Below are 56,408 nucleotides of genomic sequence, written 5' to 3' on the forward strand. Positions count from 1 at the left end.
CCTCGCTGTACGCCTCGCCGACACCCCAAGAAAGCGAAAACGCCAAGTGTGTGCGCTATGTTAACGCCTATGGGGGTTGGCCCTGCCCTTGATCAAGGAAGGACGGGACTGCCCGGGGCTTGAGATGATGCCGGCCTTGCAGGCTGTGCTGGGCGATCCGTCGGCCCCGGCCCGCTGGCTGGCCGGCGAGGCGATCTTCCCCGAAACCGCCCGCCTGGACTGGTTCCCCCGGCCGCTTAAAAAGAAGCGGAAATAGCAATATACCTGGATTGAGGTCAGACCGGCACACGGGTATAATGCGGCGATGATTCGCAGTTTCGCCGACAAGGACACTGAAGCATTGTTCCTGGGCCGGTTTGCCCGTCGATTGCCGCACGACATTCAGCGGATCGCCCAGCGCAAATTGCGGCAGCTTCACGCAGCCACCGGACTCCAGGATTTGTCGGTGCCGCCTGGCAATCGTCTTGAAGCATTGCAGGGCGACAGATCCGGCCAGCACAGCGTCCGCATCAATGACCAGTGGCGGATTTGCTTCATGTGGTCGGACGGTGGCGCCGACCGTGTCGAGATTGTCGATTACCACTGAAAGGACGAGCATGCAGCGCGACCTGCCCCCCATCCATCCCGGTGAACACCTCCGGGAGGATTTCCTGGTGCCGCTCGGCATTACCGCCTATCGGCTGGCCAAGGATATCGGCGTCCCGGTCAGCCGTGTGCAGGATATCCTGGGCGAACGACGCGGCATCAGCGGCGACACCGCCTTGCGATTGGCCCGCTATTTCGGGACCAGTGCGGAATTCTGGCTGAACCTGCAACGCGATTGGGAACTGGAAAAGGCGACCATCGAGGCCGGCGACGCTATCGCGGCAACGGTTCGCCCGCGCACTGCAGCCTGAACGGCCATCGCTCGGCGAAGGCATCGACCTGCCACAGGCGATGGCTCATGGGGTGAACTCGGCGATGGTGTGCATGTGGTTCAAGGGGCCGTGGCCGCTGCCCAGCCCGGGTGCGGTCTCGATGGCGCGCAGCACATAGGCGCGCGCCCGATCGACCGCCGCCTCCAGCCCCAGCCCTTGCGCGATGGAGCAGGCGATGGCCGAGGCCAACGTGCAGCCGGTGCCATGGGTCGAGCTTGTGTGAATACGTTTGGACGCCCAGCGCCGGGTGCCGCCGCTCCAGGCCAGCAGATCGACCAGATCGTCGCCGTCCAGATGGCCGCCCTTCAGCAGCACCGCCTGCGGCCCCAGGGCCAGCAAGTCGCGGGCGGCGGCTTCCATGTCGCCTGCACCAAGGATGCGCCGGCCCAGCAGCACCTCGGCCTCGGGGATGTTGGGGGTGATCAGGGTGGCGCCGGCCACCAATCGGTTGATCAGCGCCTGGGTGGCATCGTCGGCCAGCAGCGAGGCGCCGCCCTTGGCCACCATCACCGGATCGACCACCCGGGGAATGCCGGCCCCGAACCGCTCCAGCCCGTCGGCCACCGCCTCGATGATGGCGACCGAGGCCAGCATGCCGGTCTTGATGCAATCGGCGCCGATATCGCCCAGCACCTTGTCGATCTGCAAAGTCACGAAGTCGGGCGGCACAGCATGGATGCCAAACACCCCTTGAGTGTTCTGCGCCGTCAGGGCGGTGATGGCGGTGGCGGCATAACCGCCCAGGGCCGACACCGCCTTGATGTCGGCCTGGATGCCGGCGCCACCGCCCGAATCCGAGCCGGCGGCGATCAGCACCCGCCCCTTCATGACGCCGCCTTCGAGATCACCCCGACGATGTCGTCGACCACCTGGGTGACCAGCGTCTGGTCCTCGCCCTCGGCCATCACCCGGATCAGCGGCTCGGTCCCGGATTTCCGGATCAGCACCCGGCCGGTGCCGTCAAGCCGCCCCTCGCCACCCTTGATCGCCGCCTTGACCGCGTCGGATTCCAGGATCGCCGCCGGCGAGCCCGACACCCGGACATTCTTCAACACCTGCGGGAACGGATCGAACAGATGCAAAATCTCGGACGCCTTCTTGCCGGACCCCACCAAAGCCGCCAGCACCTGCAGCGCCGCCACCAAGCCGTCGCCGGTGGTGGAATGGTCGGACAGGATGATGTGGCCCGATTGCTCGCCGCCGACATTGAAGCCGTCGCGCCGCATCCGTTCCAGCACATAGCGGTCGCCGACGGCGGTGCGGAACAGGGTCAGGCCCTGGCGCTCCAGATACTTTTCCAGGCCCATGTTGCTCATGACCGTGGCCACGATGCCGCCGCCCTTCAACAGGCCGCCCTGCCCCCACGAGGCGCCGATCAGGCCCATCACCTGGTCGCCGTCGATTACCGTGCCCTTCTCGTCGCACAGGACCAGACGGTCGGCGTCGCCATCCAGCGCGATGCCCAGATGGGCGCCGTGCGCCACCACCTGGGTCTGCAGCGTCTGCGTATGCAGCGAGCCACAATCCTGGTTGATGTTGACGCCGTCGGGATGAATCGCAAGCGGAATGACCTCGGCACCCAGTTCCCACAGCACGGTGGGGGCGACCTTATAGGCGGCGCCGTTGGCGCAATCGATGACGATCTTCAGGCCGTCCAGGCGCAGGCCGCGCGGAAAAGTGGCCTTCGCGTACTCGATATAACGACCGGCGGCGTCGTCCAGGCGCCGGGCCCGGCCCAGATGGTCCGAACCGACCCGATATTCGGCCAGCCCGTTTTCCATGCTTTCCTCGATGGTCAGCTCGTCTTCGTCGGACAGCTTGAAACCGTCGGGGCCGAACAGCTTGATGCCGTTATCCTGATAGGGATTGTGCGAGGCCGAGATCATCACGCCCAGATCGGCGCGCAGCGAGCGGGTCAGCATCGCCACCGCCGGCGTCGGCAGCGGCCCCAGCAGCACCACGTCCATGCCGACGGCGATGAAGCCAGCGGTCAGCGCCGGTTCCAGCAGATAGCCCGACAGGCGGGTGTCCTTGCCGATCACCGCCACATGGCGATGTTCGCCACGGGTGAAATGGCGCCCGGCGGCCATGCCCAGCTTCAGCGCCGTCTCGGCGGTCATCGGGTCGACATTGGCGGTTCCGCGGATTCCATCGGTTCCGAACAGCTTGCGGCTCATGCGGCGTTACGTCCTTGTTACGGGTCAGGCCCATGGGAATAGCGCCAAACCCCCTGCCAAGGGAAGGGGTTGCATGGTGGGGCGCGTAGAACCACCTGCCGAACAAGGGTCAAAGGGAGGCCACCATGGGTAAAAATCGCAACTACCTGGATGCCGTCAGCGGTCTGATGATCGCCGCTTTGTTCGCCCTGGCCGGGCTGGTGGTGATCGCCTGGGCGGTCAAACCCGACCTGCCCCTGACCTGAGCCCCAAAGCGGTCATTTCTTCGATCCGGGCGGAATTAGAAACGACTTCTTTTCGAGAACGTCACGAATATGGGTGGAAAAGCCCTTCGGGTTGAACGGCTTGACCAGGAAGCCGTTGACGCCCAGTTCCTTGGCCCTCTTGGCCACCTCGCCTTGCTGGGTCGAGGTGAACATCACCACCGGAATCGACGATACCTGCGGGTCCATCGAGCCGCGAATGCCGCCCAGCAGGGCCAAGCCATCGACCGGCTTCATCTCGACATCGGAAATGACGATGTGGGGGTGGCGTTCGCAGACCAGCCGCAGGGCCTGGCTGCCTTCCTCGGCGATCAGAACCTCGGCCGCGCCCATCGCCGTCAGCAATCGCGTCACCAGATCGCGGGTGGTCTCTTCGTCCTCGACCACCAGGACGATGGTGTCGTTTCCCGCGAACTTCTCAAGCATTCCCCGTTCCCCGCCGAGCCGACGCACGAGAATACCAAGGAGGGCCTCGACAAGCAAAGCCTCGGCGGGCACCATCGGCGCCGGCAAGGGGGATGAATGATGTTGGAACTTCTACGCACGCACGATCACTACGTGCTGGCGGCCGTCGCGCTGTTCGGCACGCTGGCTGCGGCCGCGGCCTTTTTGTGGTTGGCCCACCGATCCCGGCTGGCGCCGTGGATCGCCAGCTTCCGTGGCCTGTCGCCGCCCTTCGTCAACGTCGTCGGCGTTCTGTTCGCCCTGACCCTGGCCTTTCTGGCCAACGACACCTGGAACGCCCACGACCGGGCGGTGACGGCGGTCTATCACGAGGCCGGCGCGCTGCGGACCATCCGCGCCCTGGCGGTCGAGCTGCCCGAAGCGAGCCGGGGCGGATTGGATCGGGCCATCGACCGCTATGTCGCCATCGTCGTCGCCGAGGAATGGCCCCTGCTGGCCAAGCGCCGCGCGTCGGCCGCCGCAATCGATGCCCTGGCCGTCTTGCAGGCCGAATTGTCGCGACCGGTCATCGCCCAGGCCCTGGCGCCGGCCGCCCACGCACAGATGCTGCAACAGGCGATGGAGGCCCGCGATGCCCGCGAAACCCGCATCGCGCTGTCGCAGACCCACGTCAATCCGCTGAAATGGCTGGGCATGGCCTTCCTGGGGCTGTTGACCCTGATTTCCATCGCCATGGTCTATGTCGATCAGCCCAAGGCCGAATTGCTGGCCATCGCCCTGTTTGCCGCCGCCGCCGCCCCCACCGCCGCCATCGTGTTGATCCAGGGCAACCCGTTCCAGCCGCCGGGCGCCGCCTCGCCGGCGCCGTTGCAGGCCCTTCTGAAATAAGCCCAAGCCCGCGTGGCGCTTGAACAGCCCCGGCACGGGGCGCGACAGCAAGGCCTAGTCGAAATCGGCCGCCAGCGACGCCTGCATGGTCGCGTCGATCATCGCCATATGGCCGTAATGGGGATGGTCGACAACGAACACCGGCCGGCTGGCGCGATCGCGGAAGGCGGCCACCTGGGCCGGGGTGAAGGGGAAATGGATGAAATGGACGCTCGACGCCTTGCCGGTCTCGTCGGTCCGTTCCAGGTCAGCCTCGGGGATGCCGGCCACCCGTTCGCCGGCCACGGCGATGCTCATCGAATGTTCGATGCCGCCTAGATCGGCCAGCACGGCCCGGCGCAGACGCTCGTCGTCGATTTCGATCAACGCCGTCGCCACCAGTTCGGCCCCTTGCGGGATCAGACTGTTATAGGCCTCGAGCTCACCGGGAATCTGGGCGTCGCCGCCCTTCTCGACCCGCAGCATCTCGTGCACCTGCATCCACATGCTGTCATAGGATTCGAACAGCACCGTCATGTAGGGCCCGACCGCCAGCCGGCGATGACGCTTGGCCTCGATCAGGGCGCGGCGGCGGTCGGCCCGCACCGCTTCATAGGCGGGGATCGGCAGGATGTCGGCGGGGGTAAGGACGCGAGGCGTCATGGCACTTTCTCCAATCCATAGGCACGGGCGATAATTTCGATCGGGTGGCGGGCTTCGGTAGAGCCGCCCCCCATGTCGGCCATGCCCTGGACCAGATGGGCGCCGGCCAGCGGGCATTCGGAACAGGTGGTGGCGCAGCCGGAATCCTTCAACTGGCGCATCGCCGGCCGGCCGACCTTCATGGCCAGCGGGAAATGCTCAACCGCCACGCCCCAGGCGCCGCTATGGCCGGAACACCGTTCGATGGCGGTGACAGCGGTGTCGGGGATCAGGCGCAGCATCTCGGCCCCCTTGGCGCCGATATTCTGGGCGCGGGCATGGCAGGCCACATGCAGGGCGACACCGCCGGCAACCGGCATCAGGCCAGACGCCAAACCATGTTCGCGGGCCAGCATCACCACATATTCCGAGACGTCGTAGACCGAGCGGGCCAGGCGGGCGACATCGGCGTCGTCAGGTTCGATCAGCGGCCATTCGAACTTCATCATCAGGGCGCAGGACGGCAGTTCGGCGTCGCGGTGGATGTTCGCCAAGCGCTCCATCAATGGCCGGGTCAGGCCGTTGCCGCGCCGGGTCGCCCAATTGGCGATGGGGGCGACCAGGGTGCCCAGGCGGCCGTTGCGATCGGTCTCGGTCAATTGGCGGGCCACCATTGACACCTGGCCGGCCTGCAGACGGGTGGCGCGATAACGCACCATCAGGTGCGGCACGTCCAGATTGAAGGCGTGCGGCGGCAGCCATGACAATTCTCGAACTGCCGGCGCATTTCCGCATCCAGCGCCGCCGGATCGGTGAAGTCCGGATCCGTCCAGGCATAGGGGTGGCGCACGGGCGCCTCGAGACTGCCTTCCCGCATGATTGCCTCCATCGGGCAAACGACCCGCAGCCGAAGCTCCTGGCCAGATCAGGGAAAATCTAGGAGCCCAGATTGTCCAACGCCTTCTGGAAGCGCCCGGCATGGGACTTTTCGGCCCTGGCCAGGGTTTCGAACCAATCGGCGATCTCGTCGAAGCCTTATTCGCGGGCGGTTCGCGCCATGCCGGATACATATCGGTGTATTCGTGGGTCTCGCCGGCCACCGAGGCCTTGAGATTGGCGGCGGTCGAGCCGATGGGATGGCCGGTGGCCGGATCGCCCACCGGTTCGATGAATTCGAGATGGCCGAAAGCGTGGCCGGTCTCGCCCTCGGCGGTCGAGCGGAACAGGGCCGAGACGTCGTTATGTCCCTCGACGTCGGCCTTTTGGGCAAAATACAGATAACGACGGTTGGCCTGGGACTCGCCGGCAAAGGCTGCCCGCAGGTTGTCGATGGTCTTGGATGCGGATAGTGACGGCATGGCAATCCTCCTGTTCAAGGAGAGATCGTTGGCGGCGGGGAGGCCCCCTTCCCTCAAGGTCCGTCGCGAGACCTCGCCAGCATTTTGCTATCGGTTCAAGGCGCCACGACGAGGCGCAAAAACCAATTACTTTCGAATAATTCTAATTTAACTAAGCCGCACCGCGCATCACCCGCCAGATCGCCACCGCCTGCGCCGTCTCGGCGACATCGTGGACGCGGATCACCTGCACGCCGGCATCCAGACCGGCCAGATGGGCCGCCAGCGAGCCGGCCAGCCGTTGCTTGGGCGGCTCGCCCCGGCTAAGGCGCCCGATGAAGCTTTTGCGCGACGCCCCCAGCAGCACCGGCACCCCCAGCCCGTGATACAGTGCCAAAGCCGCGAAGATCTGCGCATTGTGGTCGTCGTTCTTGCCGAAGCCGATGCCGGGATCAATGGCGATGCGCGCCCGCTCGATGCCGGCCGCCTCGCAGGCCGCAACCCGGGCGGCCAGATAATCGTAAACATCCAACGGCGCGCAATCATAGACCGGCTCGGCCTGCATGGTCTGCGGTTGGCCCTGCATGTGCATCAGGCACAAAGCCGCCCCCGACGAAGCCGCCACCGCCAGGGCGCCTTCGCCTTCCAGGGCGGTGACGTCATTGATGATGCGCGCACCCGCCTGGGTGGCGACCTTCATCACGGCGGCGTGGCGGGTGTCGATCGACACCACCACCCCTTGGGCGGCCAGGGCTTCGACCACCGGAGCGACCCGGTCGATTTCCTGCTGTTCCGACACCGGCAGGGCGCCGGGACGGGTCGATTCGCCGCCAACATCGATGATCGACGCCCCCATTTCAACCATCGCCAGGGCGCTGTCGATGGCCACCTGGGGGGCCAGCCGGTCGCCGCCATCGGAAAAGCTGTCGGGCGTGGTGTTGACGATGCCCATGATCGCCGGGCCATCCATCGCCACCGTTCCCCAGGCCGGGCGCTTGGCGCCGACCCGATGGATCAACCGGCCGACATGGCGGGCCAGATCCTCGCTTTCCGCTTCCGACCAGGCCAGGATGTCGGCGAACGGAGCCAGGGCCGCCCATACCTGGCCGCCCTCGCGCCACAGGATGGCGGCGGCGGTGAAGGCCAGGGCGGTGTCGCCGATCGGCCAGCCATTGCCGGAAACCACGGCCGCCGCAGCCTGTTCGCCCCACACCAGCCCGGCCGGCAGCAGGTAAAGATCGGCGGGCGAAAAAGCGAAGCCCCGCGGCAAGGCGGGGCTTCGGCGCCAGGCGGAAGAGGACACGGTCACGGGCCGGGCTGCGGCTCGGGATCGAAGCCGCCGGTGGTCGGGATGCCGGTGCTGGGCACCGACGAACGCCGGCCGTTTTCCTTGGGCTTCTCGGAACCGTCGCGGGTGATGGATTCGCCGCGGATCAGGGCTTCGACCTCGTCCTTGTTCAGGGTCTCGTATTCCAACAGGCCGCGCGCCACCGCTTCCAGGGCGTCGCGATTGCTGGTCAGGATTTCCCGGGCCTTCTTCTCGCCCGCCTCGACGAAGCGGCGGACCTCGGCGTCGATGGCCGAAGCGGTGGCGTCGGACATGGTCTTGTGCTGGGTCACCGAATGGCCCAGGAAGACCTCTTCCTGGTTGTCGTTATAGCGCAGCGGCCCCAGCAGGTCCGAGAAGCCAAACTCGGTGACCATCTTCTTGGCCATGTTGGTGGCCTGCATGATGTCGTTCGAGGCCCCAGAATTCAGGTGGTCCTCGCCATAGATCAGCTGCTCGGCGACGCGGCCGCCGAAGCACACCGCCATGCGGGCCTCCAGAAACTTCTTCGACACCGACAGCCGGTCGCGTTCCGGCAGCGACATGGTCACGCCCAGGGCGCGGCCGCGCGGGATGATGGTGACCTTGTGCAGCGGGTCCGAATGGGGCATGTGCAGGTTGACGACGGCGTGGCCGGCCTCGTGATAGGCGGTGGCCTCTTTTTCGGATTCGGTCATCACCATCGAGCGACGCTCGGCCCCCATCATCACCTTGTCCTTGGCCGACTCGAACTCGGCCATGGTGACGACGCGCTTGCCGATGCGGGCTGCCAGCAGCGCCGCCTCGTTGACCAGGTTGGCCAGATCGGCGCCCGAAAAGCCCGGCGTGCCGCGCGCGATGATGCGGGCATCGACGTCGGGACCCAGCGGCACCTTGCGCATATGCACCTTGACGATCTTCTCGCGCCCGGCGATGTCGGGATTGGGCACCACCACCTGACGATCGAAACGGCCCGGGCGCAGCAGCGCCGGGTCCAGCACGTCCGGACGGTTGGTCGCGGCGATCAAGATGACGCCTTCGTTGGATTCGAAGCCGTCCATCTCGACCAGCAGCTGGTTCAGGGTCTGCTCGCGCTCGTCGTTGCCGCCGCCCAGACCGGCGCCACGATGGCGGCCGACGGCGTCGATCTCGTCGATGAAGATGATGCAGGGCGCGTTCTTCTTGCCCTGTTCGAACATGTCGCGCACGCGGCTTGCGCCGACGCCGACGAACATCTCGACAAAGTCCGAACCGGAAATGGTGAAGAACGGCACGTTGGCCTCGCCGGCGATGGCGCGGGCCAAAAGCGTCTTGCCGGTGCCGGGCGGGCCGACCAGCAGGCAGCCCTTGGGGATCTTGCCGCCCAGGCGCTGGAACTTCTGCGGGTCCTTCAGGAATTCGACGATCTCTTCCAGCTCGACCTTGGCTTCATCGATGCCGGCGACATCCTCGAAGGTGACGCGGCCGGTCTTCTCGGTCAGCAACCTGGCCCGGCTCTTGCCGAAGCCCATGGCCTTGCCGCCGCCGCCCTGCATCTGGCGCATGAAGAACACCCACACGCCGATCAGCAGCAGCATGGGGAACCACGAGACCAGGATGCTCCACAAGGTCGGCTGATCCTCGACCGGCGGCTGGGCCGAGATGCGGATGCCCGATTCGCGCAGGCGCGGCACGATGTTGGCTTCCGGCGGCAGATAGGTGGCAAACGAGCGGTTGTCGGTGTAGTGGCCGGTGACCTGGTAGCCCTGGATGGTGACGTCGGCGACCTGGCCGCGATCGACCTCGGCCATGAATTCCGAGAAGGCGATCTGGCCCGGCCCGCGCTGCGGGCTGGAGGTCTGGAACAGGTTGAACAGCATCACCAACAACAAGGCGATGACGATCCAAAGCGCCAGATTCTTGCTGAAATTCAAGGCTCGGTCCTTCCTGTTTCCTGCCCCGCCGGTTTTTGCGGGCCTGTATTAGATAATGCCGCCCCCGGCCGGAACAAGGCAATGGCGCATCGGCCCTTCCCACACGATCCATTCGGCGGAAATGACGCCTCCGCCCCGTTTATAGCCCAGGTGGGGCACGGCGAAAACACCATCTCGGTCGAACAAGGCCGGCAGGCTGGCCCGCGCCGGCGCGGGAACCGGGGCCACCTTGCCCAATGGGCGCCAACCCGACGCCCCCAGCCCGGCCAGACGCAGCCCGGCCGGCAGATCGTTCGGCACCTCGACCCGCAGGCGGCCATCCCACAGCAGGCGCTCGCCCGGCACCAAGGTCACCGGCGCGGCCTGGCGCGCCGCCTCGCGGGCGAATACAACCGAATCCGCGCCGATGGCCAAGGTGCAGCCGGCCAGGGTCGCCTTTCCGGCACGGCCCTGGGCCAGGCGCTGGAACAATCCCTCGGTGCGCTCGGCCCGTGGCGGATAATCGCCGCCGCCTGCCGCCTGCAGCAGGCGGACCAACAGACGCAGGCCGATTTCCTCGGGCGGGTCGATGAAGGCGGCCAGGTCAACCGTGGCGAAGCCGGCCGGATGCAGGCGCACAGAGGTCGCCGCACGCTGGGCCACCATCCAGTCCAAGGCGTCGCGGGCCCGGCGCATCCGGGCGGCGGTCTCGGCCAGGCGGGGGACGCTTAGCCCCTCGCCGGCCAACACCGGCAGCAGGCGGCGCATCCTGACCCGCGCGAAGGCCGGATCGGCGTTGGAGGAATCCTCGATCCAGTCCTGGCCCCGGCCCTTCAGAAATCCGCGCAAGCAATCGGCCGGCACATCCAGCAGCGGCCGCAGCAGGACCACACCGTCCCGGCTGACCATCGGCGCCATCGCCGCCAGCCCATCGACCCCCGAACCGCGCCCCAGGCGCAGCAACAAGGTCTCGGCCTGGTCGGCCTGGTGGTGGGCCAGCAGCAGATGAGTCACGCCCTGGGCGCGGCACCATTCGGTCAGCAAGCGATAACGGGCCGAACGCGCCATCGCCTGCACATCGGCAGTGGGGCGCACGCCTGCGCGGACCAAGATGACATGGGGAATATCGCGCGCCGCCAGCCAGCGCCCGACCTGGGCGGCCTCGGCGCCGGATTGGGGCCGAAGGGCGTGATCGACGGTCAAGGCGGTGACCCGCCCGCCCCGGGCGGCGGCCCAATCGGCGGCCAGCAGGGCCAGCGCCATGCTGTCGGCGCCGCCCGATACCGCCACCGCCAGATGGGGCGGATGTCCAGGCCCCAGGCGGTCCAGAACGCCGGCCAGCGCCGCCGCCGGGTCTACTTGCACTCGTACTTCTGCTTCTCGGCCTGGGCCGCCCGCTTGACGCGGTCAGCCATGCCGGGATGATCCTTGAACAGGATCGAGAAGGCGACGCAGGCTTCCTTCTTCTTGCCCTGCTGACCGAAGGCCGAACCCGCCTTGTAGATCATGTCCGGCGCCTTCGCGTGCTTGGGATAGGTCTTGTAGGCCTCGAGGAAGGTGCGCGCGGCGGTATCGAAATCCTTGCGGTTATAGGCGATGTCGCCCATCCAATAGCTGGCATTGCCGGCCAGTTGGTGGTTGGGATTCTTGGACAGGAAGTCCTGGAACCCCTTCTCGGCGACGGCGAAATCGCCGCGTTGGGCGGCGGCATAGGCATCGTCGTACTGACCCTGGGCGTCCTTGGGGGCGGCATTGCCCGCCTGGGGCGGGGTCAGCTTCTTCATGTCCTTTTCCGACATGGTGCCCAGCGTCTGCGGACCGGGGGCGCTGCCGGGGGTTTCGGCACCGCGCGACGCCCCGCCGGCCGCCGGCATCGACAGCTGGTTGGACGGGGTTCCGGCAGCCGGCTGCTGGGCGCCCTGCAAATCGCGAAAGCGAGCGTCGATGTCGGCCTGCAGCCGTTCCAGCGCCTTGTTGGCCTGCTGGGCCTTGAAGGTGGCTTCCTCGATCTTGCCGGTCAATTGGCGGACCATGTTTTCCAGTTCATCGACCCGCTCGTCCAGGCGCACCGCCAGGCCGGCCGGCATCGGCGCCGCGTCGGGCGAGCGAACCACCGTCTGGCCGCCGCCCAAGGCCGGCGAGGTGATCACCGTCGAACCGCCGCCGCGGGCCATCTGGCCCTGCATCATCTGCAAGTCGCGCTCGAGCCGCTCGATGCGGTCGTACAAAGCGCGGTTTTCGAACTGGGCCTGGGCGGGAGCGGCCAAGCCGGCCAGCAGGACGGCGATGGCGGGAACGATCAGCAGACGGCGCACGGGCGAACCTCGAAGCGATATGAACCTGAAACGGTTTAGACTGAGATCACGGCAAAAACAAGGCGCCCGCCACTTCCGCCGACCCTGGGGTCGGCGGAAGGGCGGGCGCCCGCATCACGATCGTGATTGTCTAGGGCTTACTTGCCCAGGACGGTCACGCCACGACGGTTCTGCGACCAGGCCGCTTCGTTCGAACCCAGAGCGACCGGGCGCTCCTTGCCGTACGAAATGGTCTTGACGCGGTCCTTGGCGATGCCGGCGCCGACCATGTAATCCTTCACGGCGTTGGCGCGACGCTCACCCAGGGCGAGGTTGTACTCACGGGTGCCGCGCTCGTCGGCATGACCTTCGATGGTCATCTTGTAGGTCGGGTACTTCTTCAGCCAAGCGACCTGCTTGTCCAGACCGGCCTTGGCGTCGGCGCGCAGAGCGAACTTGTCGTAGTCGAAGAAGACGCGATCGCCGACATTGGCGATGAAGTCCTGCTCCGAGCCCGGAACGATGCTGGGCTTGGCGGCGGCCGGAGCCGAAGCGGTGCTGGCCTGGGTGGCGCCCGACTCAGGGGCCGATTCGCAAGCGGCCAGCATGGCGGCGGCGGCGAAGATGCTCATAAAACGCAGTTTCATATTTGAGGACCCCCTCAATGGAACGCTGGAAGAAAAAAGGGAAAGCAATTCGGACCTATCTTAGAGACGCCGCAGCAACCCGTTCAAGGGCCGACACAGCCTTCCTCAGGCATCGAAACAGGACCCGATGCCTTCGGAACAAATCCTAATCGCCGCGGACTATACTGGTCTTCACCTAGGGAATCAAGGGGGACCAAGCAGGATCCGAACCGTCTTGTGGGGTCAAAACCTGCCTTTCGTTGAGTCCGGTCAGGTCAATGGTGTAGAGACGGGACGAAATTCCGCGTCCGCGCTCGTCGCTGGGGCCTTCCTTCCAGAAGGCCAGCACGCGGCCGTTGGGGGCCCAGGTCGGGCCTTCCACCAGAAATCCCTGGGCCAGCAGGCGCTCGCCCGAGCCGTCGGGATGCATGACGCCGATGAAAAATTCGCCGCCCTTCATCTTGGTGAAGGCGATCAGGTCTCCGCGCGGGGACCAGACCGGGGTTGCATAGCGGCCGTCGCCGAAGCTGATGCGGGCGACGTTACCGCCGTCGGCATCCATGGTGTATATCTGCTGGGCGCCGCCGCGGTCGGAATTGAACACGATACGGCTGCCGTCGGGCGAGAAGCTGGGCGAGGTGTCGATGGCCGGATGATTGGTCAGCCGCCGCTTCTGGCGGGTCATCAGGTTCATTTCATAAAGTTCGGTGTTGCCGTCCTGGGCCAGGCTCAGGACCACCTTGTTACCGTCGGGCGAGAAGCGCGGCGCGAAGGTCATGCCGGGGAAATCGCCCAACAGCTCGCGCCGGCCGGTATCGATCTGCAGGACATAGACGCGCGGAATGCCCTTGAAATAGGACATGTAGGTGATCTCGCGCGCGGTCGGCGAGAAGCGGGGCGTCAGCACCAGATCCTCGCCGGCAGTCAGGTAGCGATGGTTCTCGCCGTCCTGGTCCATGATGGCCAGGCGCTTCTTGCGGTCGGTCTTCGGCCCCGATTCCGAGATGTAGACGATCTGGGTATCGAAATAGCCGTCCTCGCCGGTGATGCGCTTATAGATGGAATCGGCGACCAGATGGGCAATGCGGCGCCAACCGGACGGCGAGGCGGTATAGGCCTGGCCGGCCATCTGGCCTTCCGAGAACACGTCCCACAGGCGGAACTCGACCCGCATGCGGCCGTCGGACCCGATCTCGACCTTGCCGCTGACCAGGGCTTCGGCGTTGATCTGCTTCCAGTCGGCAAAGCGCGGGCCGGCCTGCAGCGACGCGACGTTCTGGATGAAGGCGCGCTGGTCGATGGGCTTGAACAGGCCAGAACGTTCCAGGTCGGCGGCCACCACCCGGGCGATGTCCTTGCCCAGTTGGCTTTCCTGCGGTTGGCCGCCGAACATGTCGGGAATGGCGATCGGCAGCGGCCGCATATGGCCGCGGGTGATGTCGATACGCACTTCCGCGGCAGCGGGCTGGATGGCCACCAGGGCCAGGAAGGCGAAGGCCGCCAGCAGGGCGGCGCAGCGAAGTCGGCTCAGCATGGGCAAGGTCCATCCGGTCGAGAGGAACGAAAAAGAAGGATTGGTCATCATCACCGCCTCCCCATCGCCTTGGCGACGTCGAAGGTCAGAACAAGGTCACCGTTCTTCAAGGTGTCGTACTTGTCCTTAGGGATCGGCAACGGGCTGCAGGTGCGCACGGCGCGCCGGGCGCTGTCGGCGGCGGCCTGCCAGAAGCCGTCGGCGAAGATCGGCTTATCGACGATCTGGGCATCGGTGACCGAGCCGTCCGGCTGGATGAACACCCGGATCGCCACCACCAGCTTGTCGGCTTCCTTGGCCCCGGCCGGCGGTACCCAGCACTTCTCGACATGGGCGCGGATGCGATCCATCTCGGTCATCGACACCGGCTCCAGCGGGTTATGCTGGTCCGAGCCCTTGACGCCCTGCGGCTTGGGCTGGGTTCCGGTTTCCTGGGTCTTGGGCGTCGGCTTGGCGTTCTTGGTCGACTTCATCAGCTCATCCAAGGGATCGACCTTGGGCTTGGGCTTGTCCAAGGTCTTCAGCAGCGAATCCACATCGGTTTGCGGCTGCGGCTTGGGCGGCGGCTTGATGTCGGACAGCTTCTGCTCCGGCGGCTTGGGCTCGGGCTTGGGCTCGGGCTTGGGCTCCGGCTTGGGTTCCGGCTTGGGTTCCGGCTTGGGCAGCGGCGCCGGTTCGGGCTTGGGTTCCGGCTTGGGCGGCGGCGGCGGAGCCGGCGCCGGTGTCGGCTCGGGCTTGGGCGGTTCGGGCTTGGGCTGTTCCTTGGGCGGCTCGGGCTTGGCCGGTTCGGGCTGCGGCTCCTCGGCCTGCTTGGGCGGCGGATTGGTCTTCAACCCGATCGGCACCAGATCGACGACCATCGGCGTTTCCTGCGGCGGCGGGTCGCGGAAGAAATGCGGCAGGCCGAACACGGCCAGCAGCGCCACCGTGACATGCAGCACGCCGGAATAGATCAGGCTGTCGCGACGCAGGACTGCCGACAAGGTCTACTTGCCTCCCTTCTTGCCAGCCTTGGCCGGCTCGGCCTGCTTCATCTCGGTGACCAGGGCGACCTTGGTGAAGCCGGCACCGCCCAGGGTTCCCATCACTTCCATGACCCGGCCGTAATTGATGCCCTTGTCGCCGCGGATGAAGATGCGGGTGTCCGGCTTGGCGGCGGTGATCGCCTGCAGCTTCGGCACCAGTTCTTCCATGGTCACCTTGGTTTCCTGGATCCACACGTCGCCGTTGGCATCGACGGTCACCGACAAGGGCTGGTCGTCGCCCTTGATGGGGGCGGCCTCGGATTTCGGCAGGTCGACCTGGACGCCGGCGGTCAGAAGCGGCGCGGTCACCATGAAGATGACCAGCAGCACCAGCATCACGTCGACCATCGGCGTGACGTTGATGTCGGCCATCGGGCGATGGCGCTGGCGTCCGCCCTTCCTGCCTCCGATGGCGGCGCCCATCAGGCCTTCTCCTCGAGCTGACGCGACAAGATGGCGCCGAATTCACCCGAGAAATTCTCGAGCCGCTTGGAATAGCGGTCGAGATCGTTCGAGATCTTGTTGTAGGCGATCACCGCCGGAATGGCCGCGACCAGGCCCAGCGCGGTGGCGAACAGCGCCTCGGCGATGCCGGGAGCCACCACCGCCAGGCTGGTATTCTTGGTGGCCGCGATGGACTGGAACGAGTTCATGATGCCCCACACCGTGCCGAACAGGCCGATGAACGGCGCCGTCGAGCCGACCGAGGCCAGCACGCCCAGATTCCTTTCCAGGGTATCCATCTCGCGGCCCAGGGTGACATGCATCACCCGGTCGATGCGCTGCGGCAGGCTGACGCGGCTGGATTCACGATCGGCCAGGCCCTTGGCCGCCGAACGGCGCCATTCGCGCATGGCCGAGACGAAGATGGCGCTCATCGGGTCGACCGGGCGCGAGCCGATGCGGTCGTAAAGCTCTTCCAGCGAGCCGCCCGACCAGAAGCTTTCCTCGAACTGCTCGGCGCGCTGCCACAGGGCGCGCATCCGCATCAGCTTGTCGAAGATAATCGCCCAGCACCAGAACGAGGCGATCAGCAACGCCACCATCACCGTCTTGACGATGAAATCCGCCCGCAGAAACAGCGCCCACATCGAGAGATCATGCTCTGCGATCGAGCCCGCCAGCTGCACCGACTGAACAGGATCCATAATGATTACCTTTCGCTTACCAAAGCCCGCAGGGTGGCCCGCATGTCCGCCGGAATGCGCGCCGCGCGCCCTTCCAGGCTGATGAAGGCCAGTTGGATGTGCAGACGCACCAAATCGGCGCCGTCGTCAAGTCGTCTGATGGTCTGGACCATCGAAAGCGAGGCGCCGCCGGCCAGGGTGACCTTCGATTCCACTTCCAATCGGTCCATCAGTTTGGCCGGTTTCAGGAAGTCCATCTCGGCCCGGCGCACCGCGAAGGCGAAGCCCTTGCCGTTATCGGCCAGGGCGCGCTGGTCGATGCCTAAGGCTTCGACCATCTCGGTCCGCGCCCGCTCGGCGAAGTTCAGATAGTTGGAATGATAGACGATGCCGCCGGCATCGGTATCCTCCCAATAGACTTTCAGCGGATGGCGGAAGATCATTCCTCGTCCTCCATCCGGGCCAAAAGGTCCAATTGCACCAAGACCTCTTTCGGCGGGTTGAGGCCGATATGCTTGAAGCCCGAGGGCGACAGCATGCGGCCCCGGGGGGTGCGCTGGATCAGGCCTTGCTGCAGCAGATAGGGCTCGACCACCTCTTCCAGGGTGTCGCGGCTTTCCGACAGGGCAGCGGCCAGGGTATCGACGCCGACCGGGCCGCCGCCATAATGCTCGGCGATGCAGGCGAGATAGCGCCGGTCCATGGCGTCCAGGCCGATGCGATCGACCTCCAGCCGGGTCAGGGCGGCGTCGGCGATGGCGGCGTCCACCGGCGACTTGCCGGCGACGGCGGCGAAATCGCGCACCCGGCGCAGCAGCCGGCCGGCGACGCGGGGCGTGCCGCGCGAGCGCCTGGCCACCTCGCCCGCCCCGTCGGTGGTCAGGTCGAAGCCCAGCACGCGGGCGCCGCGCGCGACGATCAGCTCCAGTTCCTCGGGGGTATAGAAATTCATCCGACACGGAATGCCGAAGCGTTCGCGCAACGGCGTGGTCAACAGACCCGAGCGCGTGGTCGCGCCGACCAGGGTGAAGGGCGCGAGGTCGATGCGGACCGAACGGGCGGCGGGTCCCTCGCCGATGATCAGGTCGAGCTGAAAATCCTCCATGGCCGGATAGAGCACTTCCTCTATGGCAGGATTAAGGCGGTGGATTTCGTCGATGAACAAAACGTCGCGGGGTTCCAGATTGGTCAACAGCGCCGCCAGGTCGCCGGCCCGCTGGATCACCGGACCCGAGGTGGCGCGAAAGCCCACCCCCAGCTCGCGCGAGACGATCTGCGCCAGGGTGGTCTTGCCCAGGCCGGGCGGGCCGTAGAACAAGGTGTGGTCCAGCGCCTCGCCGCGCGCACGCGCCGCCTCGATGAAGATCTTCAGATTTTCGCGCACCTGCTTCTGGCCGATGAAATCGTCCAGCACCTGCGGGCGCAGATGGGTCTCGATATCGCCGGGCCGGCTTTCGGGCGAGACCTCGCGGCTCATCGGGTCAAGTCCTTGGCCAGGCGCTTCAGGGACAGCCGGATCAGCGTGCCGGCATCAGCCCCCTCGCCCTGCTCGCGCATGGTCTGGCCGACCGCCTCGAAGGCTTCCAGGCGGCGATAGCCCAGATTGACCAGGGCGGAAATGACGTCTTCCATCACCCCGCCGCCATCGGCCGGCATCGGCGCGGCGCCGGCCACCGCCGCCGGGACGAAGGCGCCCATGGCCATCTTGCCGGCCTTGTCCTTCAATTCGGTCAGGATGCGCACCGCCAGCTTCGGCCCGACGCCGGACGCCCGGGTCAGGCTGGTCTTATCCTGCGCGGCGATGGTCTGCAGCAATTGTTCCGGGCTTGCCACCGACAAGATCGCCAGCGCCACCTTGGCGCCGACCCCTTGCACCGTGATCAGCAGGTTGAACCAATCCTTCTCGCCCACGTCGGAAAAGCCGTAGAGGTGGATATGGTCCTCGCGGACATGGGTCTCGATCTGCAGGGCGGCCGCCTGCCCCGCCGTCAGCTTGGACAGCGTCTTGGCCGAACAGAACACCAGATAGCCGACGCCGCCGACATCGACGATGGCGTAATCGTCGCCGACCGCATCGATCAGCCCCTTAAGCTTGGCGATCATGATGTGCCCCCATTGCAGCCCCACGGCTCCACCAGCCGTCAGGCCCGGACTTGATCCACGGCTGTCCGGTTAGAACTCTCACTCCATCGATGAACACATTGCATCGTGCGGATTTGCGGGAAGATCGGCGTTTCCGGGACAACTGAAACCGTCTCCCCCGCTCAGCCGTCATTCCCGCGCAGGCGGGAATCCATGCATGATGCTGGAATGCCGTTTCTTCAATGGGATACAGCCGAGCGGCCGGCGCCATGGCTCCCCGCCTGCGCGGGGATGACGGATCTTGGGTGGACACGCCCTCCTTTAACCGTCGAGCCCGGCCATGACGCCAGGAAATCCTGTCGCGGCGCTCCATCATCGCATGACCTTCCGGAGGGTGGCGCGGTGGTGGGCATGACAAATCGCCACCCCCAGCGCATCGGCGGCATCGCTTTGCGTGGTCAGGCAGCCCGGCAACAAGGTGCGCACCATCATCGCCACCTGATCCTTGGCGGCTCGGCCGGTGCCGACCACCGCCTGCTTGACCGAGGCCGGGGTATATTCGCCGACGAACAGACCGGCCAAAGCCGGGGCCAGCAGCACCACGCCGCGGGCCTGGCCCAGCTTCAGGGTGCTTTCCGGGTTGACGTTGACGAAGGTCTGTTCCACCGCAGCCTCGTCCGGCTTCCATTGGTCGATCAGGGCAGCGACGCCCCGGTGCAACTGGGCCAGCCGCTCGGGCAGCGACAATTTGTCGGTCGAGCGCACCGTGCCGTCGGCGACATAGCGCAGATGATGGCCGACCATCTCGATCACCCCCCAGCCGGTCACGCGCAGGCCGGGATCGAGACCGAGAACACGCATGATGATCCCCCGTCAGCCCAGCTTGGCCATGATGTCGTCGGGAATATCGAAATTGGCCGACACACGCTGGACGTCGTCATTGTCGTCCAGGGCGTCCAGCAACTTCATCAGGGTCTTGGCGGTGTCCTCGTCGGCGACCGGCACGCTGGTCTGCGGGCGCCAATCCAGACGGGCATGCTCGGGCGTGCCGAAGACCGCTTCCAGGGCATCGCGCACGGCGGCCAGATCGTCGGGGGTACAGGTGATCTCGTGGCCGTCCTCGTCGGATTCCACATTGTCGGCACCGGCTTCCAGCGCCGCCTCGAACATGGCGTCGGTACCGGCGGCCGAGGCCGGATAGCGGATCGAGCCGATACGGTCGAACATGAACGACACCGAATTGCTTTCGCCCAGGGCGCCGCCATTCTTGTTGAAGGCGGCGCGGACTTCCGAAGCGGTGCGGTTGCGGTTGTCGGTCAGCGCCTCGACGATGATCGCCACCGAGCCGGGGCCGTACCCTTCATAGCGTACTTCGTCGTAATTGGCCCCGTCATCGCCGCCGGCGCCGCGCTTGATGGCGCGATCGACCGTGTCCTTGGGCATGTTGGCGGCGCGCGCGGCCTGGATGGCGGCGCGCAGGCGCGGATTGGCAGCGGGGTCGGGCTGGCCGGACTTGGCTGAAACGGTCAGTTCGCGGATCAGCTTGGTGAACACCTTGGCGCGCTTGGCATCCTGCGCGCCCTTGCGGTGCATGATGTTCTTGAATTGGGAATGACCAGCCATGTTCGGAAGAGCCCTGGATGCGATGATACGAACGCGCCGACATACCACATCTTGTGAGCCAGGGCTACCCGATCTGCAATCCCAGGCGCGTGCCGTCCTCGATGGCGCGAAGGGCGTCGATCCCCGACGCCTGACGGGCGCCGCCGATCCGGTGGACGATCCGCCCGGCTGCTGCCAATTGCTGGGCCAAGCTGTCGTCTCCCTCCTGACCGGAACAGACGATGATGGTGTCGGCCTCGATCAGGCGGTCGGTGCCATCGACATGGATATGCAGGCCGGCATCGTCGATATGGCGATAGGCCACGCCCGCCAGCATGGCCACCCCCGCCCTTTGCAGCTTGGCCTTGGCGATCCAGCCGGTGGTACGACCCAGATCGGCACCTGGTCGGCCGGGCTTTCTTTGCATCAAGGTAATGGCGCGGGACGGCGCTTCGGCGGGCTCGACCACCGCAAGGCCACCCGGCTGCAACAAGGTGCGGTCGATGCCCCATTCGGCATCGAAGGGGGCGGATGGCCCCAGCAGATAAAGGGCGACGTCAAAGGCGATCGGCCCGGCCCCGATCAAGGCCACCCGCTGGCCGGCGGTGCGCCGCCCGGACAGGATGTCGTCGTAAAGGGCGACCATCGGATGGTCGATGCCGGCGATGTCGGGGCGGCGCGGCCGGACTCCGGTGGCGATGACCACCTGATCGAACCCGTCCAGATCCTTAAGGGTGGCGGCACGGCCCAGCTTGACGGTCACACCCAGGCGATCCAGTTCGGCGGCGAACCAGTCCAGCGTCGCCACATAGGTTTCCTTGCCGGGAATGCGCTCGGCCAGGGCGAACTGGCCGCCCAGATGCTGGCTCGCCTCGAACACGGTGACGTGATGGCCGCGCGCCGCCGCCTCGAGGGCGCAGGCCATGCCGGCCGGGCCGGCGCCGACCACCGCCAGCTTCAAGGCGGCGGCGACCGACACAGCGACGAACTCGCCTTCCCGCCCGGCGCGCGGATTGACCAGGCAGCTGGCCGGGCGGCCGTCGAACATCGCGTCCAGGCAGCCCTGGTTGCAGGCGATGCAGGTGTTGATGGCGCCCGCCTGACCGCCGGTGGCCTTGGCGGCGAAGGCCGGATCGGCCAGCAGCGGCCGGGCCAGCGACACCAGATCGGCGGCGCCCGAGGCCAGGATCGCCTCGGCCCGTTCCGGCGTGTCGATGCGGTTACTGGCCGAGACCGGGATCGACAAGACCGCCTTGACCCGGGCGGTGGCCCAGGCCCAGGCACCGGCCGGCACCGGATGGGCGATGGTCGGAACCCGGGATTCGTGCCAGCCGATGCCGCTGTTCAGCAGATCGGCGCCGGCCTGCTCGGCCACCAAGGCGGCGGCGACCACCTCGTCGCCCGACAGGCCGCCCTCGACCAGATCGACCATCGACAGGCGCACCGACAGCAAGCACTCGCCGATGGCGCCCCGGACCGCCCGCACCACCCGATCCAGGAAACGCAGGCGGTGTGACAGCGGCCCGCCCCACTGGTCGGTGCGGTGGTTGGTGGCCGGCGCCATGAATTCGGAAATCAGATAGCCTTCCGAGGCCATCACCTCGATCCCGTCATAGCCGGCCTGGATGGCCAAGGCGGCGGTGCGGGCGTAATCGGCGATGGTCGCCTCGATCTCGGCCTCGGTCAGTTCGCGGGGCGTGGTGCGCGAAATCGGCGCCCGGATCGCCGACGGCGCCACTGGGTCGTCGTGGCGGGCATAACGGCCGCAATGCAGGATCTGCAGGATGATCCGCCCGCCGGCCTGGTGCACCGCGTCGGTGATCGGCAGGTGGTGATCCAGTTGCGACGGATGATCCAGCACGGTGCCGTCGGCACCGAAGCGCCCTTGCGGGTTGGGGGCGACGCCACCGGTGACGATCAGCCCGACCCCACCCTTGGCCCGCTCGCCATAGAAGCGGGCCAGCCGCTGGGGGGCATCCGCCTCGGTCTCGCAGCCCAGATGCATCGATCCCATGATGATCCGGTTGGGCAGCACGACATGGCCGACACGGATGGGAGTGGCTAGCAGACGGGTCATCGACCTGCTCCGATTAATTCGGCAGTCGAATACCACATTGCCGCCCCGATCGCCAGGGCTTGCGCTTTACCGACGGGATTCGGCCATCAGCAGCTGGGCGACATGCTGGACCGGCTTGCCGTTGGCGGCGGCGATGGCGGCCGCCGACCAAGCCGGGTCGGCCTGCTTGATTCCGCCGGCTTCCAGCCGCCGCACCAGGGCCGACGCCTCGACACCCAGCGCCGGAGCCAGTTGCACCAGCGGCGCCTCGACCATCTTTCCGGCCAGAGCCATCATCGGATTGCCGCCCCGGCCGCTGCCTGTCACCGCAGGGGCGACGAAGGCCAGGCTCAGCCATTCATGGGCGCCCTTCAGGAAGCGGTCGCCGATATGAAAGAAGATCGGCACACCGGTCACCACCGCCACCGCGAACAAGGCCACGGTAATCGGGGTCGAGTAGAGATTGAGGAAATTGCGCATGATGAAGGCCCGCTTGCGTGGGAAGACGGGCGCAAACTAGTGTCCTGCCCCAGAAATTCGCAAGTGAATTTCTGGGATGAGCAGGCCACTAATCTGTTGAATTGTGTAGTGATTCCGATGTCCGCATTTTGATGCGAACTTCGGAATCACCACACTAGCAAGCCGATGTTGCAGGCGTTTGGCGGACCGGAAACAAAGTGTAATCAGCGCTTTTCGAACACCACCATCTCGTCCTCGCGGCCCATGTTCAACATGGCGCGGGCGCGTTCTTCCAGCATGTCGGGGTCCAGATGATCGGGGCGCAGCAGCAGCACCCGGTGTTCCAGCACCTGGCGTTCGGTGGTGACCTTGGCCAACTGCATCTCGGCGTCCAGAATCTCGTTCTTCAGCCGCACCCAGGCCAGCACGCCGCGATCGCCTTCCACCGTGTGGTAGGCGAAATACGCCACGGCACAGGCCCCGATGACGGGGCCGATGACGGGACGAAGTCGACGGGCCAGCTCCTTAAGCATGAAGCGGATGGAATCACCTAAGCTTCATGACGTCAACAAGTCATGAACGAGATGATTCATTTTTCCCGAGCAGGAGTCGTCGCTGTTGCAGAAATGACTCAGTTTTCGGGTTTCATTGAGTCTTTTGCCAAAAGAAAAGCGGCCGAAGGATTTCTCCCTCGGCCGCCCATCAACAGAACAATTCAGAAACGGATCAGCGCTTCATGATCGCCTTGCCGGCATAGCGCGCCGCCGAGCCCAGCTCTTCCTCGATGCGGATCAGCTGGTTGTACTTGGCCAGACGGTCCGAACGCGACAGCGAGCCGGTCTTGATCTGGCCGCAATTGGTGGCAACCGCCAGGTCGGCGATGATCGAGTCTTCGGTCTCGCCCGAACGGTGGCTCATCACGGCGGTGTAGCCGGCCTTGTGGGCCATATCGACGGCTTCCAGGGTCTCGGACAGCGAGCCGATCTGGTTGACCTTGACCAGGATCGAGTTGGCCAGGCCCTTTTCGATGCCCATGGCCAGGCGGGCCGGATTGGTGACGAACAGATCGTCGCCCACCAGCTGGACCTTGCCGCCCAGTTCCTCGGTCAGCATTTCCCAACCGTCCAGATCGTCCTCGGCGCAGCCATCCTCGATCGAGATGATCGGATAGGACTTCACCAGCTTGGAATAGAACTTGACGATGCCCTTCTGGTCGAAGCTCTTTTTGGCGCCTTCCATCTCGTACTTGCCGTTCTTGAAGAACTCGGTCGAGGCACAGTCAAGGGCCAGCATGATGTCTTCGCCGGGCTTGTAGCCGGCCTTCTCGATGGACTGCATGATGAAGTCCAGGGCCGCCTCGGCCGACTTCAGGTTGGGGGCGAAGCCGCCCTCGTCGCCGACATTGGTGTTGTGGCCGGCGTCCTTCAGCTGCTTCTTCAGGGCCTGGAACACTTCCGAACCCATGCGGATGGCGTCCGAGCAGGTCGGAGCCCCCACCGGCATGATCATGAATTCCTGGATGTCGATGGGATTGTCGGCGTGCGCCCCGCCATTGATGATGTTCATCATCGGCACCGGCAGGATCGAGGCGAAGGCGCCGCCGACATAGCGGTACAGCGGCAGGCCGGTTTCCTCGGCGGCGGCCTTGGCACAGGCCAGCGACACGCCCAGGATGGCGTTGGCGCCCAGGCGCGACTTGTTCGGCGTGCCGTCCAGCTGGATCATGGTGTGGTCCAGCAGCACCTGATCCTCGACATCCATGCCCGACAGGGCGTCGTAGATCTCGCCATTGACGCTTTCCAGCGCCTTCAGCACGCCCTTGCCGCCATAACGCTTCTTGTCGCCGTCACGCAGCTCGCACGCTTCGTGGGCGCCGGTCGAGGCCCCCGACGGAACGGCGGCGCGGCCCATCACGCCGCTTTCCAGCACGACGTCGACTTCAACGGTCGGATTGCCGCGCGAATCCAGGATTTCGCGAGCGTGGATATCGATAATGGCGGTCATCGGGTCTCTCCGAAAAGTGCGGACAGGGGTTAGTCGATTTGGACGGGATAGCACTTGGCCGTCGCGTCGAACTTCATCAGCATTTCGATCAGGGCCGGCATGTCCTTCAGCGCGATCATGTTGGGGCCGTCCGACGGCGCATGATCGGGATCGGGATGGGTTTCGATGAACACACCCGCGATGCCCAAGGACACCGCGGCGCGGGCCAGCACCGGCGCGAAGCGGCGGTCGCCGCCCGACGATCCGCCCTGACCGCCCGGCGATTGCACCGCGTGGGTGGCGTCCATGATCACCGGATAGCCGGTGCGCGCCATGATCGGCAGCGCCCGCATGTCGGCGACCAGGTCGCCATAGCCGAAGCTGGCGCCCCGTTCGGTCAGCAGGATGCGGCTGTTGCCGGTGCTTTCGATCTTGGCGGCGACGTTGGCCATCTGGTCAGGGGCCAGGAACTGGCCCTTCTTGACGTTGACCACCGCGCCGGATCGGCCGGCGGCGATCAACAGGTCGGTCTGGCGGCACAGGAAGGCCGGGACCTGGATGATGTCGACCACCCGGCTCATGATGGCGCATTGTTCTTCAGTGTGGATGTCGGTCAGGACCGGCAGGGCCAGCTTGGACTTGATCTCGGCGAACACCGGCAGCGACGCGTCCAGCCCCAGCCCGCGCCTCCCTGAGATCGAGGTGCGGTTGGCCTTGTCGAACGACGACTTGTAGATCAGCTTGATGCCGGCTTCCTGGGCCATTTCCTTCAACGCCGCTGCGCATTCCAGGGCGTGTTCGCGGCTTTCCATCTGGCACGGCCCGGCGATCAGGACCAGCGGCAGATCGTTGCCGAAGACGACGTCCGGGAAAACGGCGACGTGATGGAAAGGGGGCATGGCGTCAGACCAATCGCGATTGCCGCACCGCGGCCTTGATGAAGCTGGTGAACAGCGGATGCGGGTCGAACGGCTTGGACTTCAGTTCGGGATGGAACTGCACGCCGACGAACCACGGATGGTCGGGAATTTCCACGATTTCCGGCAGCACCCCGTCGGGCGACAGGCCCGAGAACGACAGGCCGGCCTTTTCCAGCTGCGGCCGGTAATCCATGTTGACCTCGAAGCGGTGACGGTGGCGTTCCGAGATCATGTCGGAGCCATAGATGTCGGCGACCCGGCTGCCCTTTTTCAGCATGCAATCATAGGCGCCCAGGCGAAGGGTTCCGCCCAGTTCGCCGTTGGCGGCGCGCTTTTCCAGCATGTTGCCCTTGACCCACTCGGTCATCAGGCCGACGACGGGATGCTCGCACGGCCCGAACTCGGTCGAGTTGGCGCCCTTCAGGCCGACCAGATTGCGGCAGGCCTCGATCACCGCCATCTGCATGCCGAAACAGATGCCGAAATAGGGCACCTGGCGTTCGCGGGCGAATTTGACCGCCTCGATCTTGCCCGACGCGCCGCGCTCGCCGAAACCGCCGGGGACCAGGATGCCGTGGCAGGGCTCCAGATGCAGCACCGCGTCTTCGCGCTCGAAGATCTGGCTGTCGATCCAGTTCAGCCGGACACGCACGTTGTTGGCGATGCCGCCATGGGTCAGCGCCTCGGCCAGCGACTTATAGGAATCCAGCAGGCTGATATACTTGCCGACCACGGCGATGGTCACCTCGCCTTCCGGCTGGCGCACCCGCTCGACGATGTTGGTCCAGCGCGACAGATCGGGCTGCGTCGATTCGATGCGGAAATGGCGGCACACCTGCTCGTCCAATCCCTCGGCATGGTACGAGATCGGCACCTGATAGATGCTGTCGACGTCCAGGGCCGGGATCACCGCCTGGGGGGCGACGTTGCAGAACAGGGCGATCTTCTTGCGCTCGCCTTCCGGAATCTCGCGGTCGGACCGGCACATCAAAAGGTCGGGCTGGATGCCGACGGACAGCAATTCCTTGACCGAATGCTGGGTCGGCTTGGTCTTCAGCTCGCCCGCCGTCGGGATATAGGGCAGCAGGGTCAGATGGACGAACATGGTGCGCTCGCGCCCCAGCTCGTTGGCCAACTGGCGGATCGCTTCCAGGAACGGCAGGGATTCGATGTCGCCGACGGTGCCGCCGATCTCGCACAGGCAGAAATCCTCGTCGGTCAGGTCCGACTTGACGAATTCCTTGATGGCGTTGGTGACGTGCGGGATGACCTGGACGGTGGCGCCCAGATAATCGCCGCGCCGCTCGCGGGCGATGACGTCGGAATAGATGCGGCCGGTGGTGATGTTGTCGCTTTTACGCGACGCGACACCGGTGAAGCGCTCGTAATGGCCCAGATCCAGGTCGGTCTCGGCGCCGTCGTCGGTGACGTAGACCTCGCCGTGCTGATAGGGGCTCATGGTGCCCGGATCGACGTTGAGATAGGGGTCGAGCTTCCTGAGCCGGACCTTGAAGCCGCGCGCCTGCAGGCACGCCCCCAGAGCCGCCGAGGCCAGCCCCTTACCCAGGGACGACACCACGCCGCCGGTAATGAAGATGAAACGCGTCATGGGCCCCTTGCTCGCGCGAAGTGTCTGGCTTGACCACGTGGCGGCCGCTTAAGGCGACCGCGTCCCCAAACGGATGAACCTACTTCGAAATCGGCGCCGCCGGTTCGGCCGGAACCGCCGGCTGGGCCGGAGCCGCCGCCGGAGCCGCCGCCGGCACCTTGTCGAAGGGCGAGCCCCCGCCGGTGCGGTTATTGGCGATGATGGCAAGCGCCAAGCTGGTCAGGAAGAACGCCCCGGCCAGGATGCCGGTGGTGCGGGTCAACAGGTTGCCGGCCGCCCGGCCGGACATCAAACCGCCGCCACCGCCGCCCATGCCCAGCGCGCCGCCTTCGGAACGCTGCAGCAGCACCACGCCGACCAGGGCGATGGCGAGAAGCAGGTGAACGACAAGAATGATCGGAAAGAAGTCCATTGGCACACCACGAAATGACCCGACCCAGAGCGGTCCCGATGGGACAGCCCTGGGGGCGGGTGAAATTGTTCGACGCGATATTTAGCCCCCTCGGCCGAGGATAGCTAGTGCAAAAATGGGCTGCGCTTCACGCTTAACCCCGCGCGGCGTCCGAGCGGGGTTAAGCTGGACCGCGCCTCGCGCCCAAAGCCCGCGCGGCGTTTGAGCGGGCCCGGCACGGGCCGCGCCTCGCGCCTAACCGCAATTGCGCGCGATGGCCCAGAAATCCTCGACCTTCAGCGAGGCGCCGCCGATCAGGCCGCCATCGACATCGGGCAGGGCGATCAGCTGGGCGGCGTTCTCGGGCTTCATCGAGCCGCCATACAGAATGCGCATCTTGCCGGCCTCGGTCTCGCCCACCAGCTTGACCAGTTCGGCGCGGATGGCGGCATGGACTTCCTGCGCCTGTTCCGGCGAGGCGACCCGGCCGGTGCCGATGGCCCACACTGGCTCGTAGGCGATGACGGTGTTGTCGGCATTGGCGCCCTCGGGCAGCGAGCCCTTCAACTGGCGGCGGTTGACCTCAAGCGTTTCGCCCCCGTCGCGCTGGGCCAGGGTCTCGCCGATGCAGACGATGGCCACCAGGCCGGCGGCGTGGGCGGCGGCGGCCTTGGCCTTGACCTCGGCGTCGGTCTCGCCATGGTCGGTGCGGCGCTCGGAATGGCCCAGGATGACGTGGGAACAGCCGGCATCCTTCAGCATCACCGGCGAGGTGTCGCCGGTATGGGCGCCGGAAGTCTTGGCGTGGCAATCCTGGCCGCCGACCGCCAGCCCCGAGCCGGCCACGGCGCGGGCGACATCGGAAACCAGCAGGAAGGGCGGGCATACCAGCACGTCGCAGGCCAGATCCGGCTCGGCCCGGCGCTTGGCGGCGACACCATCGGCCAGGGCGATGCCGTCGGCCTTCAGGCCGTTCATCTTCCAGTTGCCGGCGATCAGCGGACGTCTGCTCATGGAGGTCTCCCGTTCTCTATGAATTGTGACCCGGTCTATACCACCGGCCCCAAGCCCTTGTCGCCACCCAATCGGAGCGATTCCAGGGTGGGTTAAAGCAGTTGCCACCCCTTCCCCCCCCCCTTATTATGCCGGCACTTTTGCCGGAGCCCGCTTGCGCCCGGCCCCTCGAACCCGCCGGATGCCATGCTCGATTCCTTTCGCAATGCCTCGAAGTCCTGGGTCGTCAAACTGCTGTTGGGCCTTTTGGGTCTCAGCTTCATCTCGTGGGGCGTCGGCGATGTCTTGAGGGGCGGATTGTTCGGGCGCGGCCCGGCCATCGAGGTGGGCAAGGTCCAGGTCACCGCCGCCGAGGTGAACGCCGAGTTCAAGCGCGAGGTCGCCCGCCTGCAGCCGCTGTTCGGCGGCAAACTAAGCGCGGAAGAGGCGCGCAAGATGGGCCTGCTGGACCGCACCATCCAGACCATCGTCACCCGCACCCTGATCGACGAGGCGGCCCGCCGCCTGGGTCTGTCGGCGTCCGAGGACGCGGTGGTGGCCCAGGTCGCCGCCGACCCCAACTTCCGCAATGAACGGGGCGAGTTCGACCGCGAGCTGCTGCGCCGGGCCTTGAACCGCGCCAATCTGAGCGAATCCGACTACATGCGGATGGAAAAGAGCAACATGGTCCGCGCCCAGATGGCCGAGGCGCTGTCGGGCGGATTGGTGGCGCCGGTCACCCTGGCCGATCCCCTGACCCGCTGGCGCGAAGAGCGCCGCGCCGCCGAGATCGCCCAGATCAAGGACGAGGCGGTGGCGCTGCCCGCCGCCCCCGACCAGGCCGCCATCGAGCAATATTACAAGGACCATTCCACCCGCTTCATGGCGCCCGAGTTCCGCGCGCTGACGGTGATGCTGTTGCGCCCGGCCGATGTCGGCGCCCTGGCCGAGATCACCGACGCCCATATCGCCGAGGCCTATCAGCTTCGTCTGGACGAGTTCGTCACCCCGGAACGGCGCCAGGTCGCGCAGGTGGTGCTGGCCGACGACGTCGCCGCCGCGCGCGCCACCGACCTGGTCAAGGCCGGCAAGGACCTGGCCGCCATCGCCAAGGATCTGGGCGCCTCGGTGGTCGATCTCGGCACCGTCGAGAAGGGCGAACTGCCCGACGAGTTGGGCACCGCCTTGTTCGCCCAGAAGCCCGGCACCATCAGCGCCCCGGTGCGGACCGCGCTGGGCTGGCACGTCGCCCAGGTCGGCCAGGTCACCCCCGGCCGCACCCGGCCGCTGGCCGAGGTCAAGTCGATGCTGGAGCAGGATCTGCGCCGCGAGCGTTCGACCGACCTGTTGAGCCAGCTGGCCAATCAGGTGGAAGACACCCTGGGCGCCGGCACCAGCCTGGAAGAGACCGCGTCGCGGTTCCAGTTGAAGGTTCTGCGCATTCCGGCCATCGATGCCAAGGGCCAAGGCCCCAACGGCAAGCCGGTCGCCGACGCACCCAAGTCCGACACCTTCCTGGATGTCGCCTTCCACACCGAACAAGGTGCCGAAAGCCAGCTGACCGAGAAGGAAGGCGACGGATATTTCCTGGTTCGCGTCGACCGGGTGGTGCCCCCCGCTCCGCGCGCCCTGGCCGACGTCCGTGCCGAAGTGGTCGCCGGCTGGCAGGCCGAGCGCCGCCATGAAAAGGCCGGCGAACTGGCCAAGGCCATCGCCGAGCAGGTCAAGGCCGGCGAGCCGCTGGCCAAGGTCGCCCAGGCCCACGGCATCAAGGTGGTGACCTCGGCCCCGTTCACCCGCGAAGGCGCCGAAGCAGCCAAGCTGGCCCCGGCCGTCGTCGCCGACCTGTTCCAGGGCAAGTCGGGGACGGTGGCGGTCAAGGCCGAAAAGGGCGGCTGGGTGGTGGCCCGCCTGGCCCAGGTGATCGCCTTCGAGCCGGCCAAGGATGCCAAGGCCACCGAGACGGCGCGCCGCAAGATCTCGTCCACCGTGGCCAGCGATCTGGTCGACCAATACCTCGCCGCCCTCAACGTCGAACTGGGCGTGCGGGTCGATCGCAGCCAGATTTCCCGCGAAGAGTGACCATGACCGTTTATCCCGACTACGCCGCCTTCCAGGCCACCTACGACAGCGGGCGGCCGCAACTGGTGTGGCGCACCATGGTCGCCGACCTGGAAACCCCGGTTTCCGCCTTCCTGAAGCTGGCCAGCGGTCAGAAGCACGCCTTCTTGCTGGAATCGGTGGAAGGCGGCGCCGTGCGCGGCCGCTATTCGGTGCTGGGCATGAAGCCCGACCTGATCTGGAAGTGCGAAGGCAACATGGCGTGGGTCAATCGCTGCGCCCGCACCCAGCCCGATTCCTTCGCGCCCTGCCCGGTGGCCGAACGCGACGGCACCCTGGCCTCGTTGCGAGCACTTTCTGCCGAAAGCCTGGTGGACATTCCGCCGAACCTGCCGCCCATGGCCGCCGGCCTGGTCGGCTATCTGACCTATGACACCGTGCGGCTGGTCGAGAAGCTGCCCGATGCCAATCCCGACGTCATCGGCATCCCCGACGGCATCTTCATCCGCCCGACGGTGATGGCGGTGTTCGACAACGTCAACGGCACATTGACGGCGGTGGTGCCGGTATGGCCGCGCGCCGGCGTCGATGCGCGGGCGGCGTTCGACCTGGCCAACGAGCGGCTGGACCATGTGGTCGAGGCGCTGGAGCGCCCGCTGCCGCACCTGGATGCCGGCCACGAGCGCCACACCCATGCTCCGGTCCCGGTCGCCTCGATGACGCCCGAGGAATATTGCGCCAAGGTGCTGAAGGCCAAGGAATACATCGCTGCCGGCGACATCTTCCAGGTGGTGCTGTCGCAGCGTCTGAAGGTGCCGTTCCGGCTGCCGCCCTTCTCGCTGTACCGGGCGCTTCGGCGGATGAATCCCAGCCCGTTCCTGGTCTACATGAATTTCGGCGAGTTCCAGCTGGTGGCGTCCAGCCCGGAAATCCTGGTGCGCCTGCGCGACGGCCGCGTCACCATCCGCCCGATCGCCGGGACCCGCAAGCGGGGCATCGACCAGGCCGAGGACGAGGCCCTGGCCGCCGACCTGATGGCCGACCCCAAGGAACTGGCCGAGCATCTGATGCTGCTGGATCTGGGCCGCAACGATGTCGGCCGGGTGGCCAAGATCGGTTCCGTCAAGGTCACCAAGAAGATGTTCGTCGAGTATTACTCGCACGTCATGCACATCGTCTCGAACGTCGAGGGCGACATCCGCGACGGCTGCGATGCCATGGACGCCCTGATGGCCGGCTTCCCGGCCGGCACCACCTCGGGGGCGCCGAAGATTCGCGCCATGGAGATCATTGACGAACTGGAGCCCGAGCGGCGCAGCTTCTATGCCGGCTGCATGGGCTATATCTCGGGCAACGGCAACATGGACACCTGCATCGCACTTCGGACCGCCCTGATCAAGGACGGCACCATGTACGCCCAGGCCGGCGCCGGCATCGTCGCCGATTCGGTGCCCGAGAAAGAGCACGAGGAATGCATGAACAAGGCCCGCGCCCTGGTCCGCGCCGCCGAGGAAGCGCTGGAATACACCCTTAGCCGGCAATAGAGAGCAGTAAATCTTCCCACTCGCGGGTGAAGCGGGCGCTGTCGTTCAGGCGGCTGGCCCGCACCCGGTCGCGCAAGCTTTCCCGCAGTTCGGCGCGCAAGGGCCGGTCGGCGGCCAGACGGACGGCGCGGGCGACATAATCGTCGGCATCGGCGGCGATGCCGTCGATGAACCCCACTTCCGTCAGCAAGGAAAGCCCATAGCGGTCCAGGATGCGGCTACCCGGCAGGGTCACCACCGGCACCCCCATCCACAGGGATTCGAAGGTGGTGGTGACGCCGTTATAGGGCACCGGGTCCAAGGCCACGTCCAAGTCGCCGAAGGCGGCCAGGTGCTCGCCATAGCCGGCGGTCGAGGCCAAGAATTCCAGGCGATCCGGGCCGATGCCGTGCGCGGCGAAGCCGTCCAGAAGGCGCGGATGGTCGAAGGCCGATTGCACCATACCCTTGACCCGAAGGCGCGAGCCGGGAATGGCGGCCAGCACCCGGGCGAACAAGGCGATGGATTGGTCCCCGATCTTGGCCAGGGTGTTGAAGCAGCCGAACAGGACGGTCCCGTCATCGGGGCGCAAGGGCCGGCCCGGCACGTCCAACTCCTCGACAGCGAAATGATAGCTGCAGGGCAGCCGAAAGACCCGCTCGCGATAATCACCCTCGGCGCCGGGCGGCAGGGTGCGGGAATCGGCGACCAAGCCGTCCATCGCCGCCATGCCGGTGGTGGTCATCGGCGGCCAGTGCAGATGGATGCGGGCCGGGCGGCGCGCCACCGTCAGCAGGCGGTGACCCTTGGGGAAACCCAGCCCGTCGATCAGGATGTCCAAGCCGTCGGCGGCGATCAGTTGGGCCAGGTCGGAATCGGACAGCCCCCGGGTCATCCGCACCGTCGCCAAGGCGCGGAAGCGCTCCAGCCGGCGATGGGCCGGGTCGCCGTCGAAATAGACGATCACCTCGAACCGGCTGCGGTCATGGTGGGCCAGCACGGCCAATTGGGTGCCGTCCAGGGTGAACAGACCGGCGGCGAGATAGCCGATGCGGATGCGCCCGTCGCTGCCCAAGGCCGGCCGGGCGACCGGGGCCAGGGGATCGGCATAGGTCTTGGCCCATGCGGTGGCGACCGCCAGGGTGTCGGCGGCGGAAAACGGCGCCAGATTCATGGCCAGAATGCGGGTGGGCGCAAGATTGGCCGCCGGCTCCAGCGCCTCGACCCGAGCGTAATCGGCGCAGGATTCGGCGTGCCGGCCCATCTCGGCGTTCAGGTTGGCCTTGTTGCGCCAGGCACCCGCCAGATCGGGTTGCAGGTCGACCGCGTCCCGATAAGCCGCAAGGGCGGCCGCGCCATCGCCCGCATCGCGCAGGGCATTGCCCAGGTTGAAGCGCAGCAGGGCGTTGCGGCGATCAAGGGCGATGGCGGACGTCAGCGCCTCGACCGCGCCGGCCGCGTCGCCGCGCTGGGCCCGCAGCACCCCCAGATTGGCCAGGGCGTCACGGTCCCTGGGGGCCGATTTCACCGTCTCGACCAGGATCGCCTCGGCATCCGCCGATCTGCCGAAAGCGGCGAGTGCCAGGGCGTGATCATTGGCAAGGCCCGAATCCTTGGGGGCACGGGCGCGGATTTCGGCGAACAGCGCCAGGGCTTGCGACCCCTGCCCGGCCCGCGCCAGCGCGACGGCCAAGGCGTGGCCGGCGGCCAGCCGGGCGGGAGCCAACTGGCGAGCCCGCCCCAGAATGGTGACAGCCGCCGGCCATTGCCCCAGCCGGGCCGCCGCCAGCCCCAGGAACAAGCAGGAATCGGCGCAGGCCTGGGCGTGGCTGAAGGCGGCCGACAGCATCTGGCTGGCGGCCTGGGCCTCGCCCCGGCCGATCATCGCCTCCAGCCTTTCGGGAAGGCCGGCCAATCCTGCGCGCCGAACCTTGGCCCGCAAGCCCTTCAGCGCCGCGTCGAAATCCATAGGCAGCCGATCAGGCCGCGCCCAGGAAGGTGAAACCGGCCTCGTCGACCGCCTTCTTGACCTGGTCTTCGCTGGCATTCTCGACGGTGACGGCGGCCGAGCCCAGATCGACGGTGACCTTGGCGTCGGGGGCCACGCTCTTGATCGCCGATTCCACCGAACGGGCGCAGCCGCCGCAGGTCATGCCGGTCACTTTGTAGGTCGCGCTCATAAGATCAGCTCCTTTGCTTAGGCTTCGATGATGGAAGTTTGGACCTTCCAGCGACGGGAAGGTCAAGGGGGTGTTTGCGCCTTGACGATGGTGGTGACCGGTACCAGCAGGAAGCCCCGGGCTTCCAGCCCCGGCAACCAGGCGGCCAGGGCCTCGATGGTGGCATCGTGCGGATGGCCGATGGCGATGGCGGCGCCGAACTTGCGGGCATGGGCCTCGGTCTTGGCCAGCTGCGCCTTGACCGACGCCACCGATTGCTCGTTATCGAGAAAGACGCTGCGCGCCGCAAACGGCACGCCGTGGCGCTTGGCCAGTTCGGGGGCCACGCTTTTGTCGGTGGTGACCGAATCCAGGAACAACAGGCCGCGCCTTTTGACCTCTTCCATCACCACCTTCATGCCGGTGCGGTCGGCGGTGAAGCGCGAGCCCATATGGTTGTTGATGCCGACGAAGCCCTCGAAGCGATTGAGCCCCCAGGCCAGGCGGCGGCGATTCTCCTCGGGGTGGACGGCGACTTCCAGCACGTCGGGGCCGGGATCGTAGGATTCGCCCTGGGGCTGCATCGGCACATGGACCATCAGTTCGTGGCCGCGCTTGCGGGCAAGCTGGGTGATCTGCGGCAGGTTCTCGGCATAGGTCATCCAGGCCAGCGTCAAGGGGGCGCGCAATTCGACCACCTTCTCGCTGCGCTTTCGATCGACCCCCAGATCGTCGATCACCACCGCGATCATCGGCTGGCTTCCGGCCTTGGGCGCCGGCACCGCATAACGGACCCAGGCGGGAGCGCCCTGCTCGACCGGCTTGACCGAGGGCTGCGGCAGGATCAGCGGCACCGAGGCGACCTGTTGGTCGGCCACCTGGCCCGAAGCTTGGTCGGCATCGAAACCGTCATCGGCCGGGCCGCCGGGACGGGCCGGCGGCAGCGGCACCAGCGGGATCACCGGCGGCTCGGCGGCAGCGGCCGGTTCCAGCAACGCCTCGCGCCGGGGCGGACGATCGACCGCCATCTCGGCCCGTTCCCAGTCGCGCGCTTCCTGATCCGGCCGGCTGGCCATGATGCCCAGCCCGACGCCCGCTCCGATGGCGATGCCACCCAGCAGAACCGCCGCCATCAGGGCCAGCACCGCCCAGGACCGCGACGAACTCGACCGTCGCTTCGGTTCCATCAGCAGCCGCCGGATTTCACGCCGCGACACGAAATTTCGCCTTTCACCACACAATTCAACAGATTAGTGGCCTGCCCATCCCAGAAACTCACTTGCGAATTTCTGGGGCAGGACACTAGACAGATTAGTGGCCTGCTCATCCCAGAAATTCACTTGCGAATTTCTGGGGCAGGACACTAGATCGACGCCGGTTATAGCCCGCCGCCCGGCCCCGGCAAAGCCTCAATGGCAGCGGGCGTCGGACAGGCCTTCCAGGATCGGGCAATCGGGGCGGTCGTCGCCCGAACAGCGCTCGACCAGCGCGGTCAGGGTGCGGCGCATCTCTTCCAGTTCGGCGATCTTGGCCTCGACGGCGCGGACATGGTCCTGCGCAATGGCCCGCACGTCGGCGCTGGCCCGCTCGCGGTCGCGCCACAATGCCAGCAGATCGGCCACATCCTTGACCGAGAAACCCAGCGAGCGGGCGCGCTGGATGAATCGCAGGGTCTCGACATCGGTCGAGCCGTAATCGCGATAGCCGGCCGCCGTGCGCCCGGCCGGCGGGATCAGGCCGATTTCCTCGTAATAGCGGATGGTCTTGGCCGGCACGCCCGACCGTTTCGCGACTTGGCCGATATTCATGGCATCCTCCAGCGGCGCAGCAGCAGGGAATTGGTCACCACCGACACGCTGGAAAAGGCCATGGCGGCGCCGGCGATGGTCGGCGACAGCAGCCCGGCGGCGGCCAGCGGCAGGGCCAGCAGATTGTAGAAGAAGGCCCAGAACAGGTTCTGGCGGATCTTGGCATAAGTCGCCCGCGACAACGAAAAGGCGGCGGGCAGCAGCGCGGGATCGCCCTTGACCAGGGTGATGCCGGCCGCCTGCATGGCGACGTCGGTGCCCGTGCCCATGGCGATGCCGATATCGGCCGCCGCCAGGGCCGGGGCGTCGTTGACGCCGTCGCCGACCATGGCCACCACATGGCCATCGGCCTGCAGGCGGTGGATTTCCGCCTCCTTGCCCTCGGGCAGCACCTCGGCCAGCACCATGGAAATGCCGACCTGACCGGCCACCGCGGCGGCCGCGCGGGCATTGTCGCCGGTCAGCAAGACCGCCTTGACCCCCAGGGAATCGAGCCCGGCCACCGCCGCCCGGGCGCTGGGCTTGACCGGATCGGCCACCGCCAGCCAACCGGCCAGCCGCCCGTCCAGGGCCACCAGCATGACGGTCCGCCCCAGCTCTTCGTGGGTTCTCATGGCATCATTGGCCGATTGCCAATCCACCGCCCGCTCGTCCATCAGCCGGGCCGACCCGACCAGTATGGCCCTTCCCTCGACCATGGCCTCGATGCCGCGCCCCGGCAAGGCCTTGAAGGCGGTCACCGGGGCCAGGTCCAGACCCGTCGCCGCCGCCCGCACGGCACGGGCCAGCGGATGCTCGCTGCCGGCCTGGGCCGAGGCGGCCAGGCGCAGCAATTCGGTCCCGCCTTCGCTGGCCACCAGGGCCGGGTGGCCCTCGGTCAGGGTGCCGGTCTTGTCGAACACCACCAGATTGGTGTGATGGGCCCGTTCCAGGGCGACGGCGTCCTTGATCAGGATGCCGTGGCGGGCCGCCACCCCGGTCCCGACCATGATGCCGGTCGGCGTCGCCAGCCCCAGCGCGCAGGGGCAGGCCACCACCAGCACGGCGACGGCCGCCGCGAAGCCCTGGCCCGCATCGCCGCCGATCAGCGCCCAACCCAGGAACGACAAAGCCGCGATGGCCACCACCACCGGCACGAAGATGGCCGACACCCGGTCCACCAGCTTCTGCACCGGCGCCTTCGAGGCCTGGGCGCCCTGGACCATGCGGATGATGCGCGAGATGGTACTGTCGGCGCCGACCCGGGTGGCGATGACCCGCAGCAAGCCGTCGCCGTTGATGGCGCCGGCCACCACCGCATCGCCGGTCTGCTTGGAAACCGGCAGGCTTTCGCCGGTGATCAAGGATTCGTCGGCCTGGCTTTCGCCATCCTGCACGGTGCCATCGACGGGAAAGGCCTCGCCCGGGCGGACCACCACCAGATCGCCGGCGACAACGGCCGAGGCGGGGATTTCCACCACATGGCCGTCTCGCTCGACGCGGGCGGTGTCGGGGCGCAGCTTCATCAGGGCGCGAATGGCCCCGGCCGCCGAGCGCTTGGCCCGGGTCTCAAGGATCTTGCCCAACAGGACCAGGGTGACCACCGCCGCCGCGCCCTCGAAATAAAGGTCGCCGTGGCCGCCATGGCCCTGCGTCACCACCCAGGCCGACATGCCATAGGCCGCCGAGCTGCCCAGCGCCACCAGCACATCCATGTTGCCGGCACCGCCCCTCAGCGAGGCCCAGGCGCCGCGATAGAAGCGCCAGCCGGCGCCAAATTGCACCGGCGTCGCCAGCAGCCATTGCCAACCGCCGGCCAGCATCCAATCGATTCCGAACGGGGCCAGGATCATCGGCGCCACCAGCGGCAGGGTCAAAGCCGCCGACACCCAGAACCAGCGCCATTGGTCGGCCAGATCGCGGGCTTGGTCGGCCTCCTCGGCGCTGGTGGGGTCCTCGCCGTCGGCGATCAGATGGGCGGTGAAGCCGGCCTTCTCGACCGCCACCACCAGTTCGGCGGCGCCGGCCAGACCGATGATGGTGGCCCGTTCGGCGGCAAGGTTGACACTGGCCGCCTCGACGCCGGGCACGCGGCCCAACACCTTCTCGAGCCGGGTCGAGCATGCGGCGCAGGTCATACCGCCAATCCTGAATTCCAGCGAGGGCGACAAGGAGGCGGTAAGGGGGGCGGCAAGGGGGCCGGCAGCCATGGGCGTGTTCCTTAGAAGCGATCCATGGGAATAAGGATCGCCCTTCCAGTCACTGGAAGGTCAAGGGCTTTGTTATATGCATATTTTATAGTTATAGGCCATATTTCCACTTCCTTTGCCGGTGGCACACGGCATAATTGATGCAAATGACGAGATCCGGATGGTTGGGGCAACCGGGCATGGGCATCACCCAAGGGAGGTTTTCTTCATGCCCGATGGCTCCAACGCCTCGCAGGCCAGCGACCGCGCCCAGTTCGCGCAGGCCGTGGTCGAGCGCCTGACCACCATTCAAACCGAAGTCACCGAAATTGCCGGCAGCGTCGATGAGGTGGCGGTCTTCCTGGAAGACCAGATGGGCAAGTTCCAGGCGCTAAGCGCCATCGCCCAGCAAATGGCCGAGGCCATCGACGCCATCAATTCGGCCAGCAAGACCACCGACCAGGTTTCCCGCGATGCCGCCGACCGGTCCACCCAGTCGCTGGCCACCGTCGAGACCGCCGTTTCCAGCATTCGCGGCCTGGCCGAATCGGTTCGCGCCATCCAGGCCAGCCTGGGCGAATTGGACACCCACCTGGCCAGCGTCGGCGCCTCGACCAAGGACATCCAGGACATCGCCCGCCAGACCAACCTTCTGGCCTTGAACGCCACCATCGAATCCGAGCGGGCCGGCGAGGCCGGCAAGGGCTTCGCGGTGGTTGCCGGCGAGGTCAAGGGCCTGGCCCGCAAGGCCGGCGAGGTCACCCGCACCATCGAAGGGTCGGTAGAATCGCTGACCGCGTCCATCGCCGACCTGATCGTCGCCACCGGCCAGACCGTGACCAGCGCCGGCCAGGTCAGCACCGGCGTCGGCATTATTTCCGAGACCATTAACGGCTTCGGCAACTCCCTGGAGAAGATCCACGGCCGCGTCGAGGAAATCAGCGAAGCCGCCGCCGAAGGCAAGGTCCAGTGCGAGGACGTGATCGATTACATCGATACCTTCATGATCAGCCTGTCCACCACCGGCGAGACCCTGGGCGAGGCGCGCGAGCGTATTCACCATCTGGTGGGCGAGGCCACTTCAGCGGTCGAGTTCGCCAACAAGCAGCGTTGATATCTTGGGGCGAAGGTTCGGCGGGCAGTCACCGCGACCGGCCAGGAAAACCCGCGGGCTCAGCGAGCTTCATGGGCACTCAGTCCCCCGTGCAAAAAGTCCATCGACTGCGCGGAGAGAGGGATTTTTTCACGAGCGGCCACTCATGCTGGTGGCCAGTTTGGTGTCCTCGGTTACCGTGTGGGTCTTGAACCAGCAGACCAGAAACTCCGCCACCTTTATGGCCAACGACGAATCCATCGCCAGGGAATCGTTGTATTCCCGCAATTCCGCCATCAACGCCTGATGGATGGCGTGGTGTTCGGCCAGTCCGGCATACCCGATGCGGGCCATCATCCGCTCTTCGCTGAAGAAGTGGAAATCCGCGTATTTGTAGATTTCCTGGGAGATGGTTCTGAGTGCGCGAGAATCGCGACCACCCTCCGCCTCATCGACGAATTCGCGGATCAGGTCCATGAAGACCATGTGCTCATGATCGATCCGCTCGCAGCCGGTGTTATATTCCGGCTTCCACTGCAAATCCATGCGACGGCCCTTTCCGGCAGATACCGTGAGTGGCCCATCCACCCTTGATCAAGGGCGGAATACCCAGATCTCAGGCCAATGGATCAAAAGAATCCTTCGCGGCCTGGGATTGGTGGGCGGCTGTGTCGTTACGACGCCTTTCCCCGCAGGAATTCGGCGAACTTCATATCGAATCCCAAGATGTGATCGACCAGCCACCCTCGCAGGATCCTGACGAGTTCCGCGTCAACTCCGGCAGCCCCCATCCTCATCAGTCCGTCGATCATTCTTTCGAGTTGGAAAACCAGATGTTCGTGCTCGTAGATATGGTCGCTCAGCCCGGTATATCCGGCCTTTTCCATGATCACCTGCTCGGCGGCGAAATGGTGCTTGGTGTACGAGGTCAACTCACCAATAGCGCTCGAAATGGCCTCGGGGCCATGGCTGGTCGAGGCGAAAATCGCGTTCATGAGGGCGATCAGCGCCTTATGATCATTGTCGATGGCATCGACGCCGGTCAACAGATCATCGGTCCAAGAAATATGCTCGCCCATCTTTTCCCCCTCGTCTAACGGACGTCCGCATCTGCGCCGCCACCGCCAGAGTAATCCTGGCACGACCCGACCGGAAGGCGCAATGGCGTCACGACGGCTTGCGCCAGGCCGGATTCGCCGCCTGTCCGGAACCTTCCGTCGATGCCTGGATGCGCACCCCATTGGCATCCCCCGAACCCTCTGGAACGATGGACTGAAGGCGTGTACCCTCGCACCGTCTTTTCCGTCATGCGCTGCCGTGCCGCTTAGAGCCGGGTAATAAACCGGGTAAGATCAGAAGACGGAAGATTAAATATCGTTTTATATCAGTTAGTTAGGTGGCTCCGTGTTTCTCCTGATCGATAATTACGACAGCTTCACCTACAACCTTTGGCACTATCTGGGCGAACTGGGTGTCGAGGTCGAGGTGCGGCGTAACGACGCGCTGACCGTCGAGCAGGCGCTGGCGATGCGGCCGGAAGGCATCGTCATCTCGCCCGGCCCGTGCGATCCCGACCGCGCCGGCATCTGCCTGGACCTGATCAAGGCCGCCGCCGGAAAGGTGCCGATGTTCGGCGTCTGCCTGGGCGAGCAATCCATGGGCCAGGCCTTCGGCGGCCGCGTGGTGCGGGCACCCGAGCCGATGCACGGCAAGGTCGACACCATCCACCATGACGGCACCGGCATCTTCGAAGGATTGCCCTCGCCGTTCCGGGCGACCCGCTACCATTCGCTGGTGGTCGAGCGCGCCTCGCTGCCCCATTGCCTGCACGTCTCGGCCTGGACCGAGGATGGGCTGATCATGGGACTGGCGCACAACGACGTCGCCGCCTGGGGGGTGCAGTTCCACCCCGAAAGCATCGAGACCGAGCATGGCCATTCCATGCTGCGAAACTTCATCGCGCTTTGCCGCAAAGCCCAAGGGAACGCTGCCTGATGTCCACCGCCCCCGCTCCGGTCCCGGCGTCCCTGGCCCTGATGAAGGAAGTGCTGGGCCGTATCGCCGTCGGTCACACCATGTCCGAGGCCCAGGCCGAGGAAGTGTTCGAGGTCATCATGTCCGGCGACGCCACGCCGGCCCAGATCGGCGGATTGCTGATGGGCCTGCGGGTGCGCGGCGAGACCGTCGAGGAAATCACCGGTGCTGCGCGCATCATGCGGGCCAAGGCACTGCGCATCGAGGCCCCGCCCGGCGCGGTCGACACCTGCGGCACCGGCGGCGACGGCTCGGGCACCTTCAACATCTCGACGGCGGCGGCCTTCGTCATCGCCGGCTGCGGCGTGCCGGTGGCCAAGCACGGCAACCGGGCGCTGTCGTCGAAATCGGGCTCGGCCGACGTGCTGGCGGCGCTGGGCATCAAGGTCGATGCCGACATGGCGCTGGTCAAGGAAAGCCTGTGGGACAACAATCTGGGCTTCCTGATGGCGCCCCGCCACCACAACGCCATGCGCCATGTGGCCGGACCGCGGGTCGAGCTGGGCACCCGGACCATCTTCAACCTGTTGGGGCCGCTGGCCAACCCGGCCGGGGCGGCCTTCCAGGTGATGGGCGTGTTCGCCAGCCAATGGGTCGAGCCGATCGCCGAGGTGCTGGGCCGCCTGGGTGTCGAACGCGCCTGGGTGGTGCACGGCCGCGACGGCCTGGACGAACTGACCACCACGGCGCCGTCGCTGGTGGCCGAATGGAAGGACGGCAAGGTCTCGACCTTCGAGATCCGGCCCGAGGATGCCGGCCTGCCCCGCGCCCATGCCGCTGATCTCAAGGGCGGCGACGCCACGGTCAACGCCGCCGCCTTGAAGGCCCTGCTGGACGGCGCCAAGGGGGCCTATCGCGACATCGTGCTGCTGAACGCCGCCGCCACCCTGATCGTCGCCGGCCGCGCCGCCGACCTGAAGGAAGGGGTCGTCGCCGCTGCCCAATCCATCGATTCCGGCAAAGCCCGCGCCGTGCTGGATCGCATGGTCGCCATCACCAACCGCGAGGTTTGATCATGTCCACCGTCCTTGACCGCATCTGCGATGAGAAGCGCAAGCAGGTCACCGAGCAGAAAAGCCGCCGGCCGATCCAGGAATTGTTGAAGCGCGCCCAGGACCAGGCCACGCCGCGGGGGTTCGCCAAGGCGCTGACCGCCAAGGTCGAAGCCGGCGGCATCGGATTGATCGCCGAAATCAAGAAGGCGTCGCCGTCGGCCGGGGTGATCCGCAAGGATTTCAAGCCGGCGCAATTGGCCCGCGCCTATCAGCGCGGCGGCGCCACCTGCCTGTCGGTGCTGACCGACCAGAAATTCTTCCAGGGCTCGGACGCCGATCTGGGCGAGGCGCGCTCGAATTGCGACCTGCCGGTGATCCGCAAGGATTTCATGGTCGATCCCTATCAGGTGATCGAGGCCCGCGCCCTGGGTGCCGACTGCATCTTGCTGATCGTCGGCGCCCTACCCGATGCCGATCTGGCGTCCCTTGAAGACATCGCCCTGGGCTATGGCATGGACGTGCTGATCGAGGTGCATGACGAGGCCGAGTTGGAACGCGCCCTGAAGCTGAAATCGCCGCTGATCGGCATCAACAACCGCGACCTGCGCGTCATGAAGACCGACCTGGCCACCACCGAGCGCCTGGCGCCCCTGGTGCCGGCCGACCGCCAGATCGTCTGCGAAAGCGGCATCGACAGCCCCGTCGACATCAAGCGCATGGTTGCCGCCGGCGCGCACCGCTTCCTGATCGGCGAGGCGCTGATGAAGCGCCCCGACGTCGAGATGGCCACCCGCGTCCTGTTGGCCGGCGCCAAGACGTGAGTTCCGAACTCACCCATTTCGACGGGGCCGGCAACGCGGTGATGGTCGATGTCTCGGCCAAGGACGAGACCGAGCGCGTCGCCATCGCCCAGGGCAAAGTGCTGATGGCGCCGGCCACCATGGCCCTGATCCAGTCCCGAGGCCTGAAGAAGGGCGACGTGCTGGCGGTGGCGCAACTGGCCGGCATCATGGGGGCCAAGCGCGCGCCTGATCTGATTCCGCTGTGTCACCCGCTGGCCCTGACCTCGGTCAAGGTCGAGCTGGCGCTGGACACAGAAAACAACGCCGTGCTGATCGAGGCCTTGTGCAAGCTGAAGGGCCGCACCGGCGTCGAAATGGAAGCGCTGACCGCCGTATCGGTGGCGGCCTTGACCGTCTATGACATGGTCAAGGCGGTCGATAAGGGCCTTCGCATCACCGACATCCGCTTGATCCACAAGTCCGGCGGCAAGTCCGGCACCTGGGAGGCCAGCCCATGATCACCGTCGATGTCGCCCTGGAACGGGTGCTGGCCGGCCTGGCACCGACCGCGACGGAAGTCGTGGCCCTGCCCGCCGCCCTGGGCCGCGTGCTGGCCGAGGATGCGTGCGCCCGCCTGGCCCATCCGCCCTCGGACGTCTCGGCCATGGACGGCTATGCGGTGCGGGCAGAGGACATAGCAGGACCGGGAAGCCGGCTGACGGTGATCGGCGAATCCGGTGCCGGCCATCCCTTTGCCGGCACCATTGGCCCCGGCCAGACTGTGCGCATCTTCACCGGCGCGCCGATGGCCAAGGGCGCCGATTCGGTGGTGATGCAGGAAGACACGGCGCGCGATGGCGATACCGTCACCATCACCGTACCCCAGGCGGCTGGTCGCCATGTTCGCCCGCAAGGCGCCGACTTCTCGGTGGGCGATTGCCTGCTGAAGGCCGGAACCCTGCTGGGGCCGCGCCAGATCGGCCTGGCGGCGGCGATGAACCTGCCGTGGCTGACGGTGCGCCGCCGGCCGCGCATCGCCATCTTGTCCACTGGAGACGAGATCGTCATGCCGGGCGATCCGGTCGGCACCGCCCAGATCGTGTCGTCCAACGGCCCGGCCCTGGCCGCCATAATCGCCCAGGCCGGCGGTGAACCGGTGCAGTTGGGCATCGCCAAGGACAGCCGCGACTCGCTGTCGGCGATGATCAAGGCCGCGGCCGGCTGCGACCTTCTGGTCACCTCGGGCGGCGCCTCGGTCGGCGATTACGATCTGGTTCAGGACGTGCTGGCCGAACAGGGGCTGGAGCTGGATTTCTGGAAGATCGCCATCCGCCCCGGCAAGCCCTTGATGTACGGCAAATTGAAGCATGTGCCGGTGCTGGGCCTGCCGGGAAATCCGGTCTCGGCCATGGTGTGCGCCTATGTCTTCCTGTTGCCGATGCTGCGCGCCTTGCAGGGGCTGACCCCGGTGGTCCCGCCGGTCGCCGCCCGCCTGGGCGGCCCGGTCAAGGCCAATGACGGCCGCCAGGATTATCAGCGCGCCCGCCTGGAACGCCGGCCCGACGGCAGCCTGGTCGCCACCCCCTTTCCCCGCCAGGATTCGGCGGTGGTCTCGGGCCTGGCCGCCGCCGGCTGCCTGCTGATCCGCCCGCCCCACGCCCCCGAAGGCAAGGAAGGCGACCCGGTCCTGGTCATGCCGCTGCCGGACGGGGGCTAAGCCCGAATTCTTTGCTTGACGCTCACCGGGAACAGGCATAGAACAAAGCCAACCGTTTTGGCTTTGTTCCGCACAATGTGCGGTCCGGGTGGGAGTGATCGGCGATGCTGACCCGCAAACAGTACGAATTGCTGATGTTTATTGACGAACGCCTGCGGGCCTCGGGCATCTCGCCGTCCTTCGACGAAATGAAGGAAGCGCTGGACCTCAAGTCGAAATCGGGCATCCACCGTCTGATCACCGGGCTCGAGGAACGCGGCTTCATCCGCCGCCTGGCCCACCGCGCCCGGGCGCTGGAAGTGGTGAAGCTGCCCGAGAACCAGGGCGATCAGCCGCTGCCGGCACCGTCGCCCCGTTTCTCGCCCAACGTCATCAAGGGTGATTTCAGCCAGACGGTGCTGGCCGGCGCCGCCATGGTCGCTTCGGCCGCCGACGCGGTGTCGCTGCCGCTTTATGGCAAGATCGCCGCCGGCACGCCGATCGAGGCCCTGCGCGACCATTCCTCGACCGTCGAGGTGCCGGCCGCCTTGCTGGGCGGCGGCGAACATTACGCCTTGTCGGTCGAGGGCGATTCGATGATCGATGCCGGCATCTTCGACGGCGACACCGTGCTGATCCGCCGCTGCGACAGCGCCGAGGCCGGCACCATCGTCGTCGCCCTGGTCGATGGCGAGGAAGTGACCCTGAAGCGGCTGCGCCGCAAGGGCGCCTCGATCGCGCTGGAACCGGCCAACAAGAAGTACGAAACCCGTATCTTCCCGCCCGACCGAGTGCGGGTCCAGGGCCGCCTGGTCGGCCTGATGCGGTCTTATTGATCATGCCCGGATTGACCGCCATGCCGATGACCGCCACCCTTCGTTTCCGCTTCGACCTGGATGGCCGCCCGGTGGCCGACGGCCCGGGCGAGATGAACGTCACCTATCTGGGCCGCGTCAACCGCAAGGCCGCCGAGGCCGACGCCCGGCGCCGGTTCGAGGAATGGCGCAGCCTGTCCAGTTCGCTGTCGCGCCGCTGGTCCAGCAACCAGGTGGTGGTCAGCTGACAGGCTGAAGACGCTGTTCCCCGATTCTTTGCTCGGCCGGCCCACGACTAAAGACGGGGCCGGCCGTGACCCGCGCGTCCCTTCCCCGCCTCCAGCGCCGGATTTGCCCCGCTTTGCCCTAAACACAAAATCATGGTGTCAAACGTCCCACCCTTGGGCATACTTGCAGGCCTAAGTTTGGGGGCTGGCGAAATGCCGGGTACGGCGCCAAAGAAGCATCACGGCAAGAATCGGGCGCCAATTCCGGCCGCCGCGGCAGATTCGATGCAGCCCCGCTTCATTCACGATGCTAACCAATGCTTGCATGTCATCAGATTGGCGGCCGAGACATTGCGGCTTGACGCGACCGATGGCCGGCTGGACATCCAGCGCGTGGTGCGCCGCGCCGATGCCATCTTGAATCAGGTCGAGGAACTGGCCGCGCTGATCGCCGAATCCCGACCGCTGGCCGAGACACCGGCCAGTATTCATGCCGAGGTCGAGGCTGGCGCCGATTCCGACGGCGAAACCCGCCCGCGAATCCTGCTGGCCGACGACGAGGCCTTGTCCTCGATGATGCTGGCGGAATATCTGGAACGGGCGGGCTACACTGTCGATATCGCCTATGACGGTCTGGCTGCGCTGGGGTTTTGCCGTTCGTCGCTTTATACCGCCGTGGTCACCGACATCCGCATGCCCGGGCTGGACGGCCACCAATTGATTTCACAGTTGGCGGAAATTCAACCGGGCACGCCGGTCATCATCGTGACCGGACACCTGGACCCCGGCGCACCTGGCGATTTGGGCGCCAATGTGACGGGTATTTTGTCGAAGCCATTCAATCCGGCCGAACTGAAACGACGGCTCGACGAACTGGCGGGGCCGAATTCGACGCCTTTTCAGGATCACGCGTGAGGGGGAAACCATGCACATCCTGTTAGCCGACGACCATGCGATGGTTCGTGATGGCCTGGTCCCGTTCCTGGAACGGGTGGGACCCGACGTCACGGTGATCGAGGCCGCTTCGCTGGACGAGGCCCTGACGCGGGGCGTTGGCTGCTCGGATCTGGCGCTGGCGATCCTTGACCTATACATGCCGGGGATGGATCGCCTGGCGGGCCTGGATCGTTTCAAGGCGGCCTTCCCGTCGGTGCCGGTGCTGATCTTGTCGGGATCGACCAAGCCCGACGATGCCTTCGCCGCCATCGAAGCCGGCGCGGCAGGCTATATTCCCAAGACCATGCGCGGCGAAACCATTATCGGCGTGCTGCGGCTGGTTCTTTCGGGCGAAAAATACGTGCCGCCCTTCTTGTTCGAACACCGCGATATGGTGCGCGGTACGGCCGAGCAGGCCGAGCCCAGCTTGCCGCCAGGTTCGCCGATCGCGTTGTTGACGCCGCGCGAGCGCGACATCTTGAACCAGATCGTCGATGGCGCCCCCAACAAGGTCATCGCCCGGGCGCTTGACCTGCAGGAAGTGACGGTCAAAGCCCACTTGCGCAACATGTTCCGCAAATTGGGAGTGGCCAACCGGACCGAAGCCGCCCGCATCGCGCTGATGGCCGGAATTTCCGGAAACAAGGCCTCCTCGGGCCGCCCGGTCTGATTGCAGGCCTTTGAAATGCCCGCTCAGGCGGCGCGAGCCCCCTCGACGCACCCAGAGACGGCGGACAAATAGGCGCGAAGCGCGATGCGCCCCCGCTCGCCATCACCATCCTCGACCGCCTTGGCCAAGCTGGCGCGCACCGCGCCGGCCTGTTCGACGCGCGCGATCGCGTCGAAGATTTGCCATAGCGTCAGGCCGATGCGGCTAAGAATCGGGTTGTGGCTGCCACGCATCAGCCGCGCGCCCCAATCGCCGCCGGCAAGGATCGCATTGGCGGTCTGGCGTCGTTCATCCGGCGTGGCCTGGGCCAAATGAACGCTCAGGCGGGCGCCGATCAGTTCCTCGACCGCCTGCAACAGGGCCAGGCCGGCCCCATCGACCACGAACACCCCGCAATGGGATCGGCTATGCGCCAACCCCATCGAGGTCAGCTGGCACAAGGCCTCGCGCAGGGGCGTGCGCGAGACGCGAAGCCGCGCCGATTGAACCTTTTCGTCAAGGCGAGCGCCGGGAAGCAGGCTACCAGTGACGATCTCGATGGCGAGTTGCAGGGCAACCTGCTCCGCCAGGGTCATCTTAGGTTTTGCCTGTCCGCTGCCAATACCAGACATCAAGAAATCGCCATACACAATTATACCGTACGGGTGCATTTTTAGCAGGTTTGCACCTCTTTGAGTAGCATTTTTCACAAGCCGCCAAACGCGGCCGCGCTTCGGCTGTCGTTTATTGCTTTATAAATCAACGTGATCGGGTTATATCTTCTAATGGTGGGTCATCCTGGCCATACTTGGAATGCCTGGCTTCGATAGTTTTCCCGGCATTTCAATCGGTGTATAAGGATGCCGCGCGGGTGAAAGCGGCGAAATGATGTTCGCGCCTTTGGCTCCGAGTTGGTTTCAGGGGGAAGTCTTCTTGTCCGTCCAGTCTATCCGCTCTCTGCTTCTGGCATCCGGCGCCATGGTCGCCGTGCTGCTCGCCTTCGCGCCTGCTTCCGACGCGCAGACTCTGCTCGATGAACTGCGTACCGCCAACGAAAACCACCCGAAGCTGCAATCCAAGCGCAACGCCGTCGGCTCCAGCACCGAGGGAATCGGCGTCGCCCGCTCCGGCTATCTGCCGACCGTCAAGGTCACCGGCGATTCCGGCCCCGAATATGTCGATAGCCCGACCCGGCGCACCACCGAAGGCCACCGTTACTACAAGGGCCGTGAAACCGCCGGCATCACCGTCACCCAGAAGATCTTCGACGGCTTCTCGACCGACGCCCAGGTCGATCAGGCCAAGGCCGCCAAGGCCATGGCCGAGGCCGATCTGCGCGTCGCCCGCAAGATGGTCTTTTCCGAGGGCATGAGCGCCTATGTCGAGGTCTTGCGCTACCACAAGATGATTCAGCTGGCGCGCGAAAGCGAACGCAAGATCGCCGAGCAGCAGAACCTGGAAGACGAGCGTGTGCAAAAGGGCTCGGGCATTGCCGCCGACGTCCTGGCCGCCAAGCAGCGCCTGCAGGTGGCCAAGGTCCGCCGCCTGGCCTATGAGCGCGATTTCCAGGTCTACGCCTCGATCTTCGCCCAGAATTTCGGCCACGCTCCGGAAGTGTCCAAGATGAGCGACCCGCCGATTCCGGCGACGGTCCTGCCGATCGAACTGGAATCGGCCTTGCGTGCCGCCGAGGACGAAAGCCCGATGGTCGAGACCGCGTCGTTCAAGATCGAGTCCTTGAGCGAGCAGAAGCGGGTGATGGAAGCCGGCTACTTCCCGACGCTGGACCTGATCGGCAAGGCCAATTACGAAAACGACAAGAACGCCACGCTGGGCGTGCGCCGCGACTGGTCGCTGCTGCTGACCGCCACTTGGGAGCTGTTCTCGGGCTTCAAGACCGATTCCCAGGTCGCCCAGGCCACCTTCAATGCCACCGCCGCCAAGGATGATCACCTGGATGCCATGCGCACTGTCGCCAACGAAGTGCGCAGCGCCTGGCACAAGCTGAACAACGCCAAGGAAAGCCTGGACCTGCAAGACAACGCCGCCATCCTGGCGGAAGAGGTTTGGGAAGCGAAGAAGAAGCAGCGCGACGCCGGCAAGGCCACCGTCCAGGAAGTGCTGGACGAGGAAAACGCCATCATCCTGGCCCAGATCGAGCGCACCCAGGCCTATTACAACATCATCAAGCATTCCTATGAATTACTGGCCGGCATCGGCCGCCTGGAATTGCCGGTGATCGAGCAGGCCGCCACGCTGCCGCCGCAATATCCCGGCCGCATGGCCGTCCCGACCGCGCGCGACCTGAACCGTCAGCAATCAGGCGCCAGTTCGCTGGCTGCCGTGCCGGTTTCGGCCCACAAGGACGAGGCCGAGGGCGTCCGCTCGCGCATGTCCGATCTGCTGCGTCAATCCGACCAGTCCGCCGCCCGTAAGGGCCAAAGGTAGGCTGGAGCGCACATTTCGTTTGCGTGACGCGCAACCTCGGGCAAGAGTCTGGGCATGAGCGACGCACCCTCGAAAAATGCCTGGCTGATCGACATCATCGAGCCCTTGCGCCCGGTGGTCCGCGAGATGCTGACCACCTCGGCCTTCATCAATATCCTGGCCCTGGCGGTGCCGATCTTCGTGATGCAGGTCTATGACCGCGTCATCGGCCACTCGGCGCTCGAGACCTTGAAGGGCATGGTCATCGGCGTCTTCCTGGTGCTGGCCTTCGACTATATCCTGCGCCAGTCGCGCGGTCGGGTGATGCAGACCGTTGCCTTGAGGATCGACGTCGAGATCGGCACGCGCCTGTTCGACAAGCTGATCCGCCTGCCGCTCAGGACGCTGGAATCCCGGCCGGGTTCCTATTGGCAGCAATTGTTCCGCGACGTCGATACCATCCGCAACACGCTGTCGGGCGGAACCGCGGTCCTGATGGCCGACCTGCCCTATGTGCTGATCTTCCTGGTCGTCATCTTCATGATCGGCAAGCCGCTGGCCATGGTGTTCCTGGCGATGTTCGTAGCCTTCGTGGTGCTGGCCTGGCGCTCGGGCAAAAGCCTGGCGGAATCGTCCCAGCGCGAAAAGAACGTCACCCAGTCGCGCGACGCCCTGGTGGCCGAGATCATCGCCGGGCGCAGCACCGTCAAGGCGGTGTCGCTGGACCGGGCGCTGCGGCCATTGTGGGAGGAACGCCAGGCCGGGGCCATCGAGCATTCGATCGAGCGCGGCGCCATCGGCGACGGCTATGTCAATCTGGGCACCGGCCTGACCACGCTGGCCAGCGCGGCGCTGACCTCGGTCGGCGCGGTGTTCATCATCAACCAGGAACTCAGCATGGGCGCCCTGGTGGCCTGCAACATGCTGTCGTCGCGCCTGTACGGCCCGATCAACCAACTGGTCGGGGCCTGGCGCACCTTCGGCTCGTTCCGCCAGTCGGTCGATCGCCTGAGCGCGGTATTCTCGGAGGCCGAGGAACGTACCACCAGCGCCATCCGCCGCGAGCGTCCCAAGGGTCTTCTGACCGTCGAGCAGGTGACCTTCGCCTATGACGAAAAGGCCAAGGAGCCGACGCTGGAGATCGAGCGCCTGCAGATCCTGCCGGGCGGCATCACCGCGATCCTGGGCCGCAATGGCTGCGGCAAGACCACCCTTTTGAAGCTGCTGCTGGGCCTTTACAGCCCGTCCAGAGGCCGCATCCTGCTCGACGAATCCGACATCGCCCAGTTCACCCGCGCCGAACTGGCCGGCTGGATGGGCTATGTCCCGCAAGAAACCCTGCTGTTCGCCACCACGGTGCGCGACAACATCGCCTATGGCGCACCCGGCGCCGACGACGACGCCATCCTGGACGCCGCCAAGGCCGCCGGCGTGCACCAGGCCATCGCCGACCTTCCGGAAGGATACGCCACCCAGATCGGCGAGGCCGGCTCGCGCCTGTCGGCCGGCCAGCGCCAGCGTATCGCCATTGCCCGCGCCCTGGTCGGCAACCCGCCGGTGCTGGTGCTGGACGAGCCGTCGGCCAGCCTGGACCGCCAGGCCGAGGAAGCCCTGCGGGCGACATTGATGGAACTGGCCAAGGAACGCACCATCATCATCGTCACCCACTCGCCGGTGCTGCTGCCGGCCTGCCGCGACGTGGTGGTGATCGATCGCGGCCATCTGGCCGCCGCCGGTCCGGCCGCCAAGGTCCTGCCCGAGATCTTGGGGGCACGCCCGCGCACCCAGGCGCCCGGGACTCCTGGGGCTGCGGCCCCGTCGGCGCCGATGCCGGCCATGCCGCCGCAATTGCAGGGCTCGGTGACGCCATGACCGAGCCGCCGCCCCTGCCGCCCGCCCCCCTTCCGCCCGCAGCTCCCCAGCCGCCGCCCGAAATGGCCGGCTTGGCCCTGGGCCAGCTTGGGCTGCCCGACGCCGTCCCCGCGCCCGCTCCGACCGGGCCGGCCGCTTGGGTTCATCTGGTGATCGGGCGATTGCGGCGATTGCTGGTGGCCGACGACCCCGCCGCGCCGCCGCCGCCGCTGGCCCTGGCCTTGACGCGGATCGGCGCCTTCCTGCGCTGGATCGGGCCGCAATCGGCCATTCCGCGCAAGCACGAACCGGCCAACCCGCAAGGCGGCCGCCTGTGGACCCTGGGTCAATCCTATCCGCTGCCGACCTGGACCACCTTGTCGCGCTTCGTCATGGGCGCGACGGCCTTGTCGGTGGTGTGGGCCCTGTTCGCCCGCCTGGACGAGGTGTCGGTCGCCCAGGGCGACGTCGTCCCCGAAGGCAAGGTCAAGGTGATCCAGCACCTGGAAGGCGGCGTCGTGCGCGAGATCCTGGTGTCCGACGGCGCCGAGGTCAAGGAAGGCACGCCCTTGATGCAACTGGAATTGTCGGCGTCGTCGATGAACCGCGAGGAATTGCAGGTGCGCCTGGACGGCCTGGTGCTGCAGCGCGCGCGCTTGCAGGCCGAACTGGCCGGCAAGGACATCATCGACTTCCCCGCGGCCGAAGCCGCCCGTCAGCCGATCTTGGTGGAATCGGAAAAGCGTATCTTCGACAGCCGGCGCCAAGCCCTGAAGGCCACCTTGTCGGTGATGCAAGACCAGGTGCGCGGCAAGCACGGTGAGGTCCAGGAACTTGATGCCCGCCAGCGCGCCGTGCTGTCCAACCTGCGGCTGGTGCGCGAACGCCTGGCGATGTCGACTGAATTGATCAAGTCGGGACTGACCTCACGCATGGACCACGTCGCCCTGCAGGGCCAGGTCGAGGAACAAGAAGGCGTGCTTGAGACCTTGCGCGCCTCGATCCCCCGCGCCCAGGCCGCGCTGGCCGAGGCCAAGGGTCGCATCGAGGAGGAACAGGCCAAGTTCATCCGCCAGGCCCAGGGCGAACTGGGCGAGGCCGAGCTGAACCTGGCCCGCACCCGCGAATTGCTGAGCCAGGCGTCGGATCAGCAGCGTCGCACCCTGCTGACCAGCCCGATCGACGGCATCGTCAAGAATTTGCGGGCCAACACCATCGGCGGCGTGGTCCGGGCCGGTGACCCGATCATGGAAATCGTGCCGCTGCACGAACGCCTGCAGATCGATGTTCGGCTGAATCCGATGGATCGCGGCTATGTCCAGGTCGGCCAGCCGGCGACGGTCAAGCTGACCGCCTACGACTACACCACCTATGGCGGGCTGGAGGGCAAGGTCATCATGGTCGCCCCCGACACCACCGTCGGCCAGGATAACCAGGCCTTCTACCGGGTGGTGGTCCAGACCGAAAAGGCCTATCTCGGCGACGAGGGATCGAAACGTGCGATCACCGCCGGCATGCAAGCCACCGTCGATATCCACACCGGCACCCGCACAGTGATGGAATATTTGATCAAGCCGGTCCTGAAGCTGCGCCACGAAGCCTTCCGCGAGCGTTAGAGCACTTTCTGATCTGACCCGGACAGATCGGAAAGTGCGACAAGCCCGCGCGGCGATTGAGCGGACCCGGCATGGGTCGTACAGGCAGACCCTAGGCCGCATCCAGCCGTCTGACCGACACCGGCGCGATCACCCATGGCACGTATTTGGGGTCTTCGTGGCGGATGTGGGTCATCCACCAATGGGCCAGGATCAGCAGGGTTTCCGCCTCGATCACCGGGACGCGCTTGTGCTCCCAGCGATCCCTGAGCTCGGTGATCTGCCGGCGGAATTCACCGTGCAGGGCGACGTGAGCCTCGAGGTCCGGGTAATGGCCGGCCCGCATCAAGGCCTCCTCGCGGGCGAAATGCCGCCGCACATAGCGGTCCAAGCCGGACAGCGCCCAGCTGACCAAGGCAGCGTCGCCGTGGGAATCGTTCAGATTGTTGATGATGTCCACCACGACGCGGTGGTCGTCGTCGATATCGGCATGGCCGATGTCGAACCCTTGGCTCCAGACGATCAACATGTCCCCTCCAGAACGCGAAGTTTGTGCCTATCGCACATGCGTCAAAGGGATATGGCGACTGAGCCTGTGCGTACTTACCCCATCCTTGGTATGGTGCGGTGTGCTGGAAAGGTCAGAGTGACGGTGGTCCCCTGGTCGATGATCGACGAAACCGACAGCGTGCCGCCATGCAGCTCCATGAATCCTTTCGACAAAGGCAGGCCCAGGCCGGTGCCCTCCTGCTTGGGGGCCATCTTGTTCTCGACCTGGCCAAACGGCTGCAGCACGGTCAAGATGTCGTTGGCATCGATACCGACGCCGTCATCCTTGACCAGCACCGTCACCTGATGGTCGATCAGCATAGCTTCGACGGAAAGATGACCACCGACGGGCGTGAACTTGGCGGCGTTGGACACCAGGTTCAGCAGGATCTGCTTCAGCAGCCGCTCGTCGGCCAACACCATGGGGAAGCCGTCGGGAACCGAGGTTGTCACCGATTGACGCTTGGTCGAGGCGACGTGGCCGATCAGCCGGACGGCCGAGCCGATCACCTCGCCGATATCCACTTCGACCTCACGCAAGGTCACCTTGCCGACCTCGACCCGCGAGACGTCCAGGATGTCGTTGATCACCCGCAGCAGATGATGCGCCGATTCGGTGACGTTGGACATGAAGCCGCCATACTTTTCCAACTCGGACGGGTTCATCATGGTCTCGGCCAACTCGGCGAAGCCGATGATGGCGTTCAAGGGCGTGCGCAATTCGTGGCTCATGTTGGCCAGAAAGATGGTCTTGGCCCGGCTGGCGGCTTCGGCGACGTCGCGGGCGGCGCGGGCTTCGCGCTCGGCCTCGGTGCGGCGCTTGACCTCGTCTTGCAGGTCGATGGTGCGCTCATCCACCGCCTTTTGCAGCTGGTCGTGGGCGTGGCGCAGATAATCCTCGGCCTGCTTGCGCTTGGTGACGTCGCGGGCGAAGCCGACCAGACCGACGATGGTGCCTTTTTCGTGCAGCGGCACCTTGGTATGAGAATACCACGCCTGATTGCCGGAACCATCGGTGACGCCGACGATGTCGTCGATGCTGGCGCCGCCCTCGGTCAACAGCTGGCGTTCGGCCGCTTCCAGGGCGGCGACCGCCGGCCCCGGGACCAGCTCCGACAGGGTCCGGCCGACCGCCTGGGCTTCGCCGTCCACCCCGATCAGCGCCGCCTGGATCGGGTTGAGCTGGGTAAAGCGCAGATCGGAATCCTTGAAGAAGATGGCGTCGGGGATGCTGTTCATCAGCGAGCGCAGCAGATTGCGTTCGTGTTCCAGCTTGCGGCCCAGGCGCCAGCGGTCGGCGGCGGTACGCACCACCACCTTCAGCTCCAGCGGGTTCCACGGCTTGGACAGATAGGCGTGAATCTGGCCCAGATTGACCGCCTTGACCAAGGCGTCCAGGTCGGAATAGCCGGTCACCAGGACGCGGGTGGCGTCCGAGGCCTCGCGCACATGGCTTAAGAGTTCGGCACCGGTCATGCCGGGCATGCGCTGGTCCGACAGCACCACCGCCATCTCTTGGCTGGCCAAGATTTCCAGCGCCCGCGCGCCGGTTTCGGCGGTGAAAACGGTGAACTCGTCCTCGAGAAGATCGGTGATCGCCGTCAGGATCTGCGGTTCGTCATCGACGACGAGAACGCATTCCTTGTGTCCGTGCTCGACCATCGATCCCTCTCCTATTTCGTCAGGCTGTCAGGTTACGCGGGATCAACACCCGAACCTTGGTTCCGGCGCCGACCTCGCTTTCCACCTCGATCCGCCCTTTGTGGGCCTGAACGATCTTGTAGGAAATCGCCAGCCCCAGCCCGGTGCCTTGCCCGACCGGCTTGGTGGTGAAGAAGGGATCGTAAATCCGTTCCAGGTTTTCCGCCGGAATGCCGCAGCCATTGTCCTTGACCTCGATGACGAACATGTCGTCCTCGATGGCGGTGCCGACGGTGATGATTCCCTGGTCGGGGATGGCATCGACGGCGTTGGCGATGATGTTCATCACCACCTGGTTCAACTGACCGGCGAAGCAGGCCAGTTCGGCCTCGGGGCCGTAATCGCGGACCAGTTCGATGCGGTTGCTCATCTTGTGGCGCAGGAACAGCAGCACCGATTCCAGCGCCTCGCGGACATCGATGGTCTTGAACTCGCCCTCGTCCAGGCGCGAGAAGGTGCGAAGCTTGACCACCAATTCCCGCACCCGTTCCAGGCCTTGGCCGGTATCGACGATGCGCGAGCGGGCCTTTTCCAGCCGGCCGCGCGCCGCTTCCGGCAAGGAATCGGCCGCCTCGCCCAGCACCGTGGTCAGCCAGTTCTCGATCGAGAAGACGTTGGACAAGGCGAACGATAGCGGGTTGTTGATCTCGTGGGCGATGCCGGCGACCAACTGGCCCAGCGACGCCATCTTTTCCGACTGGATCAGATGGACCTGGGTTTCGCGCAATTTGCGGTTGGCCTCTTCCAGCTCGGCATTGGCCTTGGCCAGCCCTTCCGCCAGGGCGGCGCGGGCTTCCATCGCGTCTTTCTCGGCGGTGGCGCGCAGCGCTTC

Annotated in this window: 57 protein-coding genes (1 of these 57 running past the window's edge); 19 read left to right on the forward strand and 38 right to left on the reverse strand. The window is 66.1% G+C overall.

Annotated features, from left to right (window positions below; genetic code table 11):
* The first annotated feature begins 124 nt into the window (after window positions 1–124).
* Genes A6A05_RS22030 through A6A05_RS01770 form a run of 3 tightly spaced genes read left to right on the forward strand, consistent with a single transcriptional unit; the run spans window position 125 to window position 896 of the window.
* Entirely contained in the window at window positions 125–256 is a 132-nt protein-coding gene (locus A6A05_RS22030; RefSeq protein WP_281193225.1) for a hypothetical protein, read from the forward strand.
* Between the two features lie 48 nt (window positions 257–304).
* Complete coding sequence (locus A6A05_RS01765; protein WP_068496876.1) at window positions 305–586, forward strand: type II toxin-antitoxin system RelE/ParE family toxin; 282 nt, start codon at window positions 305–307, stop codon at window positions 584–586.
* A 10-nt stretch (window positions 587–596) separates the two neighbouring features.
* Entirely contained in the window at window positions 597–896 is a 300-nt protein-coding gene (locus A6A05_RS01770; protein WP_068496877.1) for a HigA family addiction module antitoxin, read from the forward strand.
* 45 nt (window positions 897–941) lie between these two features.
* On the opposite strand, the gene thiD is transcribed toward A6A05_RS01770, so the two are convergent.
* The 3 genes from thiD to A6A05_RS01785 all read right to left on the reverse strand — a co-directional run bounded on the left by thiD (window position 942) and on the right by A6A05_RS01785 (window position 3,783).
* Window positions 942–1,745 carry a bifunctional hydroxymethylpyrimidine kinase/phosphomethylpyrimidine kinase gene (gene thiD, locus A6A05_RS01775; protein WP_068496879.1) on the reverse strand — a complete coding sequence of 268 codons (804 nt, stop codon included), beginning with the start codon at window positions 1,743–1,745 and terminating at the stop codon, window positions 942–944.
* A complete protein-coding gene (glmM, locus tag A6A05_RS01780; RefSeq protein ID WP_068496881.1) occupies window positions 1,742–3,094 on the reverse strand; it encodes a phosphoglucosamine mutase in 1,353 nt (450 codons plus the stop codon). Before glmM ends, thiD begins: the two co-directional genes overlap by 4 nt.
* A 257-nt stretch (window positions 3,095–3,351) precedes the next feature.
* Window positions 3,352–3,783 (reverse strand): response regulator, encoded by a 432-nt coding sequence (locus A6A05_RS01785; RefSeq protein WP_068496883.1) that lies wholly within the window; start codon window positions 3,781–3,783, stop codon window positions 3,352–3,354.
* A gap of 96 nt (window positions 3,784–3,879) precedes the next feature.
* Between A6A05_RS01785 and A6A05_RS01790 the strand changes: the two genes are divergently transcribed.
* The gene (locus A6A05_RS01790; protein ID WP_068496885.1) at window positions 3,880–4,650 is read left to right on the forward strand and encodes a bestrophin-like domain; all 771 of its coding nucleotides are present in this window, start codon (window positions 3,880–3,882) and stop codon (window positions 4,648–4,650) included.
* 54 nt (window positions 4,651–4,704) lie between these two features.
* Here A6A05_RS01790 and A6A05_RS01795 read toward each other — a convergent pair whose 3' ends face one another.
* From A6A05_RS01795 to tpiA, 24 genes are all read right to left on the reverse strand, one after another.
* Window positions 4,705–5,292: a DUF3501 family protein gene (locus A6A05_RS01795; RefSeq protein WP_068496887.1), complete on the reverse strand. Its 588-nt coding sequence runs from the start codon at window positions 5,290–5,292 to the stop codon at window positions 4,705–4,707.
* On the reverse strand, window positions 5,289–6,629 hold the full coding sequence (locus A6A05_RS22230; RefSeq protein ID WP_425411931.1) for a ferritin family protein: 1,341 nt from the start codon (window positions 6,627–6,629) through the stop codon (window positions 5,289–5,291). Before A6A05_RS22230 ends, A6A05_RS01795 begins: the two co-directional genes overlap by 4 nt.
* Window positions 6,630–6,780: 151 nt before the next feature.
* Window positions 6,781–7,878, reverse strand: a complete 1,098-nt coding sequence (folP, locus tag A6A05_RS01810) for a dihydropteroate synthase (RefSeq protein WP_245644130.1) — start codon at window positions 7,876–7,878, stop codon at window positions 6,781–6,783.
* 35 nt (window positions 7,879–7,913) lie between these two features.
* The gene (gene ftsH / locus A6A05_RS01815) at window positions 7,914–9,827 is read right to left on the reverse strand and encodes an ATP-dependent zinc metalloprotease FtsH (RefSeq protein ID WP_068496897.1); all 1,914 of its coding nucleotides are present in this window, start codon (window positions 9,825–9,827) and stop codon (window positions 7,914–7,916) included.
* Window positions 9,828–9,875: 48 nt separating this feature from the next.
* Window positions 9,876–11,171 carry a tRNA lysidine(34) synthetase TilS gene (tilS, locus tag A6A05_RS01820; RefSeq protein ID WP_068496899.1) on the reverse strand — a complete coding sequence of 432 codons (1,296 nt, stop codon included), beginning with the start codon at window positions 11,169–11,171 and terminating at the stop codon, window positions 9,876–9,878.
* A complete protein-coding gene (gene ybgF, locus A6A05_RS01825) occupies window positions 11,162–12,121 on the reverse strand; it encodes a tol-pal system protein YbgF (protein ID WP_082910612.1) in 960 nt (319 codons plus the stop codon). The genes tilS and ybgF overlap by 10 nt, the downstream gene beginning before the upstream one ends.
* 137 nt (window positions 12,122–12,258) lie before the next feature.
* The gene (gene pal, locus A6A05_RS01830; protein WP_068496902.1) at window positions 12,259–12,747 is read right to left on the reverse strand and encodes a peptidoglycan-associated lipoprotein Pal; all 489 of its coding nucleotides are present in this window, start codon (window positions 12,745–12,747) and stop codon (window positions 12,259–12,261) included.
* A 175-nt stretch (window positions 12,748–12,922) separates the two neighbouring features.
* The gene (gene tolB, locus A6A05_RS01835) at window positions 12,923–14,266 is read right to left on the reverse strand and encodes a Tol-Pal system beta propeller repeat protein TolB (protein ID WP_425411932.1); all 1,344 of its coding nucleotides are present in this window, start codon (window positions 14,264–14,266) and stop codon (window positions 12,923–12,925) included.
* A gap of 44 nt (window positions 14,267–14,310) precedes the next feature.
* The gene (locus tag A6A05_RS20530; protein ID WP_156520844.1) at window positions 14,311–15,243 is read right to left on the reverse strand and encodes an energy transducer TonB; all 933 of its coding nucleotides are present in this window, start codon (window positions 15,241–15,243) and stop codon (window positions 14,311–14,313) included.
* A 3-nt stretch (window positions 15,244–15,246) separates the two neighbouring features.
* Entirely contained in the window at window positions 15,247–15,708 is a 462-nt protein-coding gene (gene tolR, locus A6A05_RS01845) for a protein TolR (protein WP_068496904.1), read from the reverse strand.
* Window positions 15,708–16,433: a protein TolQ gene (gene tolQ / locus A6A05_RS01850; protein ID WP_068496906.1), complete on the reverse strand. Its 726-nt coding sequence runs from the start codon at window positions 16,431–16,433 to the stop codon at window positions 15,708–15,710. Before tolQ ends, tolR begins: the two co-directional genes overlap by 1 nt.
* Before the next feature lie 5 nt (window positions 16,434–16,438).
* The gene (locus tag A6A05_RS01855) at window positions 16,439–16,855 is read right to left on the reverse strand and encodes a YbgC/FadM family acyl-CoA thioesterase (RefSeq protein ID WP_068496908.1); all 417 of its coding nucleotides are present in this window, start codon (window positions 16,853–16,855) and stop codon (window positions 16,439–16,441) included.
* On the reverse strand, window positions 16,852–17,889 hold the full coding sequence (ruvB, locus tag A6A05_RS01860; RefSeq protein WP_068496910.1) for a Holliday junction branch migration DNA helicase RuvB: 1,038 nt from the start codon (window positions 17,887–17,889) through the stop codon (window positions 16,852–16,854). The genes A6A05_RS01855 and ruvB overlap by 4 nt, the downstream gene beginning before the upstream one ends.
* The gene (gene ruvA, locus A6A05_RS01865; protein WP_068496993.1) at window positions 17,886–18,515 is read right to left on the reverse strand and encodes a Holliday junction branch migration protein RuvA; all 630 of its coding nucleotides are present in this window, start codon (window positions 18,513–18,515) and stop codon (window positions 17,886–17,888) included. Before ruvA ends, ruvB begins: the two co-directional genes overlap by 4 nt.
* Window positions 18,516–18,866: 351 nt before the next feature.
* Window positions 18,867–19,355 carry a crossover junction endodeoxyribonuclease RuvC gene (gene ruvC, locus A6A05_RS01870; protein ID WP_068496911.1) on the reverse strand — a complete coding sequence of 163 codons (489 nt, stop codon included), beginning with the start codon at window positions 19,353–19,355 and terminating at the stop codon, window positions 18,867–18,869.
* Window positions 19,356–19,367: 12 nt separating this feature from the next.
* Window positions 19,368–20,117: a YebC/PmpR family DNA-binding transcriptional regulator gene (locus A6A05_RS01875; RefSeq protein ID WP_068496913.1), complete on the reverse strand. Its 750-nt coding sequence runs from the start codon at window positions 20,115–20,117 to the stop codon at window positions 19,368–19,370.
* A 64-nt stretch (window positions 20,118–20,181) separates the two neighbouring features.
* Window positions 20,182–22,173 carry an NADPH-dependent 2,4-dienoyl-CoA reductase gene (locus A6A05_RS01880; protein WP_068496915.1) on the reverse strand — a complete coding sequence of 664 codons (1,992 nt, stop codon included), beginning with the start codon at window positions 22,171–22,173 and terminating at the stop codon, window positions 20,182–20,184.
* Window positions 22,174–22,239: 66 nt separating this feature from the next.
* Entirely contained in the window at window positions 22,240–22,632 is a 393-nt protein-coding gene (locus A6A05_RS01885) for a hypothetical protein (protein ID WP_068496916.1), read from the reverse strand.
* Window positions 22,633–22,835: 203 nt separating this feature from the next.
* Window positions 22,836–23,081: an FtsB family cell division protein gene (locus A6A05_RS01890; RefSeq protein ID WP_245644132.1), complete on the reverse strand. Its 246-nt coding sequence runs from the start codon at window positions 23,079–23,081 to the stop codon at window positions 22,836–22,838.
* 256 nt (window positions 23,082–23,337) lie between these two features.
* The gene (gene eno, locus A6A05_RS01895) at window positions 23,338–24,615 is read right to left on the reverse strand and encodes a phosphopyruvate hydratase (protein ID WP_068496920.1); all 1,278 of its coding nucleotides are present in this window, start codon (window positions 24,613–24,615) and stop codon (window positions 23,338–23,340) included.
* Window positions 24,616–24,644: 29 nt separating this feature from the next.
* Window positions 24,645–25,493, reverse strand: a complete 849-nt coding sequence (kdsA, locus tag A6A05_RS01900) for a 3-deoxy-8-phosphooctulonate synthase (protein WP_068496922.1) — start codon at window positions 25,491–25,493, stop codon at window positions 24,645–24,647.
* A gap of 4 nt (window positions 25,494–25,497) precedes the next feature.
* Window positions 25,498–27,123 (reverse strand): CTP synthase, encoded by a 1,626-nt coding sequence (locus A6A05_RS01905; RefSeq protein WP_068496926.1) that lies wholly within the window; start codon window positions 27,121–27,123, stop codon window positions 25,498–25,500.
* Between the two features lie 79 nt (window positions 27,124–27,202).
* On the reverse strand, window positions 27,203–27,535 hold the full coding sequence (gene secG, locus A6A05_RS01910) for a preprotein translocase subunit SecG (RefSeq protein WP_068496927.1): 333 nt from the start codon (window positions 27,533–27,535) through the stop codon (window positions 27,203–27,205).
* 234 nt (window positions 27,536–27,769) lie between these two features.
* Window positions 27,770–28,528, reverse strand: a complete 759-nt coding sequence (gene tpiA / locus A6A05_RS01915) for a triose-phosphate isomerase (protein ID WP_068496928.1) — start codon at window positions 28,526–28,528, stop codon at window positions 27,770–27,772.
* A gap of 186 nt (window positions 28,529–28,714) precedes the next feature.
* On the opposite strand from tpiA, the gene A6A05_RS01920 reads away from it, so the two are divergent.
* Both A6A05_RS01920 and trpE read left to right on the forward strand, forming a co-directional pair.
* On the forward strand, window positions 28,715–30,589 hold the full coding sequence (locus A6A05_RS01920; RefSeq protein ID WP_068496929.1) for a peptidyl-prolyl cis-trans isomerase: 1,875 nt from the start codon (window positions 28,715–28,717) through the stop codon (window positions 30,587–30,589).
* 2 nt (window positions 30,590–30,591) lie between these two features.
* Window positions 30,592–32,112 carry an anthranilate synthase component I gene (gene trpE, locus A6A05_RS01925; RefSeq protein ID WP_068496930.1) on the forward strand — a complete coding sequence of 507 codons (1,521 nt, stop codon included), beginning with the start codon at window positions 30,592–30,594 and terminating at the stop codon, window positions 32,110–32,112.
* On the opposite strand, the gene A6A05_RS01930 is transcribed toward trpE, so the two are convergent.
* From A6A05_RS01930 to A6A05_RS01950, 5 genes are all read right to left on the reverse strand, one after another.
* The gene (locus A6A05_RS01930) at window positions 32,099–34,060 is read right to left on the reverse strand and encodes an O-linked N-acetylglucosamine transferase, SPINDLY family protein (RefSeq protein WP_068496931.1); all 1,962 of its coding nucleotides are present in this window, start codon (window positions 34,058–34,060) and stop codon (window positions 32,099–32,101) included. The genes trpE and A6A05_RS01930 overlap by 14 nt on opposite strands.
* A gap of 10 nt (window positions 34,061–34,070) precedes the next feature.
* Window positions 34,071–34,271 carry a heavy-metal-associated domain-containing protein gene (locus A6A05_RS01935; protein WP_068496932.1) on the reverse strand — a complete coding sequence of 67 codons (201 nt, stop codon included), beginning with the start codon at window positions 34,269–34,271 and terminating at the stop codon, window positions 34,071–34,073.
* A gap of 62 nt (window positions 34,272–34,333) precedes the next feature.
* On the reverse strand, window positions 34,334–35,467 hold the full coding sequence (locus A6A05_RS01940) for a divergent polysaccharide deacetylase family protein (RefSeq protein ID WP_068496936.1): 1,134 nt from the start codon (window positions 35,465–35,467) through the stop codon (window positions 34,334–34,336).
* A 192-nt stretch (window positions 35,468–35,659) separates the two neighbouring features.
* Entirely contained in the window at window positions 35,660–36,058 is a 399-nt protein-coding gene (gene cueR / locus A6A05_RS01945; RefSeq protein WP_068496938.1) for a Cu(I)-responsive transcriptional regulator, read from the reverse strand.
* Window positions 36,055–38,247, reverse strand: a complete 2,193-nt coding sequence (locus A6A05_RS01950; protein ID WP_068496939.1) for a heavy metal translocating P-type ATPase — start codon at window positions 38,245–38,247, stop codon at window positions 36,055–36,057. Before A6A05_RS01950 ends, cueR begins: the two co-directional genes overlap by 4 nt.
* A gap of 208 nt (window positions 38,248–38,455) precedes the next feature.
* Here A6A05_RS01950 and A6A05_RS01955 point away from each other — a divergent pair, with 208 nt between their 5' ends.
* Window positions 38,456–39,340, forward strand: coding sequence for a methyl-accepting chemotaxis protein (locus tag A6A05_RS01955; protein ID WP_068496941.1), 885 nt, complete (start codon window positions 38,456–38,458; stop codon window positions 39,338–39,340).
* Between the two features lie 129 nt (window positions 39,341–39,469).
* Here the strand turns inward: A6A05_RS01955 and A6A05_RS01960 are convergent, their stop codons facing one another.
* Entirely contained in the window at window positions 39,470–39,865 is a 396-nt protein-coding gene (locus A6A05_RS01960) for a bacteriohemerythrin (RefSeq protein ID WP_068496943.1), read from the reverse strand.
* Window positions 39,866–39,993: 128 nt separating this feature from the next.
* Complete coding sequence (locus A6A05_RS01965) at window positions 39,994–40,398, reverse strand: bacteriohemerythrin (RefSeq protein ID WP_068496945.1); 405 nt, start codon at window positions 40,396–40,398, stop codon at window positions 39,994–39,996.
* 325 nt (window positions 40,399–40,723) lie between these two features.
* Here A6A05_RS01965 and A6A05_RS01970 point away from each other — a divergent pair, with 325 nt between their 5' ends.
* The 9 genes from A6A05_RS01970 (at window position 40,724) to A6A05_RS02010 (ending at window position 47,474) form a co-directional block, all read left to right on the forward strand.
* The gene (locus tag A6A05_RS01970; RefSeq protein ID WP_068496947.1) at window positions 40,724–41,314 is read left to right on the forward strand and encodes an anthranilate synthase component II; all 591 of its coding nucleotides are present in this window, start codon (window positions 40,724–40,726) and stop codon (window positions 41,312–41,314) included.
* Between the two features lie 41 nt (window positions 41,315–41,355).
* Window positions 41,356–42,366 carry an anthranilate phosphoribosyltransferase gene (gene trpD, locus A6A05_RS01975; protein ID WP_425411933.1) on the forward strand — a complete coding sequence of 337 codons (1,011 nt, stop codon included), beginning with the start codon at window positions 41,356–41,358 and terminating at the stop codon, window positions 42,364–42,366.
* A gap of 2 nt (window positions 42,367–42,368) precedes the next feature.
* Entirely contained in the window at window positions 42,369–43,169 is an 801-nt protein-coding gene (gene trpC, locus A6A05_RS01980) for an indole-3-glycerol phosphate synthase TrpC (protein ID WP_068496951.1), read from the forward strand.
* Window positions 43,166–43,648, forward strand: coding sequence for a cyclic pyranopterin monophosphate synthase MoaC (gene moaC, locus A6A05_RS01985; RefSeq protein ID WP_068496952.1), 483 nt, complete (start codon window positions 43,166–43,168; stop codon window positions 43,646–43,648). Before trpC ends, moaC begins: the two co-directional genes overlap by 4 nt.
* On the forward strand, window positions 43,645–44,847 hold the full coding sequence (locus A6A05_RS01990; protein WP_068496954.1) for a molybdopterin molybdotransferase MoeA: 1,203 nt from the start codon (window positions 43,645–43,647) through the stop codon (window positions 44,845–44,847). The genes moaC and A6A05_RS01990 overlap by 4 nt, the downstream gene beginning before the upstream one ends.
* A gap of 104 nt (window positions 44,848–44,951) precedes the next feature.
* On the forward strand, window positions 44,952–45,662 hold the full coding sequence (gene lexA, locus A6A05_RS01995; RefSeq protein ID WP_068496956.1) for a transcriptional repressor LexA: 711 nt from the start codon (window positions 44,952–44,954) through the stop codon (window positions 45,660–45,662).
* Between the two features lie 2 nt (window positions 45,663–45,664).
* Window positions 45,665–45,889, forward strand: coding sequence for a hypothetical protein (locus A6A05_RS02000; protein ID WP_245644136.1), 225 nt, complete (start codon window positions 45,665–45,667; stop codon window positions 45,887–45,889).
* 300 nt (window positions 45,890–46,189) lie between these two features.
* Entirely contained in the window at window positions 46,190–46,783 is a 594-nt protein-coding gene (locus tag A6A05_RS02005) for a response regulator (RefSeq protein WP_172822159.1), read from the forward strand.
* A 10-nt stretch (window positions 46,784–46,793) separates the two neighbouring features.
* Window positions 46,794–47,474 carry a LuxR C-terminal-related transcriptional regulator gene (locus A6A05_RS02010; protein ID WP_068496960.1) on the forward strand — a complete coding sequence of 227 codons (681 nt, stop codon included), beginning with the start codon at window positions 46,794–46,796 and terminating at the stop codon, window positions 47,472–47,474.
* A gap of 23 nt (window positions 47,475–47,497) precedes the next feature.
* Here A6A05_RS02010 and A6A05_RS02015 read toward each other — a convergent pair whose 3' ends face one another.
* A complete protein-coding gene (locus A6A05_RS02015) occupies window positions 47,498–48,049 on the reverse strand; it encodes a GntR family transcriptional regulator (protein ID WP_068496962.1) in 552 nt (183 codons plus the stop codon).
* A gap of 337 nt (window positions 48,050–48,386) precedes the next feature.
* Here A6A05_RS02015 and A6A05_RS02020 point away from each other — a divergent pair, with 337 nt between their 5' ends.
* The 3 genes from A6A05_RS02020 to A6A05_RS02030 are packed head-to-tail and all read left to right on the forward strand — an operon-like array spanning window position 48,387 to window position 53,347.
* A complete protein-coding gene (locus A6A05_RS02020) occupies window positions 48,387–49,901 on the forward strand; it encodes a TolC family protein (protein WP_172822160.1) in 1,515 nt (504 codons plus the stop codon).
* Between the two features lie 54 nt (window positions 49,902–49,955).
* Window positions 49,956–51,752, forward strand: a complete 1,797-nt coding sequence (locus tag A6A05_RS02025; protein WP_068496965.1) for a peptidase domain-containing ABC transporter — start codon at window positions 49,956–49,958, stop codon at window positions 51,750–51,752.
* Window positions 51,749–53,347 (forward strand): HlyD family type I secretion periplasmic adaptor subunit, encoded by a 1,599-nt coding sequence (locus tag A6A05_RS02030; RefSeq protein WP_068496967.1) that lies wholly within the window; start codon window positions 51,749–51,751, stop codon window positions 53,345–53,347. Before A6A05_RS02025 ends, A6A05_RS02030 begins: the two co-directional genes overlap by 4 nt.
* A gap of 91 nt (window positions 53,348–53,438) precedes the next feature.
* Here the strand turns inward: A6A05_RS02030 and A6A05_RS02035 are convergent, their stop codons facing one another.
* From A6A05_RS02035 to A6A05_RS02045, 3 genes are all read right to left on the reverse strand, one after another.
* The gene (locus A6A05_RS02035; RefSeq protein ID WP_068496970.1) at window positions 53,439–53,855 is read right to left on the reverse strand and encodes a bacteriohemerythrin; all 417 of its coding nucleotides are present in this window, start codon (window positions 53,853–53,855) and stop codon (window positions 53,439–53,441) included.
* Window positions 53,856–53,929: 74 nt separating this feature from the next.
* Window positions 53,930–55,537 (reverse strand): hybrid sensor histidine kinase/response regulator, encoded by a 1,608-nt coding sequence (locus A6A05_RS02040; RefSeq protein ID WP_068496972.1) that lies wholly within the window; start codon window positions 55,535–55,537, stop codon window positions 53,930–53,932.
* 19 nt (window positions 55,538–55,556) lie between these two features.
* A protein-coding gene (locus A6A05_RS02045; RefSeq protein WP_068496973.1) for a response regulator crosses the window boundary here: on the reverse strand, window positions 55,557–56,408 show its end. The gene runs 855 nt beyond the window's last position; only the last 852 of its 1,707 coding nucleotides appear in the window; the start codon falls outside the window, past its right edge; the stop codon is at window positions 55,557–55,559.

Origin of the sequence: Magnetospirillum moscoviense, from assembly GCF_001650635.1 — a bacterium.
Classification (GTDB): Bacteria; Pseudomonadota; Alphaproteobacteria; order Rhodospirillales; family Magnetospirillaceae; genus Magnetospirillum; species Magnetospirillum moscoviense.

Coding starts and splice junctions, on each gene's coding strand:
- A6A05_RS22030 (WP_281193225.1), top strand. CDS start 125: ATGATGCCGGCCTTGCAGGCTGTGCTGGGCGATCCGTCGGCCCCGGCC.
- A6A05_RS01765 (WP_068496876.1), top strand. CDS start 305: ATGATTCGCAGTTTCGCCGACAAGGACACTGAAGCATTGTTCCTGGGC.
- A6A05_RS01770 (WP_068496877.1), top strand. CDS start 597: ATGCAGCGCGACCTGCCCCCCATCCATCCCGGTGAACACCTCCGGGAG.
- thiD (WP_068496879.1), bottom strand. CDS start 1,745: ATGAAGGGGCGGGTGCTGATCGCCGCCGGCTCGGATTCGGGCGGTGGC.
- glmM (WP_068496881.1), bottom strand. CDS start 3,094: ATGAGCCGCAAGCTGTTCGGAACCGATGGAATCCGCGGAACCGCCAAT.
- A6A05_RS01785 (WP_068496883.1), bottom strand. CDS start 3,783: ATGCTTGAGAAGTTCGCGGGAAACGACACCATCGTCCTGGTGGTCGAG.
- A6A05_RS01790 (WP_068496885.1), top strand. CDS start 3,880: ATGATGTTGGAACTTCTACGCACGCACGATCACTACGTGCTGGCGGCC.
- A6A05_RS01795 (WP_068496887.1), bottom strand. CDS start 5,292: ATGACGCCTCGCGTCCTTACCCCCGCCGACATCCTGCCGATCCCCGCC.
- A6A05_RS22230 (WP_425411931.1), bottom strand. CDS start 6,629: ATGCCGTCACTATCCGCATCCAAGACCATCGACAACCTGCGGGCAGCC.
- pal (WP_068496902.1), bottom strand. CDS start 12,747: ATGAAACTGCGTTTTATGAGCATCTTCGCCGCCGCCGCCATGCTGGCC.
- tolR (WP_068496904.1), bottom strand. CDS start 15,708: ATGGGCGCCGCCATCGGAGGCAGGAAGGGCGGACGCCAGCGCCATCGC.
- tolQ (WP_068496906.1), bottom strand. CDS start 16,433: ATGGATCCTGTTCAGTCGGTGCAGCTGGCGGGCTCGATCGCAGAGCAT.
- A6A05_RS01855 (WP_068496908.1), bottom strand. CDS start 16,855: ATGATCTTCCGCCATCCGCTGAAAGTCTATTGGGAGGATACCGATGCC.
- ruvB (WP_068496910.1), bottom strand. CDS start 17,889: ATGAGCCGCGAGGTCTCGCCCGAAAGCCGGCCCGGCGATATCGAGACC.
- ruvA (WP_068496993.1), bottom strand. CDS start 18,515: ATGATCGCCAAGCTTAAGGGGCTGATCGATGCGGTCGGCGACGATTAC.
- ruvC (WP_068496911.1), bottom strand. CDS start 19,355: ATGCGTGTTCTCGGTCTCGATCCCGGCCTGCGCGTGACCGGCTGGGGG.
- A6A05_RS01875 (WP_068496913.1), bottom strand. CDS start 20,117: ATGGCTGGTCATTCCCAATTCAAGAACATCATGCACCGCAAGGGCGCG.
- A6A05_RS01880 (WP_068496915.1), bottom strand. CDS start 22,173: ATGACCCGTCTGCTAGCCACTCCCATCCGTGTCGGCCATGTCGTGCTG.
- A6A05_RS01885 (WP_068496916.1), bottom strand. CDS start 22,632: ATGCGCAATTTCCTCAATCTCTACTCGACCCCGATTACCGTGGCCTTG.
- eno (WP_068496920.1), bottom strand. CDS start 24,615: ATGACCGCCATTATCGATATCCACGCTCGCGAAATCCTGGATTCGCGC.
- kdsA (WP_068496922.1), bottom strand. CDS start 25,493: ATGCCCCCTTTCCATCACGTCGCCGTTTTCCCGGACGTCGTCTTCGGC.
- A6A05_RS01905 (WP_068496926.1), bottom strand. CDS start 27,123: ATGACGCGTTTCATCTTCATTACCGGCGGCGTGGTGTCGTCCCTGGGT.
- secG (WP_068496927.1), bottom strand. CDS start 27,535: ATGGACTTCTTTCCGATCATTCTTGTCGTTCACCTGCTTCTCGCCATC.
- tpiA (WP_068496928.1), bottom strand. CDS start 28,528: ATGAGCAGACGTCCGCTGATCGCCGGCAACTGGAAGATGAACGGCCTG.
- A6A05_RS01920 (WP_068496929.1), top strand. CDS start 28,715: ATGCTCGATTCCTTTCGCAATGCCTCGAAGTCCTGGGTCGTCAAACTG.
- trpE (WP_068496930.1), top strand. CDS start 30,592: ATGACCGTTTATCCCGACTACGCCGCCTTCCAGGCCACCTACGACAGC.
- A6A05_RS01930 (WP_068496931.1), bottom strand. CDS start 34,060: ATGGATTTCGACGCGGCGCTGAAGGGCTTGCGGGCCAAGGTTCGGCGC.
- A6A05_RS01935 (WP_068496932.1), bottom strand. CDS start 34,271: ATGAGCGCGACCTACAAAGTGACCGGCATGACCTGCGGCGGCTGCGCC.
- cueR (WP_068496938.1), bottom strand. CDS start 36,058: ATGAATATCGGCCAAGTCGCGAAACGGTCGGGCGTGCCGGCCAAGACC.
- A6A05_RS01950 (WP_068496939.1), bottom strand. CDS start 38,247: ATGGCTGCCGGCCCCCTTGCCGCCCCCCTTACCGCCTCCTTGTCGCCC.
- A6A05_RS01955 (WP_068496941.1), top strand. CDS start 38,456: ATGCCCGATGGCTCCAACGCCTCGCAGGCCAGCGACCGCGCCCAGTTC.
- A6A05_RS01960 (WP_068496943.1), bottom strand. CDS start 39,865: ATGGATTTGCAGTGGAAGCCGGAATATAACACCGGCTGCGAGCGGATC.
- A6A05_RS01965 (WP_068496945.1), bottom strand. CDS start 40,398: ATGGGCGAGCATATTTCTTGGACCGATGATCTGTTGACCGGCGTCGAT.
- trpD (WP_425411933.1), top strand. CDS start 41,356: ATGAAGGAAGTGCTGGGCCGTATCGCCGTCGGTCACACCATGTCCGAG.
- trpC (WP_068496951.1), top strand. CDS start 42,369: ATGTCCACCGTCCTTGACCGCATCTGCGATGAGAAGCGCAAGCAGGTC.
- A6A05_RS01990 (WP_068496954.1), top strand. CDS start 43,645: ATGATCACCGTCGATGTCGCCCTGGAACGGGTGCTGGCCGGCCTGGCA.
- lexA (WP_068496956.1), top strand. CDS start 44,952: ATGCTGACCCGCAAACAGTACGAATTGCTGATGTTTATTGACGAACGC.
- A6A05_RS02000 (WP_245644136.1), top strand. CDS start 45,665: ATGCCCGGATTGACCGCCATGCCGATGACCGCCACCCTTCGTTTCCGC.
- A6A05_RS02010 (WP_068496960.1), top strand. CDS start 46,794: ATGCACATCCTGTTAGCCGACGACCATGCGATGGTTCGTGATGGCCTG.
- A6A05_RS02015 (WP_068496962.1), bottom strand. CDS start 48,049: ATGACCCTGGCGGAGCAGGTTGCCCTGCAACTCGCCATCGAGATCGTC.
- A6A05_RS02025 (WP_068496965.1), top strand. CDS start 49,956: ATGAGCGACGCACCCTCGAAAAATGCCTGGCTGATCGACATCATCGAG.
- A6A05_RS02030 (WP_068496967.1), top strand. CDS start 51,749: ATGACCGAGCCGCCGCCCCTGCCGCCCGCCCCCCTTCCGCCCGCAGCT.
- A6A05_RS02035 (WP_068496970.1), bottom strand. CDS start 53,855: ATGTTGATCGTCTGGAGCCAAGGGTTCGACATCGGCCATGCCGATATC.
- A6A05_RS02040 (WP_068496972.1), bottom strand. CDS start 55,537: ATGGTCGAGCACGGACACAAGGAATGCGTTCTCGTCGTCGATGACGAA.